At 74.9% G+C, this 47,823-nt stretch carries 36 protein-coding genes, 3 tRNA genes and 1 pseudogene; 24 read left to right on the top strand and 16 right to left on the bottom strand.

What is annotated here, in order from left to right; all coding sequences use genetic code 11:
• A partial coding sequence (locus BM093_RS28435) for an HD domain-containing protein (RefSeq protein WP_093353174.1) occupies positions 1 to 521 on the bottom strand: 521 nt, incomplete at its 3' end.
• 169 nt (positions 522 to 690) lie between these two features.
• On the opposite strand from BM093_RS28435, the gene BM093_RS28430 reads away from it, so the two are divergent.
• From BM093_RS28430 to BM093_RS28415, 4 genes are all read left to right on the top strand, one after another.
• Positions 691 to 1,932 (top strand): glycosyltransferase, encoded by a 1,242-nt coding sequence (locus BM093_RS28430; protein ID WP_093353169.1) that lies wholly within the window; start codon positions 691 to 693, stop codon positions 1,930 to 1,932.
• Between the two features lie 126 nt (positions 1,933 to 2,058).
• A complete protein-coding gene (locus BM093_RS28425) occupies positions 2,059 to 2,991 on the top strand; it encodes a LysR family transcriptional regulator (RefSeq protein WP_093353143.1) in 933 nt (310 codons plus the stop codon).
• A 185-nt stretch (positions 2,992 to 3,176) separates the two neighbouring features.
• Positions 3,177 to 3,734 carry a hypothetical protein gene (locus tag BM093_RS28420; RefSeq protein WP_143105554.1) on the top strand — a complete coding sequence of 186 codons (558 nt, stop codon included), beginning with the start codon at positions 3,177 to 3,179 and terminating at the stop codon, positions 3,732 to 3,734.
• The gene (locus tag BM093_RS28415; RefSeq protein ID WP_093353136.1) at positions 3,731 to 4,387 is read left to right on the top strand and encodes an LURP-one-related/scramblase family protein; all 657 of its coding nucleotides are present in this window, start codon (positions 3,731 to 3,733) and stop codon (positions 4,385 to 4,387) included. Before BM093_RS28420 ends, BM093_RS28415 begins: the two co-directional genes overlap by 4 nt.
• 97 nt (positions 4,388 to 4,484) lie before the next feature.
• Here BM093_RS28415 and BM093_RS28410 read toward each other — a convergent pair.
• From BM093_RS28410 to BM093_RS28390, 5 genes are all read right to left on the bottom strand, one after another.
• Positions 4,485 to 4,558: transfer RNA gene (locus BM093_RS28410), tRNA-Phe, on the bottom strand.
• A 31-nt stretch (positions 4,559 to 4,589) separates the two neighbouring features.
• Positions 4,590 to 4,663 (bottom strand) — tRNA-Asp (locus tag BM093_RS28405).
• A gap of 39 nt (positions 4,664 to 4,702) precedes the next feature.
• Positions 4,703 to 4,775 (bottom strand) — tRNA-Glu (locus tag BM093_RS28400).
• 151 nt (positions 4,776 to 4,926) lie between these two features.
• On the bottom strand, positions 4,927 to 5,145 hold the full coding sequence (locus BM093_RS28395; RefSeq protein WP_093353133.1) for a hypothetical protein: 219 nt from the start codon (positions 5,143 to 5,145) through the stop codon (positions 4,927 to 4,929).
• Positions 5,146 to 5,294: 149 nt separating this feature from the next.
• Positions 5,295 to 6,524, bottom strand: a complete 1,230-nt coding sequence (locus tag BM093_RS28390; protein WP_093353128.1) for a GDSL-type esterase/lipase family protein — start codon at positions 6,522 to 6,524, stop codon at positions 5,295 to 5,297.
• Positions 6,525 to 6,829: 305 nt separating this feature from the next.
• On the opposite strand from BM093_RS28390, the gene BM093_RS28385 reads away from it, so the two are divergent.
• From BM093_RS28385 to BM093_RS28365, 5 genes are all read left to right on the top strand, one after another.
• Positions 6,830 to 8,719, top strand: coding sequence for a propionyl-CoA synthetase (locus BM093_RS28385; RefSeq protein ID WP_093353124.1), 1,890 nt, complete (start codon positions 6,830 to 6,832; stop codon positions 8,717 to 8,719).
• 171 nt (positions 8,720 to 8,890) lie between these two features.
• Positions 8,891 to 9,175: a hypothetical protein gene (locus BM093_RS28380; protein ID WP_093353121.1), complete on the top strand. Its 285-nt coding sequence runs from the start codon at positions 8,891 to 8,893 to the stop codon at positions 9,173 to 9,175.
• A gap of 95 nt (positions 9,176 to 9,270) precedes the next feature.
• Positions 9,271 to 9,462 carry a ferredoxin gene (locus tag BM093_RS28375; protein ID WP_093353117.1) on the top strand — a complete coding sequence of 64 codons (192 nt, stop codon included), beginning with the start codon at positions 9,271 to 9,273 and terminating at the stop codon, positions 9,460 to 9,462.
• A 150-nt stretch (positions 9,463 to 9,612) separates the two neighbouring features.
• Positions 9,613 to 11,241: an acyl--CoA ligase family protein gene (locus BM093_RS28370; protein ID WP_093353114.1), complete on the top strand. Its 1,629-nt coding sequence runs from the start codon at positions 9,613 to 9,615 to the stop codon at positions 11,239 to 11,241.
• A 48-nt stretch (positions 11,242 to 11,289) separates the two neighbouring features.
• Positions 11,290 to 12,501, top strand: coding sequence for an MFS transporter (locus BM093_RS28365; protein ID WP_177238754.1), 1,212 nt, complete (start codon positions 11,290 to 11,292; stop codon positions 12,499 to 12,501).
• A gap of 98 nt (positions 12,502 to 12,599) precedes the next feature.
• Here the strand turns inward: BM093_RS28365 and BM093_RS35395 are convergent, their stop codons facing one another.
• Together BM093_RS35395 and BM093_RS28355 are read right to left on the bottom strand one after the other, a co-directional pair.
• Positions 12,600 to 12,992 carry a hypothetical protein gene (locus BM093_RS35395; RefSeq protein WP_143105551.1) on the bottom strand — a complete coding sequence of 131 codons (393 nt, stop codon included), beginning with the start codon at positions 12,990 to 12,992 and terminating at the stop codon, positions 12,600 to 12,602.
• 957 nt (positions 12,993 to 13,949) lie between these two features.
• Positions 13,950 to 14,843, bottom strand: coding sequence for a DUF72 domain-containing protein (locus BM093_RS28355; protein ID WP_093353105.1), 894 nt, complete (start codon positions 14,841 to 14,843; stop codon positions 13,950 to 13,952).
• A gap of 85 nt (positions 14,844 to 14,928) precedes the next feature.
• On the opposite strand from BM093_RS28355, the gene BM093_RS28350 reads away from it, so the two are divergent.
• The 5 genes from BM093_RS28350 (at position 14,929) to BM093_RS28330 (ending at position 22,707) form a co-directional block, all read left to right on the top strand.
• The gene (locus tag BM093_RS28350; RefSeq protein ID WP_093353102.1) at positions 14,929 to 15,600 is read left to right on the top strand and encodes an SDR family oxidoreductase; all 672 of its coding nucleotides are present in this window, start codon (positions 14,929 to 14,931) and stop codon (positions 15,598 to 15,600) included.
• A gap of 25 nt (positions 15,601 to 15,625) precedes the next feature.
• Complete coding sequence (locus BM093_RS28345) at positions 15,626 to 16,483, top strand: serine hydrolase domain-containing protein (RefSeq protein WP_245773860.1); 858 nt, start codon at positions 15,626 to 15,628, stop codon at positions 16,481 to 16,483.
• Positions 16,484 to 17,104: 621 nt separating this feature from the next.
• Complete coding sequence (gene hrpA / locus BM093_RS28340) at positions 17,105 to 20,932, top strand: ATP-dependent RNA helicase HrpA (RefSeq protein WP_245773859.1); 3,828 nt, start codon at positions 17,105 to 17,107, stop codon at positions 20,930 to 20,932.
• A gap of 73 nt (positions 20,933 to 21,005) precedes the next feature.
• The gene (locus BM093_RS28335) at positions 21,006 to 21,392 is read left to right on the top strand and encodes a VOC family protein (RefSeq protein WP_093353096.1); all 387 of its coding nucleotides are present in this window, start codon (positions 21,006 to 21,008) and stop codon (positions 21,390 to 21,392) included.
• 112 nt (positions 21,393 to 21,504) lie between these two features.
• Positions 21,505 to 22,707 (top strand): acyl-CoA dehydrogenase family protein, encoded by a 1,203-nt coding sequence (locus BM093_RS28330; RefSeq protein WP_093353093.1) that lies wholly within the window; start codon positions 21,505 to 21,507, stop codon positions 22,705 to 22,707.
• Between the two features lie 82 nt (positions 22,708 to 22,789).
• Here BM093_RS28330 and BM093_RS28325 read toward each other — a convergent pair whose 3' ends face one another.
• Positions 22,790 to 23,992 carry an oxygenase MpaB family protein gene (locus tag BM093_RS28325; protein WP_093353089.1) on the bottom strand — a complete coding sequence of 401 codons (1,203 nt, stop codon included), beginning with the start codon at positions 23,990 to 23,992 and terminating at the stop codon, positions 22,790 to 22,792.
• A gap of 56 nt (positions 23,993 to 24,048) precedes the next feature.
• On the opposite strand from BM093_RS28325, the gene BM093_RS28320 reads away from it, so the two are divergent.
• Positions 24,049 to 24,687: a TetR/AcrR family transcriptional regulator gene (locus BM093_RS28320; RefSeq protein WP_218162970.1), complete on the top strand. Its 639-nt coding sequence runs from the start codon at positions 24,049 to 24,051 to the stop codon at positions 24,685 to 24,687.
• A 16-nt stretch (positions 24,688 to 24,703) separates the two neighbouring features.
• Here the strand turns inward: BM093_RS28320 and BM093_RS28315 are convergent, their stop codons facing one another.
• Positions 24,704 to 25,327, bottom strand: coding sequence for a TetR/AcrR family transcriptional regulator (locus BM093_RS28315; protein ID WP_177238753.1), 624 nt, complete (start codon positions 25,325 to 25,327; stop codon positions 24,704 to 24,706).
• A gap of 94 nt (positions 25,328 to 25,421) precedes the next feature.
• Here BM093_RS28315 and BM093_RS28310 point away from each other — a divergent pair, with 94 nt between their 5' ends.
• From BM093_RS28310 to BM093_RS28295, 4 genes are read left to right on the top strand one after another with little or no spacing between them, the layout of a single operon-like run.
• Positions 25,422 to 26,303, top strand: coding sequence for a metal-dependent hydrolase (locus BM093_RS28310; protein ID WP_093353079.1), 882 nt, complete (start codon positions 25,422 to 25,424; stop codon positions 26,301 to 26,303).
• Positions 26,303 to 27,367: a PDR/VanB family oxidoreductase gene (locus BM093_RS28305; RefSeq protein WP_093353160.1), complete on the top strand. Its 1,065-nt coding sequence runs from the start codon at positions 26,303 to 26,305 to the stop codon at positions 27,365 to 27,367. The genes BM093_RS28310 and BM093_RS28305 overlap by 1 nt, the downstream gene beginning before the upstream one ends.
• A gap of 14 nt (positions 27,368 to 27,381) precedes the next feature.
• Positions 27,382 to 28,866 (top strand): flavin-containing monooxygenase, encoded by a 1,485-nt coding sequence (locus BM093_RS28300; protein ID WP_093353076.1) that lies wholly within the window; start codon positions 27,382 to 27,384, stop codon positions 28,864 to 28,866.
• Positions 28,863 to 29,705: an SDR family NAD(P)-dependent oxidoreductase gene (locus BM093_RS28295; protein WP_093353073.1), complete on the top strand. Its 843-nt coding sequence runs from the start codon at positions 28,863 to 28,865 to the stop codon at positions 29,703 to 29,705. The genes BM093_RS28300 and BM093_RS28295 overlap by 4 nt, the downstream gene beginning before the upstream one ends.
• A 56-nt stretch (positions 29,706 to 29,761) precedes the next feature.
• Here BM093_RS28295 and BM093_RS28290 read toward each other — a convergent pair whose 3' ends face one another.
• The 5 genes from BM093_RS28290 to BM093_RS28270 form a co-directional block, all read right to left on the bottom strand.
• Positions 29,762 to 30,187: a rhodanese-like domain-containing protein gene (locus tag BM093_RS28290; RefSeq protein ID WP_093353070.1), complete on the bottom strand. Its 426-nt coding sequence runs from the start codon at positions 30,185 to 30,187 to the stop codon at positions 29,762 to 29,764.
• Positions 30,184 to 30,747 (bottom strand): cysteine dioxygenase, encoded by a 564-nt coding sequence (locus BM093_RS28285; RefSeq protein ID WP_093353067.1) that lies wholly within the window; start codon positions 30,745 to 30,747, stop codon positions 30,184 to 30,186. Before BM093_RS28285 ends, BM093_RS28290 begins: the two co-directional genes overlap by 4 nt.
• 249 nt (positions 30,748 to 30,996) lie before the next feature.
• On the bottom strand, positions 30,997 to 36,624 hold the full coding sequence (locus tag BM093_RS28280) for a SpoIIE family protein phosphatase (RefSeq protein ID WP_143105550.1): 5,628 nt from the start codon (positions 36,622 to 36,624) through the stop codon (positions 30,997 to 30,999).
• A 108-nt stretch (positions 36,625 to 36,732) separates the two neighbouring features.
• Entirely contained in the window at positions 36,733 to 37,614 is an 882-nt protein-coding gene (locus tag BM093_RS28275) for an alpha/beta hydrolase (protein ID WP_093353061.1), read from the bottom strand.
• Entirely contained in the window at positions 37,611 to 41,732 is a 4,122-nt protein-coding gene (locus BM093_RS28270) for a carboxypeptidase regulatory-like domain-containing protein (protein WP_093353058.1), read from the bottom strand. Before BM093_RS28270 ends, BM093_RS28275 begins: the two co-directional genes overlap by 4 nt.
• Positions 41,733 to 41,985: 253 nt before the next feature.
• On the opposite strand from BM093_RS28270, the gene malQ reads away from it, so the two are divergent.
• Both malQ and BM093_RS28260 read left to right on the top strand, forming a co-directional pair.
• Positions 41,986 to 43,992, top strand: coding sequence for a 4-alpha-glucanotransferase (gene malQ / locus BM093_RS28265; RefSeq protein ID WP_093353155.1), 2,007 nt, complete (start codon positions 41,986 to 41,988; stop codon positions 43,990 to 43,992).
• 20 nt (positions 43,993 to 44,012) lie between these two features.
• Positions 44,013 to 44,834, top strand: coding sequence for a 2-keto-4-pentenoate hydratase (locus BM093_RS28260; protein ID WP_245773858.1), 822 nt, complete (start codon positions 44,013 to 44,015; stop codon positions 44,832 to 44,834).
• An 89-nt stretch (positions 44,835 to 44,923) separates the two neighbouring features.
• Here the strand turns inward: BM093_RS28260 and BM093_RS28255 are convergent, their stop codons facing one another.
• On the bottom strand, positions 44,924 to 45,802 hold the full coding sequence (locus tag BM093_RS28255; protein WP_093353146.1) for a diacylglycerol/lipid kinase family protein: 879 nt from the start codon (positions 45,800 to 45,802) through the stop codon (positions 44,924 to 44,926).
• Positions 45,803 to 45,918: 116 nt separating this feature from the next.
• On the opposite strand from BM093_RS28255, the gene BM093_RS28250 reads away from it, so the two are divergent.
• From BM093_RS28250 to BM093_RS28240, 3 genes and pseudogenes are all read left to right on the top strand, one after another.
• Positions 45,919 to 46,290 carry an RNA-binding S4 domain-containing protein gene (locus BM093_RS28250; protein ID WP_093353055.1) on the top strand — a complete coding sequence of 124 codons (372 nt, stop codon included), beginning with the start codon at positions 45,919 to 45,921 and terminating at the stop codon, positions 46,288 to 46,290.
• A 51-nt stretch (positions 46,291 to 46,341) separates the two neighbouring features.
• Positions 46,342 to 47,445, top strand: coding sequence for a quinone-dependent dihydroorotate dehydrogenase (locus BM093_RS28245; protein WP_093353052.1), 1,104 nt, complete (start codon positions 46,342 to 46,344; stop codon positions 47,443 to 47,445).
• 101 nt (positions 47,446 to 47,546) lie between these two features.
• Positions 47,547 to 47,823: pseudogene (locus tag BM093_RS28240) on the top strand (IS701 family transposase); the annotation flags it as partial.

Genomic DNA, 47,823 nt, shown 5'->3' with positions numbered 1-47,823 from the left:
CGGATGCCCTCGGTGAACGCTGCCAGGATGCGGTTCTTGAAGTCCGGGCGGGGATGGGCCTCGACCACCGCAGCGCGCTGCTGCTCGGAGAGCGCGTGGTAGCCGATGCCGAGCACGTCGAGCTCCACGCCCCGGGTGAGCAGGGCGATCTCGGGTGCCATGTGCAGCGGGATCTCCGGGGTGGTGTGCAGCGCGATCGCGGTCCACACCCGGTCCGCGCTGTCGCCGGTGATGCCGTGGGCGTGCAGGAAGCGGCGGGCCTCGTCGGCGCCGTCGATCTCGAAGCGCTGGTCGGTGCGCCGGAACCGCTCGGTCAGCCCGAGGTCGTGGAACATCGCGCCGATGTAGAGCAGCTCGGGGTCGAACTCCAGGCCCTGCTCGCGCCCGCGCAGCGCCCCGAACACGTAGACCCGCCGCGAGTGGTCGAACAGCAGCGGTGACGCCGTGTCGCGGACCAGTTCCGTCGCCTCCCGCGCCACCGCGCCGTCCGGGATCGGCACGCCCGCAATCGTCTCGCTCATGCTCTCCCTCGCCTGCTCGTCTCGGTACGACCCCAGGGTCGCCCGGCACCGCGCGGCCCGCATCCCGGCGCTGAGCCGCCCGGGTCCCGGGCGGGGCGAAACCGGTTGCGGACCACGGCCGGTGACTGTTGGTATCCGCTCCCGCCCACCGAGTCGACGGAGTGTGGTCATGCGCGTGCTCATCGCTGCGGTCGGATCGCGGGGCGACGTGGCGCCCTGCGTCGGGATCGGCGAACGGCTGCGCGGGGCCGGACACACCGTCACGATCGCCGCGCACCCGTCCTACGCAGCGATGGTGCGGGCCGCGGGGCTGGAGTGCCACCCACTGCCCGGCGATCTCGGTGTGCTGCTCGACCTGCCGGAACGCTCGACCCCGGCCTACCAGGCGGGCCGGGTCCCGCGACTGACCACGCTGCTCCGGGAGGCGGCCCGTGCGACCTACGACGCCGCAGCGCACGCGGACCTGCTGCTGACCAACGGGTCGGCACCGTTCGGCTACGACGTCGCCGAGGCGCGGGGCATACCCGGCGCGGGGGTGTACTGCCAGCCGATGACGCCCACCGGGGATTTCCCACCGATCGTGCTGCACTCGGCCCGTTCCTGGGGGCGGCCGGGCAACCGGCTGCTCGGGTCGCTGGGCGTCCGGAGCATGATCCCGTTCCACCGGGCCACCGCGGAGCTGCGCCGCGACCTCGGCCTGCCCCGTCGCTCGGTGCGGCGGACGCAGGCGCGGCAGGCCGCCGAGCGGTGGCCGATCCTGCACGGGTACAGCCCGGCCGTGCTGCCACGGCCGGCGGACTGGCGTCCCGGACTCGACGTCGTCGGGTACTGGTGGCCGCCCGCGACGACCTGGGAACCGCCGGCCGAGCTGACCTCGTTCCTCGCCGGTGGACCGCCGCCGGTGTTCGTCGGGTTCGGCAGCATGGCGGGCGGTCACGGCGCGCGGCTCGCGCCACTCGTCGTCGCGGCACTGCGCCGGGCCGGGATGCGCGGGGTCCTGCAGGCCGGGCGGGCCGGGTTGGGTGTCAACACCCCCGACGGGTTCGGCCCGGACGTGCTCGCGGTCGACGACGTCCCGCACGAATGGCTGTTCCCGCAGGTCGCCGCCGTGGTCCACCACGCGGGCGCAGGCACCACGGGAGCCACCCTGCGCGCAGGGGTCCCCTCGGTGCCGGCTCCCGTGTTCGCCGACCAGCCGCTGTGGTCACGCCGGCTGGTCGAGCTGGGCTGCGCGCCCGAGGTGATCCCGTTCCGGAGGCTGGACGCGGGCCGGCTGGCCGAGGCCGTCCGTGCCGCCGTGCGCGAGCCCCGCCACCGTGCGGCGGCGCAGGTCCTGCAGCGTGTGGTGACCGCCGATGACGGCGCGGGTGCGGTGGTCGAGCTGGTGGAGCGGCTCGCAGCCCGGTCGTGATCGTCCACCGCGGTGGACCGGGCCGGGCCGAACGACGCCTTATGCCGATCCGCTGACGTCCGTAGCCTGTCCGCAGGCACGACGGGGGCGGGGCCATGATCGTCGCCTCGATGCGGGGGTGAGCGGGTGGTCGCCGGCGGGGTCGAGATGCGCGACGTCGAGACGTTCCTGACGTTGGCCGAGGAGTTGCACTTCGGCCGCACCGCCGAACGACTGATGATGTCGACGGCACGCGTCAGCCAGACCGTGCAGGCGTTCGAGCGTCGCATCGGGGGCCGGCTGTTCCATCGCACGAGCCGGCGGGTCGACCTGACGCCGCTCGGGCGATCGCTGCTGGCCGAGCTCGGCCCCGCATTCGAGACCCTGGATCGCACGCTCGGCGCGGCGCGCGAACGAGCACGTGGTGTGGCACAGCTACTGAGGGTCGGGCACCTGATCACCGCCGAGAACGTCCCCGAGGTCGCAGCGCTCATCAAGGCGTTCGAGCGACGGGCCCCGCACTGCACGGTCGTCTGCCTGCGGTTCGACACCGTTCGCTACCTCGATCCGCTGTACCGCGGGGACGTCGACGTCTGGCTGACCTGGTGGCCGGGTGCGTTCCCGGCGGACCGCCCGGCGGACGGGCTCCGGAACGGCCCGCCGATCGCGCAGCGCGGCCGCGTGCTGCTGGTCGGGTGCGGGCATCCCCTGGCCTCGCGCGCCTCGATCGGCCTCGACGACCTGACCGAGCACCCCGTGATCAGGATGAGCGGCGAGCAGCCTGCGGTCTTCCGGGACAGCTGGATCCCCCGCACCGCCCCCAACGGGCGTGCGATCGCCACGGTGGACCAGCCGTGGCACGGTCACCACCAGGAGCTCGCGACGCTCCTGGAACGCGACGAGTACGGCTACCTGACCTACTCGTCCATGTTGGAGGCGCTGCCGCTGCCCCCGACGGTGCGGGCGATCCCGGTGCTCGACGCCGAGCCGTTCGTGCTCCTCCCCCTGTGGCGCACGTCGACCGAGGACGCCACGACCCGCACCTTCGCCGAGACGATCGTCGCGCCCGACACCTGGTGACCCGTCGTTCAGCCTCGCTCAACGAGCGTTGCGTACGACGTCGTTGTTCTCCGTGAGGCAGACCGGCAGGGTCACCTGCGGGATCGGAGCCCGCCCCGCCCCACGGAGCGCAGCACGCCACCGCGCCCCGGCGAGCCGGAGCCGTCCGACCACTGCCACCGGGCCGGCTCGACGAGACGGGTGAGATGAGACCACGGACAAGCCGCCGCAGCTCCGAGCCGTTGCCACCGGCCCCGACCAGGCCCGCGCCTCCTGCGCCGGCGGCGCTCCGCTGGCTGGTGCCGTGCGTCGCCGTCGGGGTCGCCCTGCTGATAGCGCTTCCTGCCGTGCTGGCGTTCGACCGCGGGTTCACCGCCGACGCGATCATGCAGAACGAGCCGGCCCTGGACCCGTCGCACCTGGAGCTCGCGATCGACCTCGTGATCCTCGACGCCGTGGTGTGGCACGCCATCGACGTGGTGCTCTCGGTCTGGTTCGTGGTCAAGACGCTGCAAGGACGGCACTGGGCCCGCGTGGCGCTGACGGCATATCTGGTCATCGCGACCGCCGGCAGCCTGTACTCGGCCGCGTCCGGAACGCAGTTCCTCTGGGCGGTCGTCCCGAGCGACGCCATCCACGTCGTCATGCTCGCTCTGCTGTGGGTCCCCCGCTCGGTCCGGGACTTCTTCACCGCCCACCGGGCACGATCGGCGGTCCCGACCGGAACCGGTCCGCGGGCCGCCGGGGAGGCCGGGACCGGATGAGCAGCCACCCGTCGTCCGTCCCCGACCGACCGGTCGAGAAGGCCGGGACGCCGAACCGGGGCGGCACCCTGTTCACCGAGCCGGTCCTCGTGGTGCGTCAGCGCGACAAGATCGTCGAGGTGACGAACGAGTACGACGTCTACGACCGGCACGGCGGCAGCCTCGGAACCGCCGTCCAGATCGGGCAGAACCGCCTCGCGAAGGTCATCCGCGTCGTCGGGAAGAGCGACCACTTCAAGACCGTCCACCTCGAGGTACGCGATCCGGACGGCACTCCGGTCCTGCAGATCATCCGACCGGCCAAGATCGTCCGCTCCCGGGCCGTCGTCCAGCGGCCCGACGGCACCGGTGTCGGCGAGATCCGCCAGGACAACGCCCTGGGACGGATCCGGTTCTCCCTCCTGGCCGACGGGCGGCGGATCGGCCGGATCGTCGCGACCACCTGGTGGGCCCGGGAGTTCACGATCACCGACCAGGACGACGTCGAGGTCGCCCGGATCGTGCAGACCTGGGAGGGCCTGACGAAGGCGGTGTTCAGCACCGCGGACAGTTACGTCGTCGAGATCCACCGGCGGCAGGGCGAGCCCCTGGCGAGCATGATCGTCGCCTCGGCCCTCACCGTGGACACCGCGCTGAAGCAGGACGCCCGTTAGACGGCATGCCCCGAACCGGCGACACGAGCCGCGTGCGCACCCGCGTCGGGAGAGATCAGCGAAAGAGAACCGCGGAGAATCCGCTGGTAGGAGAGGGTGGCCAGGGGCGGGGTCGAACCGCCGACCTTCCGCTTTTCAGGCGGACGCTCGTACCAACTGAGCTACCTGGCCCCGGCCTCCGGAAGAACTCCGGAGAGTGGAGCGACCCAGACGGGACTCGAACCCGCGACCTTCGCCGTGACAGGGCGACGCGCTAACCAACTGCGCCACTGGGCCTTGCGTGTGCAGATCCATCGTAACCGATGGCGTCTGCCGTACCCCCAACGGGATTCGAACCCGCGCTGCCGCCTTGAAAGGGCGGAGTCCTAGGCCGCTAGACGATGGGGGCTGGGAGGAACCCGGGGGCTCTTCCTTCCCTCAACGGCTGTCCGTTGGGAGCGGTGAAACCATACGACACCGCTGCGGAGGCCCGTGCAGGCACCCCCCTCGTTGCGGCTTCGTGGCCGGTCAGAGGGTGTGCGCTGAGCCGGGCGCCCGGCTCAGCGCGCGACGGGCGGTGGCTGGTCCGGGTTCGAGGAGATCAACCCGAGCATGTCGAGCAGCTCGCGCAGGTCGTCGGAGTCCGACGAGTTCTTCGCCACGACCAGGCGCGCCTTCTGCACCTGGTCGTCGGAGACCTTGAACGCGTCGGCCGCGCTCCTCGGCGCCGGGATGGAGCCGGTGTCGTCGTCGGTACTGCGCCTGGCGCCGATACTCATGGGGCCTCCCCGTAGGCCTTCCGCCGGTACCGCCACGTACTGTGGCCGTGACCAAGACGTTACCCATCGTGCGATAGCACTGCACCCCTCTTCCCGGGTGACGGGACCGACGCCCCTGGCGTCGCGCCGTCACCGCGGCCCGGTGGGCGTCAGCCGGTCGGGGCCCCCGGACAGGGGCTCCCGGACAACGCCGGGACCGGCACCGCCGCGGCGAGCGCCCGGTACCCCGCCGCCGACGGGTGCAGGCCGTCGCCGGAGTCGTACTCCGGCCGCAGTCGCAGCGGGTCCCCCGGCTCGGCGAGCACGGCGGCCGCGTCGACCGTCCCGTCGGCGAACCGGCCGGCCCCGGTACGGATCCACGCGTTGACGTGGTCGCGTGCCGCGACCACGTCGGGGGCGTCCCGACCACCACTGGTCGCCGGCGGGATGGTCGCCAGGAACACCCGCAGCCCGGCCGCCCGGGCCCGTTCGGCGAACGTCCGCAGGCCGGCGACCAACTCCTCGCCACGCGCCCCGGCGGCGAGATCGTTCGTGCCGATCAGCAACAGCACGTCACGCACCCCCGCCACCGCGGCGACGTCGGCGTCGAACCGGGTCAGCGGGGAGTCCCCGCCGGCGGGCGGGTCGTCCTGCAGCAGCTGGTTGCGGGACAACCCGGCGTTCAGCACGGTCGTCCGCGGGCCGCCGGGGCCCGTGGCGAGCCGGGCCGCGAGCTGGTCGGAGAGCCGGTCGTCGCCGTCCGGGGTGCTCCCGACGCCGTCGACCAGCGAGTCACCGATCAGCAGCAGCCCCGCACCCGGAGCCGGAGCGTGCACCTCGAGCCCGGCGAGCACCGGCCAGGACTGCAGCGTCGTCCCGAAACCGCCCGCGCCCGGCGATGCCGTGCGATCGCTTGGCGCCGACAGCCACGCCGTCCGCATCGCGACCGGGTGTGAGCTGATCGTCGTGGGCACCTCGGTGAGGAACACGCTGACCAGGACCGGCACGCCCCGGTCCACCCGGACCGGCAGCGGGTCGGTCACGACGTCGTCCCCCGGGGCGAGCCGCACGTCCGGGCGCCCGCCGACGAGCACCGGCACCGGGTCGACGACCTCGGCCGGGCCGCCCGCACCACCGAACGAGACCGCCCCGATGCCCAGCGGCCCGTCGCCGTGCCGGTTGGACAGGCGCAGCCGCACCGCGTCGCCGGACGCCTGCGGCCGGACCACCATCCGCAGCGTGCGGCCCGCGAGCTGGTCACCCGGGACCGCCTGCTGGGCGGCGTGCCAGCCGGCGGACCACGCCGGGGCGCACCCGGCCCGGGCGGCGGCCGCGGGGAGGGCCCGTCCGCACCCGGCGAACGCGAGGCCCGCCACCAGCACGGCCAGCACCGCGACCACGGCCGGTCCGCGCCATCGGGCTCCCGACCGCACGTGCACCGCCTCCCGTCCGTCCGGTCCCGGCCGCCGGGGTCGGACGGGTCCCGCACGCGCTGTGTCGATCCGTCACCCGATCACGTTACGTACAACGACGGTCACTCTGCGACGACCGGCCGGACGGGGACGACGAGCGGACCCGCCCGATGGGTGGGGGCCGGCCCGCCGCGGATGCGCGAAGCTGCGAACTGTCGGGGGCACCTCCTACTCTCGTGCCCCAAGAACGAGGCGGCCGACGCGGGCCGCCCGGATCCGAGGGAGGGGCCACGGTGGCGGGCTACGAGGAGATCTTCCGATCCAGCGTCGAGGACCGCGAGGGCTTCTGGCTCCGCGCGGCGGCCGCGCTGGACTGGCACGTCGCACCGACGACGGCGCTCGACGACTCGAACCCGCCCTTCTACCGCTGGTTCCCCGACGGGGAGCTGAACGTCGCCCATAACGCGCTGGACCGGCACGTCGACGCCGGGCACGGGGACCGCACCGCACTGGTCCACGACTCACCGGTCACCGGCACCAGGCGCTCCTACACCTACGCACAGCTGCGCGACGAGGTGGCGACGTTCGCCGGGGTGCTGCGCGAGCAGGGCGTCGGGCACGGCGACCGGGTCGTGATCTACATGCCCATGGTCCCGGAGGCCGCGATCGCGATGCTCGCCTGCGCGCGGCTCGGGGCCGTCCACTCGGTGGTCTTCGGCGGGTTCGCCGCCAAGGAACTCGCGGTGCGGATCGACGACGTCGACCCGAAGGTCGTCGTCTCCGCGTCCTGCGGCATCGAGGGTTCCCGCGTCATCGAGTACAAGCCGTTGCTCGACAAGGCGATCGAGCTCTCCACCAACAAGCCGTCCTCGACCGTGATCCTGCAGCGCGAGCAGGCCCGCGCCGAGCTGGGCCCGATCGACGTGGACTGGGCCGAGGCGGTGTCGCGGGCGACGCCGGCCGACCCGGTCCCGGTCCGGAGCACCGACCCGCTCTACGTGCTCTACACCTCCGGCACCACCGGCAAGCCCAAGGGTGTCGTGCGCGACAGCGGCGGCTACGCGACCGCGCTGGCCTGGTCGATGCCCAACATCTACGACGTCGGCGCCGGCGAGACGCTGTTCACCGCGTCCGACGTCGGCTGGGTCGTCGGCCACTCCTACATCGTGTACGCGCCGCTGCTGGCGGGGGCGACCACCGTGCTCTACGAGGGCAAGCCGGTCGGCACACCCGACGCCGGGCAGTTCTGGCGCGTCGTGCAGGAGAACCGCGTGAAGTCGGTGTTCACCGCGCCGACCGCGTTCCGGGCGATCAAGAAGGAGGACCCGGAGGGCAAGTACCTCGCCCAGTACGACGTGTCCTCGCTGCGCTACCTCTTCCTCGCCGGCGAGCGGCTCGACCCGGAGACCTACCGCTGGGCCGCGGACCTGCTGCAGATCCCGGTGATCGACCACTGGTGGCAGACCGAGACGGGCTGGCCGGTCGCGGCCAACCCGGCGGGCGTCGAACTCCTGGAGATCAAGCCGGGGTCGCCGACCCGGCCGATGCCCGGCTGGGACATCCAGGTCCTCGACGAGACCGGCAAGCCCGCCGAGGCCGGTGTCGACGGTGCGATCGTGGCCAAGCTGCCGCTGCCGCCCGGCGCGTTCCCCACCCTGTGGAACGACGACGAGCGCTACCTGAGCTCCTACATGCGCGCGTTCGACGGCTACTACCTCACCGGCGACGGCGGTCACCTCGACGCCGACGGCTACGTGTTCGTGATGGGCCGCACCGACGACGTGATCAACGTGGCCGGGCACCGCCTGTCCACCGGCGGGATGGAGGAGGTCCTCGCCTCGCACCCCGACATCGCCGAGTGCGCGGTGATCGGCGTGGCCGACACCATGAAGGGCCAGATCCCGCGCGGGTTCGTGGTGCTCAAGGCGGGGGTGGACGGCGACGCCGAGGGCTACGAGGACAACCTCCGCGCCGAGCTCGTGAAGATGGTCCGCGAGCAGATCGGCGCGGTCGCCTCCCTGAAGGACGTCGCGATCGTGCCGGCCCTGCCCAAGACCCGCTCCGGCAAGATCCTCCGCAAGACGATGCGCGGGATCGCCGACGGTGCCGACGAGCCGGTCCCCTCGACCATCGACGACCCGGCGGTACTCGACACCCTCCGTCCGGTGCTGCGTCGGGAGTAGCCGGCGCTGCCCGGGCAGCATGCCGCTCCCTTCGGGTGGTCCGCGGGAAATCTCCTTGACCCTGCCGGGCCACAGCGGTAACAGCGCGCCGTCGTCGGCCGATCACACGACGACGGCCGCACCCCGCCCCCCGATCCCCCGCGCGGTCGTCGACCGACGTGGAGGTTCGTCATGGACGGAACCCGCATGCGGCTGGCGGCCCTGGCCTGCCCCCTCGCCCTCGGCGCGCTGCTGGGCGTGGCGGCCGTGCTGGAGTCGCCGACGGAGCGTCCGGCGGACGCCTCCCCGGAGGTCGGCGAGGCCGCCCCCGCGACCACCCGTGGCCCCGCGGTGAGCGCGTCGGCGGTGTTCGGGCTCCCGCACACGACCCCACCGCCGACGCCGGTGGAGCAGGCCCGCCGCGCCCTCGTGCCCGCCCCGCTCCCCGAGCCCGCCGGGACCGCCGCCCCGGAGTGACCCGGCTGCCGCCGATCGCGACGAAGGGCAGCACAACCGCAGGTCAGGGCATCCTCAGTCGTGCGCGGCGGGTCCGTCGGGGGCACCATGGGCACATGAAGGTCATCGTGGATTTCGACCGTTGCGAGAGCAACGCGGTGTGCATGGGCGTCGCCCCGGAAGTCTTCGAGGTGCGTGACGACGACTACCTCTACATCCTCGACGAGAACCCGCCGGAGGCCCTGCGGCCGAAGGTCGAGGAGGCGGTGCGGGGCTGCCCGAAGGCCGCGATCTCGATCGAGGAGTAGAGCCGGTCCGACGTTCGTCCGCCGTTCGGCGGCCGGTCGGCGCAACGGACCCGGCACCCCTCCTTCGGAAGGTTGCCGGTCCGGCGGCCGGTGGCGAGTATCGGTCCGCGAGAGCAGCGCCACCGAACATCGACCGCGAAGGAGCCGCCCGTGACGACCGCCGAGTCCACCGCCGACGTCTGGACCACACCGCTCACCCCGCTGGCCTTCCTCGGCCGGTCGGCGGACGTGTTCGGCGACAAGACGGCGATCGTCTACGGGGACCGGCGGCACACCTACGCCGAGTTCGCGGCGGAGGCGACCCGGGTGGCGCACGCACTGCGCGCCTCCGGGGTGCGGCCCGGTGACCGGGTCGCCTACCTGCTGCCGAACGTCCCGGAGATGCTCGTCGCCCACTTCGCGGTGCCGCTGGCCGGCGCGGTGCTGGTCGCGATCAACACGCGGCTGTCCACCGAGGAGGTCCGCTACATCCTCGACCACTCCGGTGCGACGGTGCTCGTCGCCGACAACGTGCTGTACGAGACCGTCCGCCCGGTGGCCGGCGAGCTGAAGACGGTGCGGGAGATCGTCACCGTCACCGACCCGGCCGCGCCGGGCGACGGGACCGGTTCCGGGCTGTCGTACGCCGACCTGCTCGCCCGCGGCGCGGACGACCCGCTGCCCTGGGCCGTCGACGACGAGCGCGGCACGATCACGATCAACTACACGTCCGGGACGACCGGGAACCCGAAGGGCGTCGAGTACCACCACCGCGGCGCGTACCTGAACTCGTTCGGCGAGATCGTGCACTCCACGCACACCGCCGACAGCGTCTACCTGTGGACGCTGCCCATGTTCCACTGCAACGGCTGGTGCACGCCGTGGGCGGTGACCGCGATCGGCGGCACCCACGTCTGCCTGCGCGAGGTGCGCGGCGACGTCATCTGGGGGCTGATCCGCGAGCACGGGGTGACCCATCTCAACGGCGCCCCGACCGTCGTCACGACGATCATGAACGCGGCCGAGGCCGTCACCCTCGACTACCCGCTGGTGATCACGACGGCCGGGGCTCCGCCGTCGCCGACGACCATCCTGCAGATGGAGCGGATGGGCTTCCGGATCGTGCACGTCTACGGGCTCACCGAGACCTACGGGCCGTACTCGGTCAACCAGTACCAGCGTGCCTGGGACGGTCTCGGCGGCGAGGAACGTGCGCGGCTGCAGGCCCGTCAGGGTGTCGGGATGGTCTGTGCGGACCGGGTCCGCGTGGTCGACGAGCAGATGTCCGACGTCCCGCGCGACGGCACGACGATGGGCGAGATCGTCATGCGCGGCAACAACGTCATGAAGGGGTACTACCTCGACCCGGACAAGACCGCCGAGGCGTTCGCCGGCGGCTGGTTCCACTCCGGTGACCTCGGCGTCGTGCACCCGGACGGCTACGTCGAGCTGCGCGACCGCGCCAAGGACGTCGTGATCTCCGGCGGCGAGAACATCTCCACCGTCGAGGTCGAGCAGGCGCTGGTGTCGCACGACGCGGTGCTGGAGGCAGCGGTCGTCGGCGTCCCGGACGAGAAGTGGGGCGAGGTCTGCAAGGCGTTCGCGGTGCTCAAGGCGGGCCGGCACGCCGAGTCGCAGGAGCTGATCGACCACGTGAAGACGCGGATCGCCCGCTACAAGGCCCCGAAGTATGTCGACGTGGTCGACGAGCTGCCGAAGACCTCCACCGGCAAGGTGCAGAAGTTCGAGCTGCGCGAGAAGGAGTGGGCGGGCCGGGGCGGGTCGCGCATCCAGGGGTAGCTCACGTCCCCTCGTCCCGGCCCCGCGGTTCGGTTAGCGTTGCTCAACATGAGCAGCGCTACCGACTCCCGCGCCTCCGAGGCGGCAGCGCCCTCGGCGTTCCGCGTGGCCGCCGGCGCGGTCGCGGTGACGACGGTGTCGGTGCTGCCGGTGTTCCTCACCGGCGCGCTGGCCGTGCAGCTCTCGGCGGACCTCGGCTTCGACCCGGCGGGGCTCGGGCTGGTGGTGGCGCTCTACTTCGGCGTCAGCGCACTGTGCTCGCTGCCCGTCGGGATGATCGTCGAGCGGGTCGGCTCCCGCTGGACCAGCCGGATCGCCGCGCTGGGCGCCGCGGCGCTGATGACCGCGCTGGCCCTGTTCGCGACCTCCTACGCATCGCTGGTCGCGCTGCTGCTGTGCAGCGCGTGGTGCAACGTGATGGGCCAGCTGTCGTCGAACCTGACGCTGGCCCGCTCGGTCCCGGCGCGGCGGATGGGCCTGTCGTTCGGGGTGAAGCAGGCGGCGATCCCCACCGCGACGCTGCTGGCCGGGGTGGCGGTGCCGGCGATCGCACTGACCGTCGGGTGGCGCTGGGCGTACGTGATCGGCGCCGTGCTCGCGCTGTCCGCGCTGTTCCTGTGCCCGCGGGAGAACGCGGGCCCACCCGCCCGGCCCCGCAAGGCCGACCGTGCCACGGCCGCGCTCGGCGTGATCGGCGCGGCCTCCGGGCTGGCGGCCGGGACGGCCACGGCGCTGGGGGTCTTCCTGGTCTCCTCGGCCGTGGAACGCGGCGTCGCGCCGGGGCTCGCCGGCCTGGTCCTGACCATGGGCAGCGTGATCGGGCTGAGCGTGCGGCTGCTGCACGGCTGGCTCGCCGACCGTCGTGAGGAGGCCCGGGCGAGCTCGGGCCGCGGGGGCGGGCACGTCGCGGTCGTCGCCGGGAGCCTCGCCGCCGGTGCGGCCGGGTTCGGCCTGCTCGCCGTGCCGGGTACACCGGCGCTGGTGATCGGCACGGTCCTGGCCTTCGGGCTCGGCTGGGCGTGGCCGGGCCTGCTGCAGTTCGCGGTGGTGCGGCTCAACCCGTCCGCCCCGGCCGCGGCGACGTCGATCGTGCAGGTCGGGGTGTACGCCGGTGGGTTCGCCGGCCCGATCGTGTTCGGCTGGCTGGCCACGCACGCCGGGTTCCCGGTCGCGTGGTCGGTCAACGCGGTCGTGATGCTCGTGTCGGCCGCGCTGATGCTGGTCGGACGGCGGATGCTGCTCGCGCACGCCCGTCGCTGATCCGGCGGCGCGGCCGGGCGGTCCGCCGACGCCGATCGCGACGATCTCGTCGCCGCGCAGGGCGAGGAACGCGACCCGACACCGGTCACGGCGCGGCGCTACCTCGGGTGACGCGCACGGCGGGTCACCGGGCCCGGGGTCGCCGCGGCCACGGCGGCGGAGGCCACCGGCCAGATCGCCGTGACGGCGGGCAGCTGCGCGAGGGCGAGGACCAGGCCGAGCGCGGAGAGCACCGTCCCGGCGACCGCGACACCACGACGCTCCGAGCCCGCCCGCGCGATCCCGAACGTCCCGGCGGCCAGGCCCACCGCGGCCAGGGGCCACGCGAGCACGCCGACGAGTCCGGCCACCTCGGCGGCCGGGACCGGGCCGGCGGACGGCGCCGCCGCGAGCAGGCCCGGATCGGCGAACGGGAGCACGGCGCACAGCAAGCCGAGGACGCCGAGCACCAGCGCGGCCGCCTCGAGCACGGCACCGGCCGCCCCGGTCACACCTCGGGGTGTCCCGCCCCGCGTGGCGGCCGTCGGCCACGCAGCACTCCCGGCCCGGCCGCCCGCACCGCCCCGTCCGGCCCGGTCCGTCGTGCCGAGCCGGCCGCCGCCCATCCGCCCAGCCGGTCCACAGGTCGGATCGGGCTGGCCGGCTGCGCGGGTCGGGCCGGTCCCGCCGGTCCCGCCGGTCCAGCCACCCGCGCTGCTCCGGCCGGTCGAGCCGGTCCTGCCGGCTGCGCCAGTCCAGCCGGTCGAGCCGGGCCGACCGCCCACGCTGCTTCGGCCCGTCTCACCGCGCCGGCCGGTTGCGCCGGTCTCACCGGCTGCACCAGTCCAGCCGGTCGAGCCGGTCCGGCCGCTCACGCCGCTCCGGCCCGCCGTCCGGGTCCAGCCGGTCTCGCCGGGTCGGCTGGACCCGCTGCCGGGGCCCGTCGTCGGGGCGCGGCCGGCCGCACCGGGCCGAACGGCTGCACGGAGCGAGCCCACCGCGGGCCGGACCGGCCCGGCGGCGCGGGCGCTGCCCGAGCCCCGGAGAGCGCCGTCCGCGGACGGCTGTGCGCCCGCTCCGGGGCCGCCGTCGACACCGTCCTGCGCCGTCGGGCCCTCACGGCCGGCCCGGCGCCGGGTACCGAACGGCGGGGCACCGAACGGGACGTGCGGGTAGCCGTCGTAGTGCGGGCCGCTGCCGGTGGCCGGCGGGACCCGCGGCGCGTCGCACGACCGGGCACCGGTGGCCCGCGGCCTCGGCACGGGGGACGGCACGGGGGACGGCACGGCGGCCCGGGGCCGCGGGACCCCGCCGTGCGGCGACCCGGCGTCCTCGGACGACAGTGCGTGCCGGCCGGTCGGCAGGGGCGCGGCGGGCGGTCCCGCCACGCCGGAGGTGTCCCGCGAGGTGCTCACGTGACCGGTGTCGGTCCGGACCCCACCGCCGTCTCACCGGTCGTCGCCGTCTCATCAAGACTGAGGACCGGCGTCACCCGACCCGGGCAGCGCCGGGCTCCCGAGGCGCTCCAGCAGCGCCATGGCGTCGGCCGGCGCGTGCACCTTCATGTCGTTGTCGAAGTAGCAGACGACGTCGCGACCCTCGCCGGTCCAGCCGCGGATCCGGTCCGCCCAGGCGTCGAGCGCGTCCGCGGTGTACCCACCGGCGTAGAGCTCGCCCTGCCCGTGCAGCCGGACGTAGACGAGGTCGGCGGTGGCCTCGTCGAACACCGGCCAGGTCCCGGCCGAGTCGGACAGCACCAGCGCGGCCCCGTGCTCGCGCAGCAGCGCGGTGAACGCCGGGTCGCGGAACGACTCGTGCCGCGGCTCGACCGCGTGCCGCAGCGGGCGGTCGGCGTCGGTCGCGGTCAGCGCCCGGCCGTCGAGGCGCTCGTCGTGCCGGGCAGCCAGGCGCGCGGCGTCGGAGGTGCTGCGGGGCAGCAGTGCCAGGAACGCGGCCGTCCGCTCGGGGTCGAACCGCATCCGCGGGGGCAGCTGCCACAGCACCGGCCCGAGTGCCGGACCGAGACCGAGCACGCCGGAGGCGAGGAAGTTCGCGACCGGGGTGGCGACATCGCGCAGCTGCTTCATGTGCGTCACGAACCGCGGGCCCTTCACCGCGAAGACGAAGCCGTCGGGGGCCTGCCCGGCCCAGTCGAGCCAGCTCTGCGGCCGCTGCAGCGAGTAGAACGATCCGTTGATCTCGATCGAGGTGACCCGCCGGGACAGGTACTCCAGCTCGCGGCGCTGCACCAGCCCGGGCGGGTAGAACGTGCCGCGCCACGGCGGGTAGCGCCATCCGGACGTCCCGACCAGGACGCGGCCGCGGCGCCTCGCCCCGCCGTCACCACCGGGGAGATCCGTCATCGCACCCATCCTTCCCGGTCGGCCCCGGGCCGGCACGTGATGCCGACGGTCGCCGCCGGCCCGGGGACGGTGCGACGATGCCGCCATGACCGATGCCGTTGTCGTCACCGGGGCCGCGGGCGCGCTGGGCCGCGCCGTCGTCGAGGAGTTCACCGGGCGGGGGCACCGGGTCGTCGCGCTGGACCGGCCCGGCGACGCCCTGGACGCGCTGGGCGCCGACCGGATCGCGGTCGACCTCACCGACCGGGGCGCGGTCGGCGAGGCGTTCGCCCGCGTCGACGAGCTGGGCCTGCCGATCGGGGCGCTGATCGCGGTCGCGGGCGGCTACGCCGGCGGCGGGCTCGCCGACACCGACGAGGACACCCTGCACGGGCTGTTCGACACCAACTTCGGCTCGGTCGTCTGGGCGGCGCAGGCCGCGGCGCCCCGGATCGCCGGCTCCGGCGGCGGCGCGATCGTCACCGTCGGGGCGCGGACCGGGATCAGCGGCCCGGCCCAGCTCGCGCACGGCACCAGCAAGGCCGCCGTACACCGGCTCACCGAGCTGCTCGCCGACGAGCTCCGGCCACAGGGGATCCGGGTGAACGCCGTCCTGCCGTCGGTGATGGACACCCCCGCCAACCGCGAGTGGATGAACGACGCCGCGGTGGCCCGCTCGGTCGCACCCGCGGCCATCGCGAAGGTGATCGCGTTCCTGGCCGGCCCGGACGCCGCCCCGGTCTCCGGCGCGCTGGTCCCGGTCTACGGCGACGGGTGAGCCCGGCTGCCAGGATGGGTGGCATGTGCATCCGACCGTCCCGCACGTCGTGACCGAGCTCGCCCCGGCGGTGCGCCGGGTCCTGGACTGGCCGGTCGACCACGTCGCCGCCGCCGTCGTCGCCGCGGACGGGACCGTCCTCGCCGACGCCGGTGACACCGCACGCGAGTTCCCGCTCGCCTCGGTCACCAAGCTGCTCTCGGCCTACGCCGTGCTGGTCGCGGTCGAGGAGGGCGCCCTCGACTGGGACGACGCGGCCGGCCCGGACGGCTCGACCGTCCGGCACCTGATCGCGCACACCTCCGGCCTGGCCTTCGACTCCGACCGGGTCCAGGCCGCCCCGGGCGCGCGGCGGATCTACTCCAACACCGGCTTCGCGGTGCTCGCCGACACCGTCGCCGACGCGACCGGGATCGGTTTCGCCGACTACCTGCACCAGGCGGTCTGCGAGCCGCTCGGCCTGGCACACACCCGCCTCGAGGGCCCGGCCGGCGCCGGGGCCGTGTCCACCGCCGACGACCTCGCCCGGTTCGCCGCCGAGCTGCAGGCGCCGCAGCTGCTCGACCCGCGCACCGTGGCCGAGGCCACGACCGTCGTCCACCCCGGCCTCGACGGACTGCTGCCCGGCTACGGGCGGCAGCGGCCCAACGACTGGGGTCTCGGCATGGAGATCCGCAACGGCAAGTCCCCGCACTGGACGGGCCTGGACTCCTCCCCGCGTACGTTCGGCCACTTCGGCCAGTCGGGGACGTTCCTGTGGGTGGACCCGGACGCACGCGCCGCCGCCGTCGTCCTCACCGACCGGGACTTCGGGCAGTGGGCGATCGACGCCTGGACCCCGTGGACCGACGGCGTCCTGGCGGCACTGGGAACGGTGCCCTGACCCGGCCACACGGCACTGCCCCGGGCACACCGGGCCCGCCGGAAAAAATCTTCGCCCGGGCGGGAATGACGGCGCCGCACCTCCTGTTGGACGGGGTGTCCGAGCCGGGCGACACGAGTCCCCGGGCCGCAACAGATAACCGCCGCCGCGGAATACCGTCCGGCTGGAGCCGCGGTGTGCCACTCGCCGCGAGGCGACCGGCGCCCGGTTCGGACCCTTCGTAGGCCCGGCCCCGAGCCGGCTTAATCCGATTGCCGCAGCCTGCGACGCCGATCACCATGGTCGGCGTCCGCGACACCCCGGACGACCAGGCAGACTGAACGAACGATGTCCACCGATCCCGCCCCGTCCGCGAGCGACCGACCCGACCCCGGGCCCGGCGCCACCGGCCGGCCCCGGCGCCCGCGTCGCCGTCGGCCGAATTCTCGTCACACCGACGTTTCCCAGCACCCCGACGTCGACCAGTCGACCAGCACGGACCAGGCCGCTGCGCAGGCCGCCCCCGGGACGGAGGGCGCCGCGCGCGGCCGTCCGGCCCGCGAGCAGCAGCGCCGACCGCGCAGCCGCGGGCCGCGGGGCCGGAGCGCTGCCGTCACGGCGCCCGGCCCCGACCAGCCCCCCGTGAGTGGTTTTCGCGGCCCTGACCGCGACAACCACTCACAGCCCATCTCCTACCCCGCGGCGCTGCCGGTCTCGGCGCGCCGGGAGGAGATCGCCGAGGCCATCCGGGACAACCAGGTCGTGATCGTGGCCGGGGAGACCGGGTCCGGGAAGACCACCCAGCTGCCGAAGATCTGCCTGGAGCTCGGCCGCGGCGTGCACGGGATGATCGGGCACACCCAGCCCCGGCGGCTCGCCGCGCGCACGGTGGCCGCCCGGATCGCCGAGGAGCTGGGGGTCGAGCTCGGCGGGACGGTCGGCTGGAAGGTGCGGTTCACCGACCAGGTCGGCGACTCCACGCAGGTCAAGCTGATGACCGACGGCATCCTGCTGGCCGAGCTGGCCGGCGACAAGGACCTGCGCCGGTACGACACGCTGATCATCGACGAGGCGCACGAACGCAGCCTCAACATCGACTTCATCCTCGGGTACCTGACCCGGTTGCTGCCCCGCCGCCCCGACCTCAAGGTGATCATCACCTCGGCGACGATCGACCCGGAGCGGTTCGCGCGGCACTTCGGTGGCGAGCAGGATCCGGCTCCGATCGTCGAGGTCTCCGGGCGCACCTACCCGGTCGAGATGCGGTACCGGCCCGTCGTCGACCCGGACGACCCGGACGCCGACCCGGACCGGCAGCTGGACGACGCGATCGGCGACGCCGTCGTCGAGCTGCAGCGCGAGGGTCCGGGCGACGTGCTCGTCTTCCTCCCCGGCGAACGGGAGATCCGCGAGGCCGCCGAGGCCCTGGAGCAGCGGAACCTGCCGGGCACCGAGATCCTGCCGCTCTACGCCCGGCTCTCGACGGCCGAGCAGCACCGTGTCTGGCAGGCGCACACCGGCAACCGGGTGGTGCTGGCGACCAACGTCGCCGAGACGTCGCTGACGGTGCCCGGGATCCGCTACGTCGTCGACACCGGCACCGCGCGCATCTCCCGGTACTCGCGCCGGCTCAAGGTGCAGCGGCTGCCGATCGAGAAGATCTCCCAGGCGTCGGCGAACCAGCGCGCCGGGCGGTGCGGGCGTACGTCCGACGGCATCGCGATCCGGCTGTACTCCGAGGACGACTTCGACGCCCGGCCCGAGTTCACCGACCCGGAGATCCTGCGCACCAACCTGGCCTCGGTCGTGCTGCAGATGATCGCGCTGGACCTGGGCGAGATCTCCGAGTTCCCGTTCGTCGAGCCGCCCGACCGGCGAGCCGTCACCGACGGCCTCGACCTGTTGCACGAGCTCGGTGCGCTCCGCCCGGACCGGCGCTCGCTGACCGCCGTGGGGCGGGCCCTGTCCCGGCTGCCGGTGGACCCGCGGCTGGGCCGGATGCTCGTCGAGGCGGACCGCAACGGCTGCCTGCGCGAGGTGCTGGTCATCGCCGCGGCGCTGTCCGTGCAGGACCCGCGCGAGCGTCCGGCCGAGCAGCGCCAGGCCGCCGACGAGAAGCACCGCCGGTTCGCGCAGGACGGTTCGGACTTCCTCGCCCACCTGCGGCTGTGGGACCATCTGGACGAGCGGCGCGCGGCGCTGTCGGGCAACAAGTTCCGCCGCGAGCTGCGCGACGACTTCGTGCACTACCTGCGGGTGCGCGAGTGGTGGGACCTGCACGGCCAGCTCCGGCAGGCCGCCCGCAGCGCCGGGATGGCGCTCAACGACCGCGATCCCGGGTGGGCCGCGCACGCCGACCGGATCCACCAGTCGGTGCTGGCCGGACTGCTGTCCCAGGTCGGCATGCAGGACCCGCTCGCCGAGAAGAAGGGCCGCGGCGACCCGAAGAAGGACCGCAAGGGACCGAAGGAGTACCTCGGTGCCCGCGGCGCGAAGTTCGCCCTGTGGCCCGGTTCCGGCATCGCGCGGAAGCCGCCGCGCTGGGTGATGGCCGCCGAGCTGGTCGAGACGACCCGGCTGTGGGCCCGCACCGTCGCCCCGGTGCAGCCGGAGTGGATCGAGCCGCTGGCCGGGCACCTGGTCAAGAAGACGTACTCGGAACCGCGCTGGTCGCGCAAGCGCGAGAGCGCCGTCGCCACCGAGCGGGTCACCCTGCACGGGCTGCCACTGGTCGCCGACCGGACCGTCGCCTACGGGAGGATCGATCCCGAGGTGAGCCGGGACCTGTTCCTGCGGCACGCGCTCGTCGAGGGCGACTGGGACACCCGGCACACGTTCTTCCTGGCCAACCGCGAACTGCTCGACGACGCCGAGGAGCTCGAGCACCGCGCCCGCCGTCGCGACCTGGTGGTCGACGAGGACACGCTGTTCGCCTTCTACGACGAGCGCGTGCCCTCCGACGTCGTCTCCGGCAAGCACTTCGACCGCTGGTGGAAGCAGGCCGCGAAGCGCGATCCCGACCTGCTCACCTACACCGAGGAGCTGCTCGCCACCGAGGCCGCGAAGCAGGTGGACCGGGCCGCCTACCCCGACCACGTGGACGCCGGCGGGCTGACCCTGCCGCTGTCCTACGCGTTCGAACCGGGCCACCACACCGACGGCGTGACCGTCGACGTGCCGGTCGCCGCGCTGCACCAGGTCGATCCGACGCCGTTCACCTGGCAGGTCCCGGGGCTGCGCGAGGAGCTGGTCACGGCACTGATCAAGACACTGCCGCGGACCCTGCGGCGCAACTTCTCCCCCGCCCCCGACCACGCCCGCGCGGTGCTGGCCCGGCTCGGGGCCGACGGGGACGGCACCTCCCGGCCGCTGCTCGACGTCCTCGAGGCCGAGCTCGGCCGGATGCGCAACCTCACGATCCGGCGCGAGGACTGGGAGCTCGACCGGCTGCCCGAGCACCTCACGGTCACGTTCCGGGTCCTCGACGAGTCCGGCACCGAGCTCGCCCGCGACACCGACCTCGACCGGCTGCGCCGCGAGCTGGCGCCCCGGGTGCGCGAGGAGCTGGCCGCCGCGGGCACCGAGGTGGAGGCGACCGGGCTGACGTCGTGGACGATCGGCGAGCTGCCCCGTGAGCTGCCGATCCGGCGCGGCGCGCACGTGGTCACCGGCTACCCGGGGCTGCGCACCCGCGGTGCGCAGAGCGACGCCGTGGACGTCCGGGTGTTCGCCACGGCCGCCGAACGGGACCCCGCGCACCATCGCGGCGCGCGCCGGCTGCTGTTGCTGAACACGCCGAATCCGGGCAAGCAGGTGCAGCGCGGCCTCGACAACCGGGCCCGCCTGGCCCTGTCCCGCAACCCGCACGGATCGCTGGAGGCCCTGCTCGAGGACTGCACCTCGGCGGCGGCCGACCACCTGATCCACCGGGGCGGCGGTGCCCCCTACGACGAAGGCCGGTACCGGCGGCTCGCCGAGCTGCTGACGATGCGGCTGCCCGCGACGACGCTGCAGGTCCTCGACGCCGTGCGGGGCGTGCTGGAGGCGTGGCACGCGGTCGGCACGACGCTGGCCGACCTGCGCGGGCCCACCACCCGCGACGGCGTCGCCGACGTCCGGGCGATCATGGACCGGCTGGTCGCGCCGGGCTTCGTGACGGCGGCCGGCGCGACCCGGCTGGGCGACGTGAAGCGCTACCTGCAGGGGCTCGGCGTGCGGCTGGACAAGCTGCACGCCGATCCCGGCCGCGACGCCCGCTGGACCGCCGAGATGGCGCCGGTCGAGGCGGAGTACCGGGGTCTGCTCGCCGCCCTGCCGGAGGGCACCGAGCCGTCACCGGCGCTGCGCGAGATCGGCTGGATGATCGAGGAGCTGCGGGTGTCGCTCTACGCGCACCCGATGAAGACGCGCCACCCGGTCTCCGTGCCCCGCGTGGAACGCGCGATCGACGAGCTCCCGCCGCCCGGCTGAGCGAACGGCCGGCGACATCGGGCCGGCCGAAAATCCGGCGGTCGCTGTCGGGGGTCACCGGCACACTCGCCCCATGACCACCGACACACCCATCGCCCGGCTCGCCCTCACCGCGCTCGACTGCCCGGACCCGCTGGAGCTCGCGCGCTTCTACTCGCGCCTCACCGGCTGGCCGGTCAAGGAACGGACCGAGAACGACTGGATCGAGCTCGACCCCGGCGGCGCCGGCGCCACCCTGGCGTTCCAGGCGATCAGCGAGGGCCCCTACCGGCCCCCGGAGTGGCCCGGCCAGGAGCACCCGCAACGGGCGCACTTCGACTTCGAGGTGCCGGACCTCGACACCGGCGAGGCCGCCGTCCTGGCGATCGGCGCGCGCAAGCACGAGGTCCAGCCGGCCCCGGAGAGCTTCCGGGTGTTCCTCGATCCGGTCGGGCACCCGTTCTGCCTGGTCACGGCCTGACCGGCGGACGCCGACCGCCGGGTGGCCGGGCCGGGCCCGGCTCCGGTCACCCGGCGGGGCCGGACGACCCGTGTGAGTATCGGCTCGACGCCGACGGTGAGGGGCCGCGCCGATGACTGCACCGACCACTCCGTACACCGCGCTCGGCGAGGCACTCGGTACTGATTTCTTCTCCGTACGTGAGCAGTTCACCGAGGAGCAGTGGCGCCTGTTCGCCGGCACGCGGAAGTTCGTCGACACCGAGGTCCTCCCCGGCATCAACGACTACTGGGAGCGCGCCGAGCTGCCGTGGCACCTGTTCCGCAGGCTGCCCGAGCTGGGGATCGTCGGGGAGGACATCGCCGGCCACGGTGCCGCGGGGATGAGCCCGCTCGCGCTCGGACTCGTCCACATGGAACTGCACCGCGGCGACGGGTCGCTGGGCACGTTCCTCGGCGTGCACGCCGGGCTGGCGATGAAGTCGATCGACATGTGCGGCTCCGACGAGCAGAAGCAGCGCTGGTTGCCGTCGATGTCCACGCTGGAGCGGACGGGGGCGTTCGCGCTGACCGAGCCGCACCACGGGTCGGACTCGGTCGCGCTGGAGACGACCGCCACCCGCGACGGCGACGGCTGGGTCCTGCACGGGACCAAGCGCTGGATCGGCAACGGCACCGTCGCCGACCTGGTGATCGTCTGGGCTCGCGACACCGGTTCCGGCGACGTGCTCGGTTTCGTCGTCGAGACCCCGGCCGACGGGTACACGGCGACGGTGATCCCGGGCAAGGTCTCGTTGCGCGCGTTGTGGCAGGCCGACATCACCCTCGACGGCGTCCGGGTGCCGGACGAGAACCGGCTCGCGCACGCCCGGTCGTTCGCCGACTGTGCCGCCGTGCTCGCCACGACCCGGAGCACCTGCGCCTGGATGGCGCTGGGCCACGCCACCGCCGGCTACGACGCCGCGCTGCGCTACGCGAAGGAACGCGAGCAGTTCGGCAGGCCCCTCGCGAGCTTCCAGATCGTGCAGGACCGGCTGGTGAAGATGCTCGCCGACCTCACCGGCATGCAGCTCTACTGCGTCCAGATGGCCCGGCTGGCCGAGGGCGGCACGCTCTCACCGACCGTCGCGGGGCTGGCGAAGATGCACAACACCAGCACCGCCCGCTCCATCCTGTCCCAGGCCCGGGACCTGCTCGGCGGCAACGGGATCCTGCTCGAGCACCACGTCGCCCGGCACTGGGCCGACATCGAGTCCATCCACACCTTCGAGGGGACCGAGACCGTCCAGACGCTGATCGTCGGGCGGGACATCACCGGGATCAGCGCCTTCACCTGATGGCCGTCACCTGATCGCCGTCACCTGATGGCCGTCGCCTGATCGCCTTCACCCGGCCCGGCCGGGCCGGAGCCGGCCCCGGTCAGGCCGCCAGGTCGCGCGGGCCCGGGCTGTCCCCGCCGAAGCGGCGGGCCAGCTCGGCCCGGACCCGGCGGTCCGAGCGCTCCTCGAGCCACCGCCGTCCGCGCCGGGACCGGGCGACGACGACGGACTCGGCGAGGTTGCGCACCACCTGCGACGGGAGGATCCACGGCGCCGTCACCGGCAGGGCCAGGTCCCGCATCCCCTCGGCCTGCAGGAACACCCGCAGCAGCGAGAGCAGGCGCCGGCGCTGCCACTGCCCCCGCCACCCGGGACGCTCCGCCCGCACCCCTTCGACCAGCGCACCGGTCAGCCGGGCCCCGCTCGGGGTCACGTCGCCCTGGGCGAGCAGGACGTGGTGGTTGAACGCGTTCTGCTCGCGCTCGGTCTCGAACAACCAGTCCCGGTCGACGCCCATCAGCCAGCCCACGTAGCGCCAGAGGTGCATGATCGCCTCCGACTCGGCCCGCGGGACGTGCCTGCCCAGCAGGCGGCAGCCGAGGACGGCGGTGCTGTTGAACAGGCCGAGGGTCGCCGCGAGGTCCGACTGGTTGATCGGGAGGCCGAGCTCCTCGGTGTCCCAGTCGCGCTCGTGCCGGTCGGCCACGAGCGCGTGCATGGCCCGCACGTGCAGGGTGGCCCGCCAGCCCTCGCCGCCGCGGTCCATCCCGCCGGGCCGGCTCACCGCGAACCCCCACGCCTGGGTCTCCCCGAGGCGCCGCATGGCGCCCGCGCCGGTGAGCCCGCCGGTCCGCACCAGCAGCTCGGTCGGCCCGCCGTAGCGGTAGCCGCCGATCAGCGACAGCCCCAGCAGGACGTCGTCGCGGCTGCGCCCCAGTCGCCGATAGGCCCGCGCGCCCCGTTCCAGCAGGTCGCGGTCCAGCCACGAGGGCTCCGGCGTCACGGCCGCGAAGAACTCGCGCAGCGGCGCCGGGGCGCCCTCGGGCGCCCCGCCTGCGGCGAGCGCCTGGTGGAACGCCCGCATCGTCACCCGCTCCGGGGCGTCGCGGCGCATCGCCCGGGCGAGCCGGGCGGCCACCTCGTCCCGGGTCGTCATCCGGCGGCCGATCTCGGTGATCAGCGACTCGTCGGGCTCGCGGACCCGGGCGACGATGCCCAGCGGGCGGGCGATCCGGGCCGAGCGCTCCGGCGCGCTGCGGAACCGCCGCGGGTACGGCCGGGCAACGGGCGTCTGTGCCACCATGCCCGGATGCTGACACGAGTGAATGCTCGCGTTCAACGCGCGTTCGGGACGCCCGGGTGAGCGGCCGGCCGGCGCGGCGGCGAGCACCCCAGCAGGACCGCTCCCGCCGGATGGTCGAGCGGATCGTCGCCGCCGGACGGGAGGTGCTGGTCGCGCGGGGCTACGACGCCGCGTCGACCAACCGGATCGCCGCGGCCGCGGGGATCTCCCCGGGGTCGCTCTACCAGTACTTCCCGGACAAGGACGCCGTCATCGGGGAGATCCTCGGCCGCCACCTCGACGACCTGGAGGCTCGCGTCTCGCGCGCGTTCCTGGAGGCGCTGCCCACCGCGGACATCGCGGACGCCGTGCACGCCATCGTGGTGGCACTGCTCGACGTGATCGGCGAGCAGCCCGACCTGCACCGGGCCGTCGCCGAGCAGCTGCCGCGCACCGCGAACGGGCGCCGGGTCGCGTTCGCCCGGCGGATCGACGAGCTCGCCGCGGTCGCCCTGATCGGGCGGGGCGTACCGCCGGAGCGGGCGCGGGTGACCGCGTGGACGGTGGTGCGCACCGCCGAGCACGTGACGACGAGCTACGTCCTCGAGCGGCCCGGCTTCGACCGGGAGCAGGTGGTCGAGGAGCTCACCCACATGGTCACCACCCACCTGGCGGGCGCGGGCCTGCGGCCCGAACCGGACTCGGACCCGTCCTGAGTGGTTCCGCGCACGGTCAGCGCGAGCTCAGGCGCAGCAGCGCCGCCACCATCAGCTCGACGATCTCGTCCGCGAGCTGCTCGGCGGTGACGTCGAGCCCGCCACCGGTCCACTCCAGGAACAGGTTCACGATCGCGCCGGACAGGCCGACGACCGCGACCTCCAGCGCCGGCGGGGACACTGCGGCCAGGAGTTCGGCGTCCACCGACCGGGCCGCCGTGGACAGCACCATCTCCGGCAGCCGGCGCCGGGCGTGCCGGCGCAGCAGCTCCTCGGCGAGCGTCTCGCGCAGCATGACCACCGCGCGCCACGGCTGCTCGGAGAACCAGTGGGCGGTCACGAGCACCGCCGCCCGCAGCCGGTGCGCCAACTCCGGGCCCGCGTCGGCGATCGCGCCCTCGACACGGGCCGCGAGCTGGGCGTACTGCTCGTCCCACAGCGCCAGCAGCAGCGTGTCCCGGTCCGGGAAGGACTCGTAGAACAGCCGCGGGCTCACCCCGGACGACCGGGTCACGGCCCGCACGGTCACCGCCGCCGCACCACCGTCGGCCATCAGCTCGCGCCCCGCGTCGAGCAGCCGGCGGCGGCGCTCACCGGCGCGCTCCTGCGCGGTCGTCCCGTGCCAGCGCGGCGTGCTCATCGCGCCCCTCCCCTTGACACCACGGCGGACCCTAACCCACGATCCCTCATCAGAAACGCCCGTTTCCCATGAACCGGGGAGAGAGGTCGAGACCATGGGCGACACCGTCTACGCCGACGAGACCCGGGCGATCCAGGCCCGTGACATGGACTTCCACTGGGACGACGTACCCCTGCACTACATCCCGGGCCGGATGGTCGCCACGCACGTCTACAACTGCATGCACCTGCTGCTACCCGAGGGCGAGAAGGCCATGTCGAAGGCGCTGGCCGACGCCCTGCCGCTGATCGAGGACCCGCGGTTGCGCGAGGAGGTCGTCGGGTTCGTCGGCCAGGAGGCCACGCACGCCGACAACCACGGCGGCATGCTGGAGCGGTTGATCTCCCTCGGCCTGGACCCGAGCCCGGTGCTGGACCGCCTGGACCGGCTGATCTCGATCATCATGTCGGACGCGGGCGAGGAGCGGATCCGCCACCAGCTGCTGTGCGAGCGCCTGGCGCTGTTCTCCGCCCTGGAGCACTACACCGCGGTGTGGGGCAAGTTCTTCCTCGAGTCCGAGGGCCTGGGCCGGTCCGGCATGCACCCGATGGTGCTCGACCTGCTGCGCTGGCACGGCGCCGAGGAGGTCGAGCACCGCAGCGTGGTGTTCGACGCGTTCATGCACGTGGACGGGGGGTACGCCCGGCGGGCACGGACCGGTGTCCTGGGGTCGCTGGCACTGGCCCTGACCGGCTTCCTGACCCTGGGCTACCTGGTCGCGAAGGACCCGTCGGGCCCGCGGGGCGTCCGGCGCTGGACCCGCGCGGCCGGTGAGTTCGTGCGGGCCACCAAGGACCGGATCATCCCGAACACCACCTGCTTCCTCACCGAGATCCCGGTCTACCTGCGCCGCGACTTCCACCCCTCGGAGCTGGGCGGCACCGACCTCGCCGTGCGCTACCTGGCCCACGCACCGATCAAGCGGACGGCGGCGTGATGCCCGCGGCCCTCGACCCGGGGCTGGACGCGCTGCTGGCCGGCTACCGCGGCTACCTGCGGCTGTTCGCCGGCAGCCGGCTGGCCCCGGCGCTGTCGCGGCCCCGCCCGGTGCGGCGGACCGGGTTCGAGACCGAGCTCGTCGTCGACCGGCGCGAGGAGATCGCCGACGGCGTCGTCGCGCTCACCCTGGCCCGCCCGGACGGCGCCGCGCTCCCGGAGTGGACCCCCGGCGCGCACGTCGACGTGGTGCTCCCCTCCGGCGCACAGCGCCAGTACTCGCTGTGCGGCGACACCGCCGACCCGGCCCGCTGGCGGATCGCCGTCCGGCGGGTCGACGGCTCCGGCGGCTCGCACGAGGTGCACGCCGACGTGCACGCGGGGACCCGGCTCACCGTCCGCGGCCCGCGCAACGCCTTCCCGATGGCCACCGAGACCGGTTACCTGTTCGTCGCCGGCGGCATCGGGATCACCCCGCTGCTGCCGATGGTGGCCCGCGCCGACGCGCTCGGCGCGGACTGGCGGCTGGTGCAGCTGGGCCGCGACACCGCGTCCACCCCCTTCACCGGTGAGCTCGCCCGCCACGACGAGCGGGTCGTCCTGCGCACCGACGCCGGCCACGGCGGCCCGCCCACCGCGGCGGAGGTCCTCGAGCTGGGCACCGCGGGCAGGCCGGTCCCGCCCGCGGTGTATCTGTGCGGGCCGCCTGCGCTGGCCGACGCGGTCCGCACCGAGCTGGCCGCGACCGCACCGGCCACCCGGTTCCACAGCGAGCGGTTCTCCGCTCCCCCGGTGCGCGGCGGTCGCCCGTTCCGGGCCGAGCTGGCCCGCACCGGGCGCACGGTCGAGGTCGCGGCCGACGAGTCGCTGCTCACCGCGCTGCGCCGCGAGCTGCCGGGCATCGCGTACTCGTGCCGGCAGGGCTTCTGCGGCACCTGCCGGGTGGGCGTCCTCGACGGTGGCGTCGACCACCGCGACACCCTGCTGACCCCCGCCGAGCGCGACGAGGAGATGCTGGTCTGCCTGTCCCGGGCCCGCGACGCGTCCCTCGTGCTGGACCTGTGAACCGGAGACCGGACATGACGACGACACACCACGTCCCTGTGCTGATCGTGGGCGCCGGGTTCGGCGGGATCGCGCTCGCCGCGCGGTTGCGCGCGGCCGGGATCACCGACTTCGCCGTGCTGGAACGCACCGCGGACCTCGGCGGTACCTGGAGCCGCAACACCTACCCGGGCGCGGCCTGCGACGTGCCCAGCGACCTGTACTCGCTCTCGTTCGCCCCGAACCCGGACTGGTCGCGCAAGTACGGCACCCAGCCGGAGATCCTCGCCTACCTGCGCCGGGTCGCCGAGGAGCACGGCGTCACCCGGCACCTGCACCTCGGCACCACCGTCACCGCGGCGTCGTTCGACGAGACGCGACGGCACTGGACCGTGTCCACCGACGACGGGGAGTGGACCGCCGACGTCCTGGTGTCCGCGGTCGGCGCGTTCGCCGAGGCGTCGGTCCCGGACCTGCCGGGCCTGGGCTCGTTCACCGGGCCGGTGCGCCACACCCTGCACTGGGACCACGACCTGGACCTGACCGGGAAGCGGGTCGCGGTCGTCGGGACCGGGGCGACGGCCGTGCAGCTCGTGCCCGAGCTGCGCCGGGTCGCCGAGGAGGTGGTGCTGTTCCAGCGCACACCACCGTGGATCGTCCCGCGCCGCGACCGGCCCACCGGGCGGCTGCGGCGGGCCCTGTACCGGCGGTTCCCGGTGGTCCAGCGGCTCTCCCGGGCGGCCTGGTACGCCGGGATCGAGTCCTTCGGGCTGCCCGGGTTCGTGCACCGCGCGTTCCGGTTCCCGTTCGAGGCGCTCGGGCATTACCAGCTGCGCCGCCAGGTCGCCGACCCCGAGCTGCGCCGGCGGCTCACCCCCGGCTACATGATCGGCTGCAAGCGGGCGATCTTCTCCGACTCGTTCTACCCCGCGGTGTGCGCCGACGACGTCCGTCTGGTCACCGATCCGCTCGACCACGTGACCCCGGACGGCCCGGTCACCGCCGACGGCACCCGGCACGACGTGGACGTCCTCGTGTTCGCCACCGGGTTCACCGCGATGCCGCAGCTGGCCGAGGTGGTCACCGGCACCGACGGCCGCTCCATCGACGACCGCTACCGGGAGCGCCCGCAGAGCTACCTCGGGGTCGCCAACCACGGGTTCCCGAACATGTTCACCGTGCTCGGCCCGTTCGGGGCCGCGGGCAACCAGTCCGCCGTCGTCATGATCGAGGCCCAGGTCGGCTACATCGTCGACGCGCTGCGCCGGATCCGCGACGAGGGGATCACCCGGTTCGAGGTGCGGGCCGACGCGCAGGACGGGTTCGTCGCGCAGACGCACGCCCGCGCCGGCCGCGGAACCTGGCTGCGCGGCGGCTGCTCGAGCTACTACACCAACGGCGCCGGGCTCAACGCCGGGCTGTACCCGGGCTGGTCGTTCGAGTACCGGGCGCGGACCCGCCGCTGGGACGCCGAACGCTACGACGTGTCCCGTGCCGTCCCGGCGGAGGTGGCCTCGTGAGCCGCTTCGCCGTGCACCGGGCCGTCGCGCTCGTCACGGGCGCGGGGGCCGGGATCGGACTGGCCACCGCGGCCGAGCTCGCCGGCCGGGGCGCGTCGGTGCTGCTGGTGGACCGCGACGACGCCGCGGTGGCCGCGGCCGCCGCCCGGCTCGGCCCGCGCACCGCGGCGGTCACCGCGGACGTCACCGACCCGGATGCGATGACCGCTGCGGTCGCCGAGGCGGTGCGGGTGTTCGGCCGGCTCGACCTGGTCGTGGCCAACGCGGGCGTCACCCCGCCGCCGGCCACGCTGCGGACCGGTGACCCCGCCGACTTCCGGCGGGTCGTCGAGGTGAACCTGCACGGCGCCCTGCACACCGTGCGCCCGGCGATCGAGCAGCTGATCACCCACCGCGGGCACGTCGTGGTGGTCGCCTCGTGCGCCGCCTACAGCCCGCCGCTGGGCGGGTCGGCGTACATGGTGAGCAAGGCCGCCGTCGAGGTGCTCGCCCGGGCCCTGCGGCTGGAGCTGGCACCGCACCGGGTGGGCGTGACGACGGTGGCGTTCGGCTTCGTCGACACCGGGCTGGCCCGCGCCACCCTGGACGAGCACGAGGTCGGCCCCCGGCTGTCCGCGCTGCTGCCCGGGCCGCTGCGCCGCCGCATCACCCCCGCCGACGCGGCCCGGGTGATCGCCCGCGGCGCGGCGCGGCGTGCGGTACGGGTGACGGCCCCGCGCGCGTGGGCGCCGCTCGGTGTGCTGCGCGGGGTGCTGTCGCCGCTGGTCGACGCGGTCGTGGTGCGCGGGCCGGGCGCCGGGCTGGTCCGGCTGCTGGAACGCGAGCACCGGGCGCCGTGACCCCGGCACCGGCCGCGGACGGCCGGGCGCCGGGCTACCGGGTGCCGGGTGTTGGGCTACCGGGCGGCGGGCGGCCGGGTCGCTGCGGACGGCCCGGCGGCACCGGCCACGACGGGCAGGCCGGCGGCCGCCCAGGCCCGGAACCCGCCGTCGATGTCGGTGGCCCGGTGCAGGCCGAGGTCCTGCAGCGAGGCCGCCGCCAGGCTGGAGCTGTAGCCCTCGGAACAGAACAGCACCCACGCGACGTCGTGGTCGACGGCCTGCGGGACGCGGGCGTCCGAGGTGGGGTCGAGCCGCCACTCCAGGTGGTTGCGTTCGATCACCAGGGCGCCCGGTACCGCGCCCTCCTCGACGCGCTGCCAGCCGGGACGGGTGTCCACGAGGTGCGCGCCGGCCTCGGCCAGCGCGGCGGCACGGTGCGGGCCGGGCCGGTCCAGCCGGGTGCGCGCGGCGGCCAGCAGGTCGGCGACGGTGCGGCTCATCCGGCGCCCTGCCCCGGCTCGACGAGCTCGGTCCGGGTGCGGCGCAGCCGCCGGTGCCCCGCGGTCGCGGGCACGTCCTCGACCGCGTAGTACGACATCGCCGACAGCGGCGGCGAGTAGGCGTGCACGCTCACCGCGGGGGCCTCGGCCGGGTTCGCGACGTCGTGCACGTGCCCGAGCGGGAACCCGGCACCGCGGCCGTGCCGCAGGGTGCGGGTGCGCAGCCCCGACGAGCCGCTCCACCGGCGCTCGGTGAGCGTGCCCGAGACCACGGTCAGGGCACCGAGCGACCCGGCGTGGTCGTGCAGCTCGGCGATCTGCTCGGTCGCCCAGCTGATCAGCCAGACGTCGACCAGGCCGTCGCTGCGCAGCAGCCGATACCAGCGCCGCTGCGGGTCGACGACGACCTCGTGGTGCCCCGCGCGGACCTCCGCGGCGATCCCGCGGGTCAGCTCGACCAGGTCGTCGAGGTCGTGCGGGGTGGGTGCGGTGACGGGGCGGGCGCGGGGGGTGGCCGGACGGATCCGGGCAGGGCGGGACGCACGGACGGGCGCGGACACGGTGGATCTCCAGGTGGGTCGGGCGGAGCGGGGTTCGGTACCTCAGCTCCGTCGACAGCCCTGGTCGAAATGGTCGGCACGACGGGTACCCCACAGGGGTCCGAGCGTCGCGGCCTGATCCATGTCCCGATGTCACCACACCGCGCCCCGGCGGCTCAACCGCCGGTCCGGAGGGCGGGAGCCCGGCCCGGGCTGTCCGGACACCACGGGCCGGCCGTGGGATCCGGCCGGCCCCGCGCCGGGTCCGATTCAGTCCTCGTCGGACATCCCCATCACGGTGTCCAGGCCGGACAGCACCAGCGAGCGCCGCGCCTGGCTCCCGCCCGGCGCGACCAGCGTCAGCGGGACCCCGACGGCCCCCATCCGGCGGGCCGCCTCGGTCAGCAGCGCTATCCCGGCACTGCTGACGAACGCGTCCGCGGCGATGGTCAGGGTGACCGGCAGGCCGCGGGCGAGGTGTTCCATCAGCGGGATGCGGACCGCCGCGACCCCGTCGTGGTCGAGGTCCCCGACGATGGTCAGCCGGACCCCGTGCGCGTCCGGCGCCGCGCGCAGCCGGGTCGCCGCCGGGCGCCCGTCGTCGTCCTCGTCCGGGGACGCGCCCGGGGTCTCGGTGCGGTCCGGCTCGGGCTCGCCCGCGACGAACTCCACCGGTGGACCGGCACCCGGGCTGCCGACGTCGACCGGGGTCGCCGGCAGCCGGAACCGCACCGTGGTGCCGGCCTCCGAGGGCTCGATGTCGACGTCCTGGGCGAGCTCCCGGATGAGCGCGATGCCGCGCCCCCGGTAGCCCGGGTCCGCCGGTGGGGGCCGCCACCGGCCGCCGTCGGCGACCCGGGCGGTGACCGCCCCGTCCGCGGAGAGCGCCAGCTCCAGATCCACCCCGTCCACACCCGGCCGTTCGTCGGCGGGGACGTCCAGGTAGGCGTGCTCGATCGCGTTGGTGACCGCCTCCCCGACCGTCAGCTGCAGGTCGCTGACGCCGTCCGGACCCATCCCGCACAACGCGGCCCAGCCGCCGACGGCGCGGCGCAGCGGTGCGAGCCGCTGCGGGTCCGGCTCGATCGTCAGCCGCAGCGGCGGGGGCATCAACCGGGCGACGACGACGACCGTGTCGTCCGGGACCGACTGCCCGTCCGACATCCGGTTGAGCAACGTGTCGGCCATGTCGCGGGGCTGGGAGGCGGCGAGCTCGCCGAACGCCCCGGCGAGCCGGGCGAGCCCGTCGTCGATGACCTCGTCGCGCCGCTCGAACAGGCCGTCCGAGCACAGCAGGATGGTCTCGCCCGGTTCCATCCGGTCGGTCGCCTCGGCGAACGGCGGCCGGCCCGAGATGCCCAGCGGCACCCCGCGTCCCTCGTTGAGCATCCGCACGCCGCCGGTCCCGGCCACGAGCGGCGGCGGGTGCCCGGCGCTGGAGTAGTGCAGCTCGCCGGTCTCGGTGTCGATGACCGCGATCGCGACCGTGCTCGCGGTCGCGCCGCGGACCCGCAGCGCGTACTGGTCGAGCTGTTCCAGCGCTCGTGCCGGGGGCTGGCCGTTGACCAGGTTCGAGGCGACGGCGCTGCGGAGCTGTCCCATCACGGCCGCGGCGGACGGCCCGCGGCCGACGACGTCGCCGACGACGAGCGCGACGGTCCCGTCGTCGAGGTCGAGCACGTCGAACCAGTCGCCACCGGCCTCCGTGCCCTGGGTCCCGGGGCGGTAGCGGGTCGCCAGCGACAGCTGTTCGATCTCCGGCAGCTTCTGCGGCAACAGGCTGCGCTGCAGGGTGACCGCGACCTCGTGCTCGGCCTGGTTCAGCTGCGCGCGCATGATCGCCTGCGCGCACTGGTTGGCCAGCGTCCGGACGAAGCTCTTCTGCTCCTCGGTGTAGGTGGGCTGGCCGGCGAACCGGAACCCGATCACCCCGATCGGGCGGCCGGCGACCAGCAGCGGCACCGCGGTGTGCACCGGGTAGCGCCGGACCTCGGAGAAGTCCTGCGCGTTCCAGATCGGCTCGCCCTCGGTGACCGCGCGGCTCAGCGGGTGGCTGCGGGCGGGTGTGCGCATCGCCGGACCGTCCTCCGGCCAGCCCGCCTCGCGGAACAGCGTGAGCTGCCCGTTGTCGCCGATGACCAGGACGGCCACCGCCTCCGCGCCGATCGAGCTCCGGCCGTGTTCGACGACGACGTCGGCCACCGACTCCACGTCGGTGGCCCGTGCCAGGCCGGTGGCGACCGCTCCGAGCCGTTCGGCGAGCCGCCGGGCGTCGGTCTCGGCGTCCAGCATGGACGCACGGTCCAGGGCCTGCGCGGCCAGCTCGGCGACCGCGATCGCGGCCTCCTTGTCGGCCTCCGAGAGCCGCCGCTCGCTCAGCATCGACACCCCGAGCACGCCGAGCACCCGGTTCCCGGCGACCAGCGGCAGGTAACCCATGGTCTGGGCGCGCTCCGCGACGACGCCGATCTGCGCCGGGTACCGCTGCGCCCACTCCTGGGCCGAGGCGAACCACCGCGGCTCGCGGTCGGCGAGGACGTCGGCGAACACCATCGGGGCGTCCCCCCGGATCCGGCCGGCGCGCTGCCAGAGGTCGTCGTCCCAGCCGTGCCCGGTGAGCGCCTCCAGCCAGTCCCCGCGGATCTCCCAGAGCCCGGCGAAGTCGGCGTCGAGCAGGCCCACGATGTGGTCGACGGCGATGGCCGCGACGTCACCGGCGGTGGCTGCCGCCGACATGTTGGCCGTCGCCCGGTGCAGCAGGCCCAGCCGCTGCGCGGAGGCCCGCTCCTGCTCGAGCAGCCGCGCGTTGTCGACCGCGAGACCGGCCCGGCGGGCGATCTCGGAGAGCATGTCCAGGTCGTCGACCGTGTAGGGGTCCCCCGGCTCGGTCCGCACCGCGGTCAGCACCGCGCTGGTGCGGCCGCGGGCCGGCAGCGGCACGACCATCACCGAGCTCATCCGCAGCCGTTCCCAGCCGCGTCGCTGCGCCTCGGGAAGGCGCTCGAGCACGTCGCCGAACCGGTCCGGGCCGACGATCTCCGCACGGGCGGATCCCGCGTCCACCGGCACCAGCGGCCGCAGCCGCCACAGCGACGGCTCGAGCGCCGTCCGGTCCGCCGCCACCGCGAGGGTGGCGGTCTGGGCGGTGTGGGCCGGGGGGTCGGCCTCGTGCACCAGCGCGACGTCGGCCAGCTGCTCGTCGACGACGGCACGGACCAGCTGGTCGGTCCGCCCGGTCCGGGTGATCTCCCGCTCGAGCGACTCGGCGACCTCGGAGTAGATCCGGTGTCTGCGCTGCTCGCGGTGCTGGACGTCGATGTCGAGACAGCCGCCGACGTAGCCCGCGGACCGTTCGCCGTCGCGCACCGGTGCACCGCGGTCGAGCACCCACCGGTACCGCCCGGTCCGGTCCAGCAGCCGGTACTCGACCTCGAACGGGGCGTGCGCACGGGCGGCGGCCGAGGTCACCGCCCGGTAGCGCTCCCGGTCGGCGTGGTGGATGCGGTGGCGCCAGTCGAGGCCGAGCTCCGAGGTCGGGTCCTCGACACCGGTGAAGTCCAGCCAGCCGCGGTTGACGAACAGCCGGTGCCCGCCGGGGTCGTCGACCCAGATCAACGCCGGCGTCGAGTCCGCCATCGCGCGGAACTGCAGCTCGGCGGCCCGCCGGACCCGGCCCAGCTGCAGGTGGTTGGTGACCCGGGCCAGCAGCTCGCGCGCGGAGAACGGGCGCACCAGGTAGTCGTCGGCACCGGCCGCGAATCCCTCGAGGGCCGCGTCCTCGCCGGCCCGCGAGGACAGCAGAACCACCGGCACCCCGACCGTCCGCGGGTCCGACCGCAGCGCGCGCAGCAGCTCGATACCGCCGCGGAGGGCGCCCGCCTCCGCGTCGCCGGTGGGCAGCGCGGCGTCGGCGACGACCAGGTCCGGCGGGTCGGTGCGGGCCGTGTCCAGCGCGGCGGCACCGTCGGCGGCGACCTGCACCGTCCACTGTTCGCTGAGCAGGTCACGCAGGTAGCCGCGCATCTCGCGGTCGTCGTCGACGACGAGTACCCGGTCGGCGTGGACGAGGTCCAGGCCGTCGACCACGGAGCTGTCCAGGGAGCGTCCCCGACCGGCCGGGCCGGGCCGCCCGGCGGCGGCCTCGGCGTCGTCGGGCGGGTCGGGCAGCCAGCGCAGCGCCTCCGCGACGTACGGTCCGCTGAGCCGCGGGGTGCTGCGGGTCCCCATCGGGGAGCGGACCAGGCGGTCCGCGGGCAGGTGCGCGAAGCCCAGCGGGATCCGCACGGTGAACGTGCTGCCCTGTCCCGGCTTGCTGGTGACGTCGATGGTGCCGCCGTGCAGCCGGACCAGCTGGCGGATCAGCGGCAGCCCGAGGCCGCTGCCCTCGACGGTGCGGCCACGGCGGTCACCCGGCCTGCGGAACCGGTCGAAGATCGAGTCGATCTCCGCGTCCGGGATCCCGGCACCGGTGTCGGCGACCCGCAGCACGACCTGCTCGCCGTCCTGCACGAGCTCGACGGTGACTCCACCGTCCATCGTGTACTTGACGGCGTTGCTGAGCAGGTTGAGGACGATCTTCTCCCAGGCGTCCCGGTCGACCCAGGCGGGCCGGCCGGGCGGCGGGGAGGAGACGTCGAGCGCGAGCCCGGCCCGCTCGAGGACCGGGGCGAACGCGGCGACGATCTCGGCCGTGGTCGCACCCAGCTCGGTGGCCGCGAACAACCCCTCCTGCCTGCCGGACTGCAGTGCCGAGACGTCGAGCAGGCTGTCGACGAGCTTGAGCATCCGCTCGGCGTTGCGCTGGGCGAGCACGGCCTGGCCGCGCACCACGGTGTCACCGTGCGTGCGCAGCCGCTCCAGCGCCCCCAGGACCAGGCTCAGCGGATCGCGGAGCTCGTCACCGAGCCCGGCGTAGTAGTCGGCGCGGGCCTGCTCGATCGAGCTGATGTCGGCGCGCTGGTCGCGCTCGCGGTCCCGGAGCACGGCCGTGGTCAGCACGAGGCCGACGTGGTCGACCAGCAGCCGCAGGAAGGAGCGGTGCTCCTCGTCGAGCGGCAGCAGCGGCGGCACCCCGAGCACCACGGTCAGGCAGGCGGCGCCGTCGGGGGTGCGCATCACGGCACGGGCGAGCTCGGTGACCGGTGGGCCGGCGCCGTCCACCGGGGTCCGGTCGATCGGCACGAACTCGACGGACGGGCCGGCTTCCGGGCCCGGGTCCTGCGGCAGCCAGTGCTGCGGCGGCGGGCCGGTCCGCACGGTGAGCAGCGGGCGTGGTTCCGCGTCGCAGGTGGTGACGGCGGCGCAGGCGAGGTCCTCGACCGCGCCGTCCAGGACCGCGCTCAGCCGCTCGACGGCCACGTCCAGCGACGGCGCGTCCCGCGCGACCTCGCCCAGCGCGGCCAGCACGCTCATCCGGCGCGCCCCCACCACGCTCCGGGTGACCTCGGTGGTGAGGGTCATCAGACCCAGCACCCGGCCGGACGGGGCGCGCATCGGGGTCACCGAGTAGTTCCACCAGGTGGCCTCGGGGCCGTCCCAGCGCGTCAGGACGATCCGGTCCTCGGCCCGGTAGATGCCCGGCCGGTCCCCGGCCAGCAGTTCCGGGAGCTCCTCGGCGAGGTGCTCGGTCAGCTCCGGCCAGCCCTCCTGCAACGGACGGCCGAACGTGCGCGGGTGCCGGTGGCCGGCGTGCGCGGCGAACTCGTCATTGTAGAGCAGCACCAGCTCCGGGCCCCACCAGACGACCAGCGGGCGGCGGATCTCGAGCATGAACCGGACGGCGCTCTCGAGCTCACCGTCCCACTCGGCGCGCGGACCGAGCGATGTCGCCGACCAGTCGGTCGTGTCCAACAGCGTGCGCACCGCGACGTCCGTCGTCGGCTCGTCGGCCTCTCCCACCGCGCGCGCCACCCCGTTCCACGTTCCCGCCCGCCACCACCGGACCTGACGTCCCCGAGGATTCCATCAGGGCCGGGTCGTCGGCATCTCGAGCCGGTGCGGAACCGCTCACGCGCTCCCGTGCCGGGCCGACTCCCGGCGGGTGGCGAGCCACCGCCGCAGGTCGGTGAGCGGGGCGTCCCGGCCGGGCTCGTGGTAGATCTCGTGCCAGAGACCGTCGTACCAGCGCACCGTGGTGTCCGGGGAGCCGCTGGCCTCGTCGAGCCTGCGGGTGCCCTCGGGGTCGGTGAGCCGGTCGGCCGTGCCGTGCTGGATCAGCAGCGGCAGCCGGAGCTCGGCGGCGCGCGGCAGGAGGCGGTCCATCTGCGCGTAGATCGCCGCGCCGAGGGCCAGGGTGGGCTTGCCGTGGTGCACGAGCGGGTCGGCCGCGTAGTCGTCGACGACGGCCGGGTCGGAGCTGATCGCGGAGGTGTCGATGCCGAGCGGGCGCACCGTCGGCAGGGCCCGGGAGACCAGGGAGAGCACGGGGACCAGCGCGGCGGGCACCGCGTCGGAGGCGAGTGCGGGTGCGGACAGCGCGAGGCCCGCGAGCCGGTCCTGGTGGCGCAGCGCGTAGGCGAGGGCGATCTGCCCGCCGAGGCTGTGCCCGAGCAGGAAGACCGGCAGGCCGGGGTGCCGCGCGACGATCTCGCGCCGGAACGTCTCGAAGTCCTGCAGCAGGTCGTCGTAGCGCCGGACGTGGACGCGGGTGCCGCCGGACCGCCCATGCCCGCGGTGGTCGAGCCCGTAGACCGCCCAGCCGTCGGGCAGCAGGGTCTCGACGACCGAACCGTAGCGCCCGGAGTGCTCACCGATCCCGTGGCTGATCAGCAGCACGCCCGACGGCTCGACCGGTCCGGCGGTGTCACCGGTCGGGAGCCGGCCCTGCCAGAACAGCTCGACACCGCCCACGCCGGGGAGCCACCCCTGCACGTCCGGGCCGGTCGTCACGAGCCGGTCACGTCCTGCTCGACGTCGCCCCCGGGCGGGACCTCGACGTCCACCCCGGCTCCCGCACCGGCTACCAGCCGGTACCGGCCCGCGTCGAGATCGGGGAGGCGGAACGTACCGTCGGACGCGGCGCTGGTCCCGGCGACCGCCTCGCCGTCCTGCTCCAGGACGACGGCGACACCGGCGGCCGGTGCGCCGCTCGCCGTCCGGGCGGTGCCGTGGACGACCGCGGCGGGACGGAGCCGGAGCACGGTGCCGGCGCCCGCGTCACCGACGGCGCAGGCGGCGACGCCCGGGCGGTACCCGTCCCGGCCGGCGACGGCGACGAACGAGCCGGACCCCGGCACCGGGATCCGGGCGACACCGTCGGAGCCGGTCACCGCGGAGCCGACGGGTCCACCGGCCCGGTCGCGGACGCTGACGTCGGCACCGATCAGCGGCTCGCCGTGCGGATCGAGGACCTGCACCTCGATGTCCTGCGGCGAGGTGCCCGGGACGACGGCTGCAGGCTCGTCGCCGGAGCGGTGCACCGTGAGGGCGACCTCCTCCGTGTCGCCCGTCCGTTCGCCGGCAGGCCGGGCCCCGGCGCCGAGCGCTCCGCCCGTACCCGGTCCTCCGGCCCGCGCCGGGTCCCCGGCCGTGCTCGGGGCTCCGGTGCCCGGGGCTCCGGTGCTCGGGGACGGGGTGCTCGGGGACGCGGCGCTCGGGGACGCGGTCACGTTCGGGGTCACGGCGGGGGTCGCCTCCGGTTCGCCGGACGGCGCGGGAGTACCGGCCGCCGGGGGGGTGTCCGTGGTCTCGTCCGCCGGGTCCGATGCGGGGCCCCGGCGCTCCGGGTCGCCGGCCCGCTCGGCCGGCCGCACCGAGCGCAGTACCCGCGGGGCCGGGCGCGGCGGCGGCTCGGGACGGTCACCGGTGTCGTGCGACGACCCACTGCCGGGGACGATGCCGAGCATCGAGTTCCGGGCGTTGCCCGGCTTCGTACCGTCCGGGTCCGGTGGCCCCTGCTGTTCCGGGACGCGGCCGGCCCACCCCTGCTGGGCGGCGATGCGGTCACGGGCCTCGCGGAACTCGCGCTCGGTGTCCGGTGTGGCCGCCCCACGGCTCGCCGGCCGCTCGGCCGGGACCGCCGTCACCCGCTTCACCAGGTCGGGGTCGACCGGGGACCGGGAGTCCGCCCGGGCCGGGGCCGCCGGGCGCGGAACGGCGCCGCTCGCGACGCTGCCGCCTGCGGTCTCGCCGGTGGTGGTCTCGCCCCGTCCCGCGGAGGTCTCGCCGGTCGCGGCGCTCCGGTGACGGTCCGTGGAGGACACGGACGCGGTGGCGCTGCGGTCCGGAGAGGACACGGCATCCCCGGTAGTGCTCCGGCCGGTGGAGCGCTCTGCGGGCTCCCCCCGACCGGCAACGCTTCCGGCTGCAGCGACGCCCGCAGCGGTGAGGCCGACGGCAGCGACACCGGCGGCCGCCACGGTGCCGGACGGACCCGCGCCTGTCCCGGCCGAACCGGTCACCTGTCCGGTCGCGGGGCTCGGTGCGGTGTCGGCCGCGACCGCGCCGTCCCGAGCCGTGCTGTCCCGAGCCGTGCTGTCACCAGCCGTGCCGCCATCAGCCGTGCCGTCACCGTTCGCGCCGTCACCAACCGCGCCGTCACCGCCCGGGGCGTCCCCACCGGCGGTGTCGCCGCCCGGGGCGTGCCCGGCCGCCGCGGTGGTGCCGGTAGGCCCGTGTCCGGTTGCGGTCGAGCGGTTCTCGTCAGTCGGACGTGAACCGCTGTCGACCTGCTCGGCGCCGGGCGCGCCCGCCGTACTCGCGCCGGGCGCACTCGCGCCGGGCGCAGGAGTGGCCCCAGCGCCCTTCCCCGAGCCGGGCGTGGTCTTCGCGTCGGCCGGTGCTGCACCCGCAACGGTCGTCGTGCCCGCCGTCGCGCGCGGTGCGGCGCTCGTGCCGGACACGTCGCCGGACGTCGCACCGGCGGCGGACGTTCCGCCGGACGCCTCGCGGGTGGGCTCCTGCTCCGTGCCGGCCCTGCCTGCGGTCACCGTCTCGGCGTCCGCAGTGCTTCCCGTCGCGGTACCCGGAACGGCGGTCCCGGCGGTCGCTCTCGTCGGTGCGCCCGCGGTGGCGGCGTCCCCGGCGGCGGCGTCCCCGGCGGCGGCCCTCGTGGGTGCCTCGCCCGATGCGGCGGCCCCCGTGGGTGCTTCGCCCGTGGCGGTCTCCCCGGTGGATGCACCCCCGGTGGATGCGCCCCCGGCGGCGTCCGCCGAGGGTGCGTCTCCCGTGGCGGCATCCTTGGTGGGTGCGCCCACGGTGGCGGCCTCTCCGGCAGCGTCCCCCGTAGGTGCGTCGCCCGTGGCGGCCTTGCCCGTGGGTGCACCCCCGGTGACGGCGTCCCCGGCAGCGTCCGTGGGTGCGTCGCCCGTAGCGGCCTCCCTGGTGGGTGCGCCCGCGGTGGCAGTTTCCCCGGCGGTGGCCCCCGTGGGTGCGTCTCCCGACGCGGCGGGACCGGCGGCGCCCCCCGTGTCAGCGTCCCCGGTCGCGCTGCCCCCGGTGGAGGTCGTGGTCCCGGACGTGGTGGCGTGCTTCGCGCCCCGCCGTCCGGCGACCGCACCGGCGGCGACGGCCGCACCGGCCGCAGCCGCGCCGGCCACACCGGCACCGGCCGCGCGGAGGGAACCGCGATCCGCCGTCGCACCGGGCGACTCGGCACCGCGCCCGAACTCGATCGGATCGGCCGGGCCCGACGGGCCACCCTGTGCCCGGCCCGCGGCGATCTCGTCGACCTCGACCTCGTTCGCGGGTCCGTCCGGGACGGGTCCGGTCACGGACCAGGCGGGCACGACGTCGCTACTGGTGTCGTCGCCGCTGGTGTCGGACGTCGCGGCGGTTCCCCCGCCCGCGCTGGTGGGCCCGCCCGCGCTGGTGCGTCCGGCCGCGCCGGTGGCACCTTCCTCGGCTGTGCCCCGTTCCCCGCCGGTGACGCGGCCCGCAGCCGTCCGCATCGAGCCCGCGCCGGTCGCCGGCTCGGGGGCGGTGGAGATGTCCGGTGCCGAGCTGTCCGGCCCCCGGCTCGTGGTCTCCGCGCCGCCGAGGTCGACCGGGCGCCGCCGGGCCACCGGCGACGGCCGCGGCACCGGGCGCGTCGGCGCGGTCGGCGGTTCGACGGGCTCGACCGGTTTGCCGTCCTTGAAACCGCGGGACCACGGCGGCCCGATCGGACCGACACTGACGTCTGGGCTGACCCGGGGCTCCGCCGATCCGGCGTGCGGGATCCGGTCGGTCACCTCGCCGTCGGGCGCCTCACCGTCCGTGGACGCACCACCCGGGGCCTCACCGCCCGGCGCATCACTGCCTGCCGTCTCGCTGCCCGCCGTCTCGCTGCCCAGCGCCTCACTGCCCCGGGCCTCACTACCACGGGCCTCACTGCCTGGAGCCTCGTTGTCCGGGGCCCCGACACCGGAGTGCGCGGTGCTCGATGTCGTGGTGCTCGACGCCGCAGCGACCGAGTTCGCTGTGCCCGAGTTCGCTGTACCCGAGTTCGCAGTACCCGCGTTCGCCCTGCCCGAGTCCGCGCTGCCGGGCGCCTCGCTCTCGGCGTGCTCGTCGACCCGGGTGATGTCGGGCGCGGAGGAGTGCGTCGGGCCGAGCGCGGACCGGGTACCGAGCACCGGTGTGACCTCGTCGGAGTCCCCTCCGGCGGGGAGCTCCTCCGTGGCGACCTCGTCCTCGGAGGCCGCTCCGGTCGTGTCGCCCTCGTCGTCCGGGCGTGTACGTCCGGAGCCCGCACCGCCGGGGCTCCCGGCGCCGGAGTCCGCATCGGTGTTGTCCGTAGCGGCCGGCCCCGCTGTGGCCGCGCCGGTATCGGGCGAAGCGGCGTCCTCCGGGTGGCCGTCGTCCGTGGACGGTGCCTCCGCGTCCTCACCGGCGGCCTCGGCCGATCGGCGAGGATGGTCGTCGAGCCCGCGGGCCCGCCGGTCCACCAGATCGGCGACGGTGCGCGGCGGCGCGTCGTCCTGCGACGTCGGGTCCGCGTCCCGGTTCCGCCCCCACCGCAGGAACGCTGCGATCCCGACGGCCACCAGCACCACCACCAACAGCCCCAGCAGGGCCCACGTCGACATCTGGAGATCCTTCTGCCGGAGCGGACGAACCGGGCCCACGACCCCGGTCGCAGCCCGGAAAGGTCCGGCGCCCCGGTGCGGGCCCACGGTCCGGCAGGACCCGTGACCCGGTCGGCGCGTCCGGCGACGAACCGTAGCACCGATCACGGCGTGCCCGGGGTGGGTGAACAGTGCCCGCGTGTCGGCGATCCGCGTCGCGCCACCGCGCCGATCCGGCCGCGCCGGGTACGCCCGGATCGGCCAGAATCACCCCATGACCAGCGACCCGGTGACCCCCGAGCTCGCCGAGATCGCCGCCGCGCACGGCGTCGCGACCTCCTATCTGGACGGCACACGCACCGAACAGCCGATCGACGCGGCGGTGGTACGGCGGATCCTCGGGCTGCTGGAGGTGGACGTCTCCGGCCCCGGGGCGGAACGGGTCGCGCTCGCCGGGGCACGGGAGCGGGCAGCGGCCGGCGCGCTGCCGCCGACGATCGGCCACCGCAGCGACCGCACCCGTCCGGTGCCCGGTCGCGGGCGGCTCACCGCCACCGACGGCCGGGCCGCCGAGGACGGCCGGGCCCACGACGTCGACGGGGAGCTGCCGGTCGGCCTGGAGCCGGGCCGCTACCTGTTGGAGACCGACGGCGGACGGTCGACCGTCGTCGTCGCACCGCCCGCGCTGCCCGACCCGCCACGCACGTGGGGCTGGATGCTGCAGCTCTACGCGCTGCACTCGCGGTCGTCCTGGGGCATCGGCGACCTCGGCGACCTCACCGACCTGGTCCGGGGCGGGCACGGCGCGGGCGCGGTGCTGGTCAACCCGCTGCACGCGGTCACCCCTGTCCCGCCGGTGCAGCCGTCGCCCTACACGCCGTCGTCGCGCCGCTACACGACCCCGCTCGCCCTGCGGATCACCGACCTGCCCGCCTACGCCGATGCCGACGCCGCCACCCGGGCCGAGGTCGACGCGCTGCGCCCGGAGATCACCGGCGACCGCATCGCGCACGACCGGGTGTGGGCGGCGAAGCGGTCGGCGTTGGAAGCCTTGTGGCGCAACGCCGGACATCCGGACGGTGGGCGCGCCGACGCCGACCTGACCTCGTTCGCGACCTACTGCGCGCTCGCCGAGCGGCACGGTGGCCGCTGGTCGCGCTGGCCGGAGGAGCTGCGCCGGCCCGACGGCCCCGGTGTCGCCGCCGCACAGCGCGAGCTGGCCCCGCGGATCGCGTTCCACTCCTGGGTGCAGCAGCAGGCCGAGGCGCAGCTGGCCGGCGTGCGTGCGGCGGCGCGCGAGGCCAGGATGCCGGTCGGGGTCATCCACGACCTGGCCGTCGGCTGCGACCCCGAGGGCGCGGACGCCTGGATGCTGCAGGACGTGCTCGCGCTGGACGCCACCGTCGGCGCCCCGCCGGACGCGTTCAACCAGCGCGGCCAGACCTGGGGCCTGCCGCCCTGGCGTCCGGACCGCCTGGCGCGGACCGGCTACGCCGCGTTCGGCGACATGACACGTGCCCTGCTCGCCCACGCCGACGGTCTGCGGATCGATCACGTCATGGGGCTGTGGCGGCTGTGGTGGGTGCCCTCCGGCGAGACCGCCGACCGCGGCACCTACGTCCACTACGACGCCGAGGCCATGCTCGCGGTCCTGCTCCTCGAGGCGCACCGGGCGGAGGCACTGGTGGTCGGCGAGGACCTCGGCACGGTGATCCCGCAGATCCGCGAGGACATGGCCGAGCGCAACCTGCTGGGCTCGACGGTGCTGTGGTTCTCCCGCGACCCCGACCCGGAGACGGGTGGCGACGACGGTCCGCTGCGGCCGCCGTCGCGCTGGCCCGAACGGTCGGTCGCAACGATCTCCACGCACGACCTGCCGACCGCGCCCGGGTTCCTGCGGGGCGAGCACGTGCGGGTGCGCGCCGAGCTGGACCTGCTCGACGATCCCGCCGCGGAGCAGGAGAAGGCCGCGGCGGAGCGTGCGGAGCTGCTCGAGCTGCTCGTCACGGAGGGGCTGCTGGACCGTTCCGACGGCGACCCGGGCGAGGACGAGATCATCGTGGCTCTGCACGGGCTGCTGGCGTCGGCGCGGTCACGGATCGTGCTGGCCTCGCTGTACGACGTCGTCGGCGAGCCCCGCCAGCCGAACCTCCCCGGCACGGTCGACGAGTACCCGAACTGGCGGATCCCGCTCCCGGTGACGCTCGAGGACGCCCTGGCCGACGACCGCGTCCGCCGGGTCGCCGAGGTCCTGAACCGGCGGGCCGCTCCGCAACGGTGACCTGGCAGTATCCGCAGGCGATGACCGCACACAGCCACACCGACCTCGACGCCGTCGACCTGGTCCGCGCCGACGGCACCGCCGGTGCCCTGTGGCAGGCCTGGACGACCGGCGAGCGGCTCGCCGCACTGCCCGAGCTGCTGCGCCCGCGCACCCTCGCCGAGGGGTTCGCCGCCCAGCAGCGGTTGTCCGAGCGGGCGGGCCCTGCCTACGGCTGGAAGCTCGCGGCGACGGCGGCGACCGGACAGGCCCACATCGGTGTGGACGCCCCGCTGCCCGGGCGGTTGTTCGAGCGGTTCCGGCACGCCCCCGGCGACGTCATCCCGTCCGGTGAGCTGCACATGGCGGTCGCGGAGGCCGAGTTCGCGTTCGTCCTGGGGACCGCGGTGGACCCCGGCGCGTCCCGGGACGACCTGCGGGCGGCGGTCGCCACGGTCCACTGTGCCGTGGAGCTGCCGGAGTCGAGGTTCGACGACTACGTGGCCGCCGGCGCCCCGTCGCTGCTGGCCGACGCGGCCTGTGCCGGCCGGTTCGTGCTCGGTCCCGCGATCGAGGGCGGTCTCGACCTCGACCTGGCGGCCGTCGCGACCACGCTGCAGGTCGACGGTGACACCGCCGCCGGCAGCGGCGCGTCCGTCCTCGGCGACCCGTGGACCGCACTGGCCTGGCTGGCCGAGACACTCCCGCAGCTCGGGGCCCGGCTGGAGGCAGGCACGCTGGTCACCACCGGGACCACGACCGTGCCGGTCGCCACCCGCCCGGGCGCGCGGGTCCGGGCATCCTTCGGCGACGGCGGCACGCTCGGCGCGGTCGAGCTCACCCTGGCTCCGGCGGGCGCCTGACCCGTCGCGCCCCGGGCACGCAGCCACACGAGGCCGGCACACGGGGCTCAGTGCACGGGTCTCAGTACACGGGTCTCAAGGCACGGGGCTCAACGCACGACGCTCAAGGCACCCGCCGCGCACCGCACCCGCACCTCGGTACCGGCCGCCACGTCGCTCACCTCGCCGTCGACCTGCACCGGCATCGGCCCGCAGCTGGTGAACCGGAACTCCGATGTGGCCGGTTGCCGGCCCAGCCCGCGCAGGGCGGCCTTCACCGCGATCGCCACCTGCATCCACTTCGGCCGGTGCTCGAGCAGCACGACCTCGAACCGGCCGTCGTCGGGACGGCTGTCCTCGCTCAGCTCCGCGACCTTCGCCATCTCCCCGATGTTCGCGAGGACCAGGTGGTCGACCCGCTTCCTGTCGCCGGTGGAGAACTCGATCTCGAACGGGGTGAAGGCCCAGAACGACCGCACCGTCGACAGCACCTCGCGCAGCGTGCCCTTACCGCCCTCCTCGATCTGCAGGGCGACGACCGGGGTCAGGCCGAACCCGATGTAGGAGTGCGCGTACTGCGGTGCCGCATCGCCCAGACAGAGCTCGAGCAGGTCCATCCGTTCGGTGCGGCCGTCGAGGATCGCCTCGACCAGTGGCCGGCGTGCGGTCACGCGTTCGTGGTCGTTCGCGTTGCCCGCCGCGAGAACCGCGGCCGCGGCACCGGTCCCGGGCACGTCCACGATGCCGTTGACGACCTCGTTGTAGCCGCCGTCGCCGCTGGCCGACACGATCAGCGGGCGCCCGGGACCGGCGGCGACCTCCCGGGCGATGACGCGCGCGTGGCCCGCGTACTCGGTGGGGCGCAGCTCCACGGAGAGCTCGGGCCGGGCCGCGGCGAGCTCGTCGCGCAGTGCGCGCGAGCGGGCATCGGCGTCGCCGGTGGAGCCCGGGTTGAACACCACCAGCACGGAGTCGATCGTCTCGGCCACCCGGGCAGCGTAGACGTCGGTCCCGCAGGGGAACCGGCTCTCGTCCCGGGCCACGCGTGCGCGGCCCGGACGGCGAACGCGGGCGCGGCCGGCCGTCCCGATGGCACGATGGCCGGATGGACGCGACCCGCGTGGACCGCTGGCTGTGGTCGGTACGCCTGGCCAAGACGCGTGCCGACGCCGCGACCGCCTGCCGGGGCGGGCACGTGCGGATCAACGACCGCCCCGCGAAGCCGGCCGCGCCGGTCAAGGTCGGGGACCGGGTCCGGGCACGGGTGTACGACCGCAACCGGATCGTCGAGGTCACCCGGGTCATCGAGAAGCGGGTCGGGGCGCCGATCGCGCAGGAGTGCTACATCGACCACACACCGCCGGAGCCGACCGGGGCCGCCGTGCCGGTGTTCCGTCGCGAGCGTGGCGCGGGACGCCCGACGAAGCGGGACCGGCGGATGCTCGACCAGCTGGGCCTGTCGCGGGGCGGCCGGTAGGCGTCGCAGGCCACACCCCGGCACCGGTTCCCACCTGTGAGGATGGGGGCCATGTACGACGCCCTGATGCGCACCGTCCTGCGGCACGTCCCGTCCGAGCCCGCGCACCGGATGGGCTTCGGCGTCGTCCGCGCGCTCGGTGGCGCACCCGGCGTAGGACCGCGGATCGCGGGCCGCCTCACGGCCGGTGACCCCGTCCTCCGGACGCAGGCGCTCGGGCTCCGGTTCGCGGGTCCCCTGGGGCTCGCGGCCGGGTTCGACAAGGACGCCGAGGGCGTGCTGGCGCTCGGGCGGCTCGGCTTCGCCGCCGTGGAGATCGGCACCGTGACCGGGCGTGCGCAGCCCGGCAATCCCAGGCCGCGGCTGTTCCGCCTCGTCGACGACCACGCGCTGATCAACCGGATGGGGTTCAACAACGCCGGTGCCGCGGCGGTCGCGCCGCGGCTTGCCGCGCTCCGGTTCCGTCCGGGCGCCGGGATGCCGGTGCTCGGGGTGAACATCGGCAAGAGCAAGGTGGTGCCGGCCGCCGAGGCCGCCGAGGACTACCGCGCGAGCGCTGCCGCGCTGGGTGCCTACGCCGACTACGTCGTCGTCAACGTCAGCTCACCGAACACGCCGGGCCTGCGGGACCTGCAGCAGGTCGACGTGCTGGAGCCGCTCCTCGTGGCGGTCCGCGACGAGCTCGACCGTGTCGCCGGCGACCGGCGGGTCCCGCTGCTCGTGAAGATCACGGTCGACCTGGCCGACGCCGACGTCGACGCCATCGCCGATCTCGCGGTGCGCCTCGGGCTCGACGGCGTGGTCGCCACGAACACCACCGTGTCCCGCGAGGGCCTTCGTACCCCCGCGACGGACGTGGCGGCCCTCGGCGCCGGTGGTCTCTCCGGCCGTCCGCTCGCGGCCCAGGCCCTCCAGGTCGTACGACGGCTGCGCGCCCGGCTCTCCGCGGAGCAGATCGTCATCTCCGTGGGCGGGATCGAGGACGCCGCGGAGGCCTACCGCAGGATCCGGGCCGGCGCCTCGCTCGTGCAGGCCTACACCGGGTTCGTCTACGGCGGGCTGCTCTGGCCCTCGCGGGTGCACCGCGAGCTGGCCGAGCTCGTCCGCCGGGACGGCTTCACCGCTGTCTCCCAGGCGGTCGGCGCGGATCTCTGAGCCCGCTGCTCCCTCTGTCCCCGCCGGCGACAGATACTGCAACGGCGTTTCGGCGTGTCGTGAGAGGCTGATCCGGGTTCGGCGGTGATGATCGCCGGGTGGTGGATCTTGCTGGATGGGTAACGGCGTTGGACCAGGTCATAGCCTCGATCGGGCCGCGGTTCTTCCGTCGTGAGCCTCGCGCGCGGGCTGGGGCGTACGTGCGCGGGTTGCTGGCCGGGTTGGAGCGCAAGAACGGGTGGACGCTGGCCGAGCATGCGGGGGCGGTCTCGCCGGACGGGACGCAGCGGATGTTGCGCACCGCGGACTGGGACGTCGACGGGGTCCGCGACGACGTGCGCGACTACGTCCTCGACGCCCTCGGCGACCCCGCAAGTG

Origin of the sequence: Pseudonocardia ammonioxydans (assembly GCF_900115005.1) — a bacterium.
GTDB classification, from domain to species: Bacteria; Actinomycetota; Actinomycetes; order Mycobacteriales; family Pseudonocardiaceae; genus Pseudonocardia; species Pseudonocardia ammonioxydans.
Note: the sequence above shows the minus strand (reverse complement) of the source record. Positions and strands in the feature narration are given on the sequence as shown.

Coding starts and splice junctions, on each gene's coding strand:
- BM093_RS28430 (WP_093353169.1), top strand. CDS start 691: ATGCGCGTGCTCATCGCTGCGGTCGGATCGCGGGGCGACGTGGCGCCC.
- BM093_RS28420 (WP_143105554.1), top strand. CDS start 3,177: ATGAGACCACGGACAAGCCGCCGCAGCTCCGAGCCGTTGCCACCGGCC.
- BM093_RS28415 (WP_093353136.1), top strand. CDS start 3,731: ATGAGCAGCCACCCGTCGTCCGTCCCCGACCGACCGGTCGAGAAGGCC.
- BM093_RS28395 (WP_093353133.1), bottom strand. CDS start 5,145: ATGAGTATCGGCGCCAGGCGCAGTACCGACGACGACACCGGCTCCATC.
- BM093_RS28380 (WP_093353121.1), top strand. CDS start 8,891: ATGGACGGAACCCGCATGCGGCTGGCGGCCCTGGCCTGCCCCCTCGCC.
- BM093_RS28375 (WP_093353117.1), top strand. CDS start 9,271: ATGAAGGTCATCGTGGATTTCGACCGTTGCGAGAGCAACGCGGTGTGC.
- BM093_RS28365 (WP_177238754.1), top strand. CDS start 11,290: ATGAGCAGCGCTACCGACTCCCGCGCCTCCGAGGCGGCAGCGCCCTCG.
- BM093_RS28355 (WP_093353105.1), bottom strand. CDS start 14,843: ATGACGGATCTCCCCGGTGGTGACGGCGGGGCGAGGCGCCGCGGCCGC.
- BM093_RS28350 (WP_093353102.1), top strand. CDS start 14,929: ATGACCGATGCCGTTGTCGTCACCGGGGCCGCGGGCGCGCTGGGCCGC.
- BM093_RS28335 (WP_093353096.1), top strand. CDS start 21,006: ATGACCACCGACACACCCATCGCCCGGCTCGCCCTCACCGCGCTCGAC.
- BM093_RS28330 (WP_093353093.1), top strand. CDS start 21,505: ATGACTGCACCGACCACTCCGTACACCGCGCTCGGCGAGGCACTCGGT.
- BM093_RS28325 (WP_093353089.1), bottom strand. CDS start 23,992: ATGGTGGCACAGACGCCCGTTGCCCGGCCGTACCCGCGGCGGTTCCGC.
- BM093_RS28315 (WP_177238753.1), bottom strand. CDS start 25,327: ATGAGCACGCCGCGCTGGCACGGGACGACCGCGCAGGAGCGCGCCGGT.
- BM093_RS28310 (WP_093353079.1), top strand. CDS start 25,422: ATGGGCGACACCGTCTACGCCGACGAGACCCGGGCGATCCAGGCCCGT.
- BM093_RS28305 (WP_093353160.1), top strand. CDS start 26,303: ATGCCCGCGGCCCTCGACCCGGGGCTGGACGCGCTGCTGGCCGGCTAC.
- BM093_RS28300 (WP_093353076.1), top strand. CDS start 27,382: ATGACGACGACACACCACGTCCCTGTGCTGATCGTGGGCGCCGGGTTC.
- BM093_RS28290 (WP_093353070.1), bottom strand. CDS start 30,187: ATGAGCCGCACCGTCGCCGACCTGCTGGCCGCCGCGCGCACCCGGCTG.
- BM093_RS28270 (WP_093353058.1), bottom strand. CDS start 41,732: ATGTCGACGTGGGCCCTGCTGGGGCTGTTGGTGGTGGTGCTGGTGGCC.
- malQ (WP_093353155.1), top strand. CDS start 41,986: ATGACCAGCGACCCGGTGACCCCCGAGCTCGCCGAGATCGCCGCCGCG.
- BM093_RS28260 (WP_245773858.1), top strand. CDS start 44,013: ATGACCGCACACAGCCACACCGACCTCGACGCCGTCGACCTGGTCCGC.
- BM093_RS28250 (WP_093353055.1), top strand. CDS start 45,919: ATGGACGCGACCCGCGTGGACCGCTGGCTGTGGTCGGTACGCCTGGCC.
- BM093_RS28245 (WP_093353052.1), top strand. CDS start 46,342: ATGTACGACGCCCTGATGCGCACCGTCCTGCGGCACGTCCCGTCCGAG.